At 41.3% G+C, this 57,671-nt stretch carries 49 protein-coding genes, 6 tRNA genes and 1 rRNA gene (1 of these 56 running past the window's edge); 45 read left to right on the forward strand and 11 right to left on the reverse strand.

The genetic code is table 11. The features are described 5' to 3' along the window. Positions 1-4: 4 nt before the first annotated feature. The 6 genes from rrf to ihfA all read left to right on the forward strand — a co-directional run bounded on the left by rrf (position 5) and on the right by ihfA (position 6,149). A 5S ribosomal RNA gene (rrf, locus tag PSH41_RS09830) occupies positions 5-119 on the forward strand. Positions 120-615: 496 nt separating this feature from the next. Next, the gene (locus tag PSH41_RS09835) at positions 616-1,671 is read left to right on the forward strand and encodes a DUF2066 domain-containing protein (protein WP_055255312.1); all 1,056 of its coding nucleotides are present in this window, start codon (positions 616-618) and stop codon (positions 1,669-1,671) included. Continuing rightward, on the forward strand, positions 1,671-2,381 hold the full coding sequence (hda, locus tag PSH41_RS09840; RefSeq protein WP_198401346.1) for a DnaA regulatory inactivator Hda: 711 nt from the start codon (positions 1,671-1,673) through the stop codon (positions 2,379-2,381). Before PSH41_RS09835 ends, hda begins: the two co-directional genes overlap by 1 nt. Before the next feature lie 82 nt (positions 2,382-2,463). After that, positions 2,464-3,444, forward strand: a complete 981-nt coding sequence (gene pheS / locus PSH41_RS09845) for a phenylalanine--tRNA ligase subunit alpha (RefSeq protein WP_004587232.1) — start codon at positions 2,464-2,466, stop codon at positions 3,442-3,444. Between the two features lie 15 nt (positions 3,445-3,459). Further along, positions 3,460-5,847 carry a phenylalanine--tRNA ligase subunit beta gene (gene pheT, locus PSH41_RS09850; protein ID WP_273589985.1) on the forward strand — a complete coding sequence of 796 codons (2,388 nt, stop codon included), beginning with the start codon at positions 3,460-3,462 and terminating at the stop codon, positions 5,845-5,847. A gap of 2 nt (positions 5,848-5,849) precedes the next feature. Beyond that, positions 5,850-6,149: an integration host factor subunit alpha gene (ihfA, locus tag PSH41_RS09855; protein WP_002960690.1), complete on the forward strand. Its 300-nt coding sequence runs from the start codon at positions 5,850-5,852 to the stop codon at positions 6,147-6,149. An 89-nt stretch (positions 6,150-6,238) separates the two neighbouring features. On the opposite strand, the gene PSH41_RS09860 is transcribed toward ihfA, so the two are convergent. Beyond that, entirely contained in the window at positions 6,239-7,039 is an 801-nt protein-coding gene (locus tag PSH41_RS09860; RefSeq protein ID WP_004587234.1) for a DUF2989 domain-containing protein, read from the reverse strand. Positions 7,040-7,213: 174 nt separating this feature from the next. Between PSH41_RS09860 and PSH41_RS09865 the strand changes: the two genes are divergently transcribed. The 10 genes from PSH41_RS09865 to ccoG all read left to right on the forward strand — a co-directional run bounded on the left by PSH41_RS09865 (position 7,214) and on the right by ccoG (position 20,356). Then, the gene (locus tag PSH41_RS09865; protein WP_273589986.1) at positions 7,214-8,656 is read left to right on the forward strand and encodes a glyceraldehyde-3-phosphate dehydrogenase; all 1,443 of its coding nucleotides are present in this window, start codon (positions 7,214-7,216) and stop codon (positions 8,654-8,656) included. A 317-nt stretch (positions 8,657-8,973) separates the two neighbouring features. After that, on the forward strand, positions 8,974-10,101 hold the full coding sequence (locus PSH41_RS09870; RefSeq protein WP_004587236.1) for a M14 family metallopeptidase: 1,128 nt from the start codon (positions 8,974-8,976) through the stop codon (positions 10,099-10,101). A 158-nt stretch (positions 10,102-10,259) separates the two neighbouring features. Further along, positions 10,260-11,927 (forward strand): alanine/glycine:cation symporter family protein, encoded by a 1,668-nt coding sequence (locus PSH41_RS09875; protein WP_004587237.1) that lies wholly within the window; start codon positions 10,260-10,262, stop codon positions 11,925-11,927. A 59-nt stretch (positions 11,928-11,986) separates the two neighbouring features. Further along, on the forward strand, positions 11,987-12,313 hold the full coding sequence (locus tag PSH41_RS09880; RefSeq protein ID WP_004587238.1) for a hypothetical protein: 327 nt from the start codon (positions 11,987-11,989) through the stop codon (positions 12,311-12,313). Position 12,314: 1 nt separating this feature from the next. Beyond that, the gene (locus tag PSH41_RS09885) at positions 12,315-12,596 is read left to right on the forward strand and encodes a YeaC family protein (protein WP_004587239.1); all 282 of its coding nucleotides are present in this window, start codon (positions 12,315-12,317) and stop codon (positions 12,594-12,596) included. Next, the gene (locus PSH41_RS09890; RefSeq protein ID WP_273589987.1) at positions 12,586-15,267 is read left to right on the forward strand and encodes a DUF349 domain-containing protein; all 2,682 of its coding nucleotides are present in this window, start codon (positions 12,586-12,588) and stop codon (positions 15,265-15,267) included. Before PSH41_RS09885 ends, PSH41_RS09890 begins: the two co-directional genes overlap by 11 nt. A gap of 93 nt (positions 15,268-15,360) precedes the next feature. Next, positions 15,361-15,918: a DUF1439 domain-containing protein gene (locus PSH41_RS09895; protein ID WP_273589988.1), complete on the forward strand. Its 558-nt coding sequence runs from the start codon at positions 15,361-15,363 to the stop codon at positions 15,916-15,918. A 115-nt stretch (positions 15,919-16,033) separates the two neighbouring features. Next, positions 16,034-17,353: an ABC1 kinase family protein gene (locus PSH41_RS09900; RefSeq protein WP_273589989.1), complete on the forward strand. Its 1,320-nt coding sequence runs from the start codon at positions 16,034-16,036 to the stop codon at positions 17,351-17,353. Between the two features lie 57 nt (positions 17,354-17,410). Next, entirely contained in the window at positions 17,411-18,829 is a 1,419-nt protein-coding gene (locus tag PSH41_RS09905; RefSeq protein ID WP_273589990.1) for a sigma-54 interaction domain-containing protein, read from the forward strand. A 144-nt stretch (positions 18,830-18,973) separates the two neighbouring features. Then, positions 18,974-20,356: a cytochrome c oxidase accessory protein CcoG gene (gene ccoG, locus PSH41_RS09910; RefSeq protein ID WP_273589991.1), complete on the forward strand. Its 1,383-nt coding sequence runs from the start codon at positions 18,974-18,976 to the stop codon at positions 20,354-20,356. 18 nt (positions 20,357-20,374) lie between these two features. On the opposite strand, the gene PSH41_RS09915 is transcribed toward ccoG, so the two are convergent. The 3 genes from PSH41_RS09915 to PSH41_RS09925 all read right to left on the reverse strand — a co-directional run bounded on the left by PSH41_RS09915 (position 20,375) and on the right by PSH41_RS09925 (position 22,600). Further along, positions 20,375-20,785, reverse strand: coding sequence for a hypothetical protein (locus PSH41_RS09915; RefSeq protein ID WP_064386531.1), 411 nt, complete (start codon positions 20,783-20,785; stop codon positions 20,375-20,377). A 251-nt stretch (positions 20,786-21,036) separates the two neighbouring features. Next, positions 21,037-21,951, reverse strand: coding sequence for a M14 family metallopeptidase (locus tag PSH41_RS09920; protein WP_273589992.1), 915 nt, complete (start codon positions 21,949-21,951; stop codon positions 21,037-21,039). 64 nt (positions 21,952-22,015) lie between these two features. Then, entirely contained in the window at positions 22,016-22,600 is a 585-nt protein-coding gene (locus PSH41_RS09925; RefSeq protein WP_096041935.1) for a hypothetical protein, read from the reverse strand. 297 nt (positions 22,601-22,897) lie between these two features. On the opposite strand from PSH41_RS09925, the gene PSH41_RS09930 reads away from it, so the two are divergent. The 3 genes from PSH41_RS09930 (at position 22,898) to PSH41_RS09940 (ending at position 27,573) form a co-directional block, all read left to right on the forward strand. Beyond that, positions 22,898-25,405 (forward strand): UvrD-helicase domain-containing protein, encoded by a 2,508-nt coding sequence (locus PSH41_RS09930; protein ID WP_273589993.1) that lies wholly within the window; start codon positions 22,898-22,900, stop codon positions 25,403-25,405. Positions 25,406-25,590: 185 nt separating this feature from the next. Continuing rightward, a complete protein-coding gene (locus PSH41_RS09935; RefSeq protein WP_273589994.1) occupies positions 25,591-27,159 on the forward strand; it encodes a cyanophycinase in 1,569 nt (522 codons plus the stop codon). 165 nt (positions 27,160-27,324) lie between these two features. After that, on the forward strand, positions 27,325-27,573 hold the full coding sequence (locus tag PSH41_RS09940; protein ID WP_004587250.1) for a hypothetical protein: 249 nt from the start codon (positions 27,325-27,327) through the stop codon (positions 27,571-27,573). Positions 27,574-27,631: 58 nt separating this feature from the next. Here the strand turns inward: PSH41_RS09940 and PSH41_RS09945 are convergent, their stop codons facing one another. The 3 genes from PSH41_RS09945 to PSH41_RS09955 all read right to left on the reverse strand — a co-directional run bounded on the left by PSH41_RS09945 (position 27,632) and on the right by PSH41_RS09955 (position 28,910). Continuing rightward, positions 27,632-27,955 (reverse strand): hypothetical protein, encoded by a 324-nt coding sequence (locus PSH41_RS09945; RefSeq protein ID WP_273589995.1) that lies wholly within the window; start codon positions 27,953-27,955, stop codon positions 27,632-27,634. A 90-nt stretch (positions 27,956-28,045) separates the two neighbouring features. Then, positions 28,046-28,122, reverse strand: a tRNA-Pro gene (locus PSH41_RS09950). Between the two features lie 164 nt (positions 28,123-28,286). Continuing rightward, on the reverse strand, positions 28,287-28,910 hold the full coding sequence (locus PSH41_RS09955; protein WP_154945978.1) for an arylesterase: 624 nt from the start codon (positions 28,908-28,910) through the stop codon (positions 28,287-28,289). On the opposite strand from PSH41_RS09955, the gene PSH41_RS09960 reads away from it, so the two are divergent. From PSH41_RS09960 to PSH41_RS10040, 17 genes are all read left to right on the forward strand, one after another. Then, the gene (locus PSH41_RS09960; RefSeq protein ID WP_273589997.1) at positions 28,911-29,624 is read left to right on the forward strand and encodes an ABC transporter ATP-binding protein; all 714 of its coding nucleotides are present in this window, start codon (positions 28,911-28,913) and stop codon (positions 29,622-29,624) included. It begins immediately after the preceding gene. Beyond that, a complete protein-coding gene (locus PSH41_RS09965) occupies positions 29,614-32,115 on the forward strand; it encodes an ABC transporter permease (protein ID WP_273589996.1) in 2,502 nt (833 codons plus the stop codon). Before PSH41_RS09960 ends, PSH41_RS09965 begins: the two co-directional genes overlap by 11 nt. 128 nt (positions 32,116-32,243) lie before the next feature. Then, positions 32,244-32,768, forward strand: a complete 525-nt coding sequence (gene ruvC / locus PSH41_RS09970; RefSeq protein ID WP_004587270.1) for a crossover junction endodeoxyribonuclease RuvC — start codon at positions 32,244-32,246, stop codon at positions 32,766-32,768. A gap of 2 nt (positions 32,769-32,770) precedes the next feature. After that, complete coding sequence (gene ruvA / locus PSH41_RS09975; RefSeq protein WP_089347320.1) at positions 32,771-33,388, forward strand: Holliday junction branch migration protein RuvA; 618 nt, start codon at positions 32,771-32,773, stop codon at positions 33,386-33,388. A 7-nt stretch (positions 33,389-33,395) separates the two neighbouring features. After that, positions 33,396-34,403 (forward strand): Holliday junction branch migration DNA helicase RuvB, encoded by a 1,008-nt coding sequence (ruvB, locus tag PSH41_RS09980; RefSeq protein WP_004587272.1) that lies wholly within the window; start codon positions 33,396-33,398, stop codon positions 34,401-34,403. Positions 34,404-35,682: 1,279 nt separating this feature from the next. Continuing rightward, positions 35,683-36,387 carry a protein TolQ gene (gene tolQ, locus PSH41_RS09985; RefSeq protein ID WP_004587273.1) on the forward strand — a complete coding sequence of 235 codons (705 nt, stop codon included), beginning with the start codon at positions 35,683-35,685 and terminating at the stop codon, positions 36,385-36,387. Next, positions 36,374-36,805, forward strand: coding sequence for a protein TolR (tolR, locus tag PSH41_RS09990; RefSeq protein ID WP_004587274.1), 432 nt, complete (start codon positions 36,374-36,376; stop codon positions 36,803-36,805). The genes tolQ and tolR overlap by 14 nt, the downstream gene beginning before the upstream one ends. Positions 36,806-36,809: 4 nt before the next feature. After that, positions 36,810-37,736, forward strand: coding sequence for a cell envelope integrity protein TolA (tolA, locus tag PSH41_RS09995; protein WP_024032176.1), 927 nt, complete (start codon positions 36,810-36,812; stop codon positions 37,734-37,736). 9 nt (positions 37,737-37,745) lie between these two features. Next, on the forward strand, positions 37,746-39,104 hold the full coding sequence (gene tolB, locus PSH41_RS10000; RefSeq protein WP_004587276.1) for a Tol-Pal system beta propeller repeat protein TolB: 1,359 nt from the start codon (positions 37,746-37,748) through the stop codon (positions 39,102-39,104). Between the two features lie 36 nt (positions 39,105-39,140). Further along, positions 39,141-39,683 (forward strand): peptidoglycan-associated lipoprotein Pal, encoded by a 543-nt coding sequence (gene pal / locus PSH41_RS10005; protein ID WP_004587277.1) that lies wholly within the window; start codon positions 39,141-39,143, stop codon positions 39,681-39,683. 13 nt (positions 39,684-39,696) lie between these two features. Next, positions 39,697-40,446 (forward strand): tol-pal system protein YbgF, encoded by a 750-nt coding sequence (gene ybgF, locus PSH41_RS10010; protein ID WP_004587278.1) that lies wholly within the window; start codon positions 39,697-39,699, stop codon positions 40,444-40,446. Between the two features lie 219 nt (positions 40,447-40,665). Then, positions 40,666-40,741, forward strand: a tRNA-Lys gene (locus tag PSH41_RS10015). A 71-nt stretch (positions 40,742-40,812) separates the two neighbouring features. Further along, positions 40,813-40,888 (forward strand) — tRNA-Lys (locus PSH41_RS10020). 71 nt (positions 40,889-40,959) lie between these two features. Further along, positions 40,960-41,035, forward strand: a tRNA-Lys gene (locus PSH41_RS10025). 73 nt (positions 41,036-41,108) lie between these two features. Continuing rightward, a tRNA-Lys gene (locus PSH41_RS10030) sits at positions 41,109-41,184 on the forward strand. 150 nt (positions 41,185-41,334) lie between these two features. After that, the gene (gene nadA / locus PSH41_RS10035; protein WP_004589501.1) at positions 41,335-42,375 is read left to right on the forward strand and encodes a quinolinate synthase NadA; all 1,041 of its coding nucleotides are present in this window, start codon (positions 41,335-41,337) and stop codon (positions 42,373-42,375) included. Between the two features lie 167 nt (positions 42,376-42,542). After that, positions 42,543-42,632, forward strand: a tRNA-Ser gene (locus PSH41_RS10040). Between the two features lie 158 nt (positions 42,633-42,790). Here the strand turns inward: PSH41_RS10040 and PSH41_RS10045 are convergent. Genes PSH41_RS10045 through PSH41_RS10055 form a run of 3 tightly spaced genes read right to left on the reverse strand, consistent with a single transcriptional unit; the run spans position 42,791 to position 45,964 of the window. Then, positions 42,791-43,858, reverse strand: a complete 1,068-nt coding sequence (locus PSH41_RS10045) for an ABC transporter substrate-binding protein (RefSeq protein WP_273589896.1) — start codon at positions 43,856-43,858, stop codon at positions 42,791-42,793. Further along, positions 43,855-45,300 (reverse strand): sensor histidine kinase, encoded by a 1,446-nt coding sequence (locus PSH41_RS10050; protein WP_273589897.1) that lies wholly within the window; start codon positions 45,298-45,300, stop codon positions 43,855-43,857. Before PSH41_RS10050 ends, PSH41_RS10045 begins: the two co-directional genes overlap by 4 nt. Further along, a complete protein-coding gene (locus PSH41_RS10055; protein ID WP_029774040.1) occupies positions 45,293-45,964 on the reverse strand; it encodes a response regulator transcription factor in 672 nt (223 codons plus the stop codon). Before PSH41_RS10055 ends, PSH41_RS10050 begins: the two co-directional genes overlap by 8 nt. Positions 45,965-46,235: 271 nt before the next feature. On the opposite strand from PSH41_RS10055, the gene PSH41_RS10060 reads away from it, so the two are divergent. The 7 genes from PSH41_RS10060 to PSH41_RS10090 all read left to right on the forward strand — a co-directional run bounded on the left by PSH41_RS10060 (position 46,236) and on the right by PSH41_RS10090 (position 54,529). Next, complete coding sequence (locus PSH41_RS10060) at positions 46,236-47,561, forward strand: OprD family outer membrane porin (protein WP_273589898.1); 1,326 nt, start codon at positions 46,236-46,238, stop codon at positions 47,559-47,561. Between the two features lie 190 nt (positions 47,562-47,751). Further along, the gene (locus PSH41_RS10065) at positions 47,752-47,934 is read left to right on the forward strand and encodes a hypothetical protein (protein ID WP_054983681.1); all 183 of its coding nucleotides are present in this window, start codon (positions 47,752-47,754) and stop codon (positions 47,932-47,934) included. A gap of 42 nt (positions 47,935-47,976) precedes the next feature. Next, positions 47,977-49,080 (forward strand): 4-oxalomesaconate tautomerase, encoded by a 1,104-nt coding sequence (locus PSH41_RS10070; RefSeq protein WP_064387005.1) that lies wholly within the window; start codon positions 47,977-47,979, stop codon positions 49,078-49,080. A 332-nt stretch (positions 49,081-49,412) separates the two neighbouring features. Beyond that, positions 49,413-50,525 carry a Bug family tripartite tricarboxylate transporter substrate binding protein gene (locus PSH41_RS10075; protein WP_024032569.1) on the forward strand — a complete coding sequence of 371 codons (1,113 nt, stop codon included), beginning with the start codon at positions 49,413-49,415 and terminating at the stop codon, positions 50,523-50,525. A 72-nt stretch (positions 50,526-50,597) separates the two neighbouring features. Beyond that, on the forward strand, positions 50,598-52,586 hold the full coding sequence (locus tag PSH41_RS10080) for a tripartite tricarboxylate transporter permease (protein WP_273589899.1): 1,989 nt from the start codon (positions 50,598-50,600) through the stop codon (positions 52,584-52,586). Positions 52,587-52,670: 84 nt separating this feature from the next. Further along, positions 52,671-53,534 carry a universal stress protein gene (locus PSH41_RS10085; protein ID WP_024032571.1) on the forward strand — a complete coding sequence of 288 codons (864 nt, stop codon included), beginning with the start codon at positions 52,671-52,673 and terminating at the stop codon, positions 53,532-53,534. 125 nt (positions 53,535-53,659) lie between these two features. Continuing rightward, the gene (locus PSH41_RS10090; protein ID WP_273589900.1) at positions 53,660-54,529 is read left to right on the forward strand and encodes an alpha/beta fold hydrolase; all 870 of its coding nucleotides are present in this window, start codon (positions 53,660-53,662) and stop codon (positions 54,527-54,529) included. 55 nt (positions 54,530-54,584) lie between these two features. On the opposite strand, the gene PSH41_RS10095 is transcribed toward PSH41_RS10090, so the two are convergent. Then, complete coding sequence (locus PSH41_RS10095; protein WP_004588808.1) at positions 54,585-54,977, reverse strand: DUF2750 domain-containing protein; 393 nt, start codon at positions 54,975-54,977, stop codon at positions 54,585-54,587. 370 nt (positions 54,978-55,347) lie between these two features. Between PSH41_RS10095 and PSH41_RS10100 the strand changes: the two genes are divergently transcribed. Together PSH41_RS10100 and PSH41_RS10105 are read left to right on the forward strand one after the other, a co-directional pair. Then, positions 55,348-56,391 carry an alkene reductase gene (locus tag PSH41_RS10100; RefSeq protein WP_273589901.1) on the forward strand — a complete coding sequence of 348 codons (1,044 nt, stop codon included), beginning with the start codon at positions 55,348-55,350 and terminating at the stop codon, positions 56,389-56,391. 509 nt (positions 56,392-56,900) lie between these two features. Further along, positions 56,901-57,671, forward strand: partial view of a TonB-dependent receptor domain-containing protein gene (locus PSH41_RS10105; RefSeq protein WP_273589902.1) — the start only. It continues 1,503 nt past the right edge of the window; the window shows 771 of its 2,274 coding nt (coding positions 1-771); it begins with the start codon at positions 56,901-56,903; the stop codon falls past the right edge of the window.

The following is a 57,671-nucleotide window of genomic DNA, read 5'->3' on the forward strand; positions in this document are numbered from 1 at the left end:
TTTGCTTGGTAACCATAGCGTTTTGGACCCACCTGACCCCATGCCGAACTCAGTAGTGAAACGAAACAGCGCCGATGATAGTGTAGCATTTGCTATGTGAAAGTAGGACATTGCCAGGCTCCAAATAAGAGAAACCCGTTACAGCGATGTAACGGGTTTTTTGTTGTCTGGGATTTAATAAATAGCCGAACTCAGTTGAAAAACGAAACAGCTCGAGGGCGAGCCCTACGAAAGGCCGACCCGACACAATGATAATGTAGCATTTGCTATGTGACTCTCTACCGCTGTGGGCACTACGACATCACCAAACTTCAAATACAAGAAAGCTCGACTCGAAAGAGCCGGGCTTTTTTACGTCCGCAGAAAAGTGAAATACATGTCTTTACGTAATATCACCACCTCCGTAGCGTGGGTTGAGTATCACGAAACCCGCGGATAAGGCTCGGCTCACCAATCACAACCCATTTAACATATAGCTAAGTAGCTATTTGTTTCTGTTTTAAGCTTTAAGATAAACAATATTTATTCAACATAGCTAGATTACAAATATAATTTTGCTTTGTTACTGGCTTTGATTTAGGATCAAAATAGTTTAAAACCAAGAACTAATAGCCAGTGTATAGATTATTAATTAGTGCCATATCATTTATATTTTGTTTCTCTGTGTCGGCAGTTGAAGTAACTGATCTGTATCAAGATATATTAAAAGTCGATGATAAAAGTCGAGACACGCGTTTAGCCGCTAGCCGCAAAGCATTACTCAATGTATTAGTAAAGGTAAGCGGGGATGAATCTGCTGATCAAAATAGGCTTGCTCAACAACGCACCAAAAACATTTCAGATTACATGCTCAAGTTTGAATACGACGAAAAAGCGAATGGACAGCTTAATCTAGTTGTTAAATTTGAAGCGCGTAAAATAAATGAATTAATTAAAGAATTAAATTTACCTCTTTGGGGCGTCCAGCGCCCATTAGTTGCTATTTGGTTAGGTATTGAAGATAACTGGCGTAGAGAACTTGTTACGCAAGAAAGCTATCCTCAGTTAGAGCAGCTTATATATGACAAAGCCGGTCGACGTGGTTTACCCGTTGTAGTGCCGCTATTAGATTTACAAGACAGACGTTTGGTTGGCATTCCTGAAGTATGGGGTAATTTTTCAGAGCCTGTGGAAGAGGCGTCGCGCCGTTATAGTGCAGAGCGAAGCATTACAGCAAGAATGTATCAAGAGCCCGACAGCGAAACCTGGATTTTAGACTGGCGTTTTACTAATGACGACTTATTCGATTCAAACCGTCTTGAAGGTGATAAACAACAAATAGTAGGCCAGATGATAGACAGCTTAGCGTTGGGATTAGCCAATGAATACGCTATCGACCCTAACGCGTATTATGAACAGGCAGCGGCTACGCTTACCTTAAAAGGCACTCAAAGCTTTGTCGATATTGAACTTGCAAAGCGTCGTCTACAAAGTTTGAGTGTAGTGACGCAAGCAACAATAATGCGCAAAACCCCAGAATTTGTTGAGTTTAAGCTTAACCACACCGGCAGTGTAGGCGATCTTAAAAAAGGCCTTGGTCTTGATAGTGCCTTTAGAGATTATGTTGACCCTCGCGCATTTTACCATGTTGTAGACAAAAACAGTCTTGAGTATCAGTGGGTCGGTGAGTAATGCTAAGTGCTGAGCCAATGCAAATGGCACTACCAGTCACCTTACCTGACGATGAAACATTTGCATCTTATTTTGGTGGGGAAGACTCTTTAGAGGTAAACCACCTTAAAGCGAGCTTCTCAAAGCTTGCCAACAAATTTCAGTACACTTATTTGTGCGGCTTAGGCGATTCTGGTAAATCTCACTTATTGTACGCAACCTGTATACAAGCCCAAGAGCGTGGCTTGTCAAACATGCTGTTGTCTATGCGTGAAGTTATCGACTTTGGCCCTATGGTGTTAGATGGTTTAGAAGCACTTGATGTATTATGTATTGATGATGTGCACTTAGTCGCTGGTAATGACGCATGGGAAAAAGCCCTTTTTAACTTTTTTAATCGCTTTAACGAGCCCGGAAAAATGTTAGTGGTTACGGCCGATTTGCTCCCTGACATGCTTAATATCAGCTTGCCCGACTTAGAGTCTCGGCTAAAGTGGGGAACCACCTTTCAAATTCGATCAATGAGTGATGATGATAAAGCACAAGCACTGGTTAAGCGAGCGCATATGCGTGGGCTTGAACTAAGCGATGAATGCGCGCGCTTTTTATTGACTCGCTTGAGTCGTGATATGCGTGCTTTATTAGACGTATTAGACAAATTAGATCATGCATCAATGGCCGCACAACGAAAATTAACAATTCCCTTCATAAAATCAACGTTAAAGCTGTAGTAGGTCTAGAATCTAGACCCTGCTTTCAGTTATCATTAGTCAACAAAATTGTAATCACCTTCTGTGAAAGATCAGGTATCGAATGAACTTAGAAAATATTTTAGCGCAAGCACTTGAGGCAGTTGCCAGTGCCAGTGAAATCGCGCAACTAGAAGAGATCAGGGTTAATTACCTTGGTAAAAAAGGCGAAATCACAAGCTTACTTAAAACACTGGGTAAAATTGCTCCTGAAGAACGCAAAGAAGCAGGCCAAGTAATTAACCAAGCTAAGCAAGATGTACAAGCAGCCATTAACGAAAAGCGTGAGCTTTTAGCAAGTAAAGCGCTTGAAGAAAAGCTAGCAGCTGAAACAATTGATGTAACTTTACCAGGGCGCGTAATGCCTACGGGTGGCCTTCATCCGGTAACACGCACAATCGAGCGTATAGAAAGCTTTTTTGGCGAGCTAGGTTTTGAAGTTAAATCAGGCCCAGAAGTAGAAGATGATTTTCATAACTTTGATGCGCTAAATATTCCTGAGCATCACCCAGCGCGTGCTGATCACGATACCTTTTATTTTAATCCTAAGTTAGTACTGCGTACCCAAACAAGTGGTGTGCAAATTCGTACTATGGAAACAGAGCAACCGCCACTGCGAATTATTTCGCCAGGTCGAGTATATCGTAACGACTACGACCAAACGCATACTCCGATGTTTCATCAGGTAGAAGGTTTAATGGTTGATACTGATGTAAGCTTCACAGAGCTTAAGGGTATTTTACACGACTTCTTACGTAACTTTTTTGAAGAAGACATGGAAATTCGTTTCCGTCCTTCATTCTTCCCATTTACAGAGCCTTCAGCTGAAGTAGATGTTATGGGTAAAGACGGTAAATGGCTTGAAGTATTAGGTTGTGGCATGGTTCACCCTAACGTACTTAAGTCAGTAGGTATTGACCCAGAAAAATACACCGGTTTTGCTTTTGGTATGGGCGTAGAGCGCTTAACCATGCTGCGCTATGGCGTAAATGACTTACGTGCATTTTTTGAAAATGACTTAAAATTCCTAAACCAGTTCCGTTAAGAGTGAAAATATAAAATGAAATTTAGTGAAAAGTGGTTAAGAGAGTGGGTAAATCCTGCTATTGATACGCAAGCTCTTTCGGAACAGCTTTCTATGGCTGGCCTTGAGGTTGATGCAGTTGAGAGCGCGGCAGCGGATTTTAACGGCGTAGTGGTTGGTGAAGTTGTGGAATGCGCACAGCACCCAGATGCAGATAAACTTCGCGTTACTAAAATCAATGTAGGTGGCGATGAGCTACTTGATATTGTGTGTGGCGCGCCAAACTGTCGCCAAGGCATTAAAGTAGCTGTTGCAACAGTGGGCGCTGTTTTACCGGGTGACTTTAAAATTAAAAAAGCCAAATTACGCGGTCAGCCATCACACGGTATGCTGTGTGCCTTTGTTGAGCTAGGTATTAGCGAAGAAGGCGACGGCATCATGGAATTGCCAAGCGATGCGCCAATTGGTACAGACCTGCGCGAATACTTAGGCCTTGATGACAACATAATTGATGTTGACTTAACGCCAAACCGTGGTGATTGCTTGGGTATAAAAGGCCTTGCACGCGAAGTAGGTGTATTAAACAGCGTTGATGTAAACGAGCTACAAATTCCAGCAGTTAGCGGCACTATTGACGATGAAGTATCTATCGAGCTTGTTAATTCTGACGCGTGTCCGCGTTACTTAGGGCGTGTAATCAAAGGCATTAGCCTTGATGCAGAAACACCGCTTTGGATGGTTGAAAAGCTTCGCCGTAGTGGGATTCGCTCAATTGACCCTGTTGTTGATGTTACTAACTATGTATTACTAGAACTTGGCCACCCAATGCATGCATTTGATTTAAATGCAATTGAAGGCGGCATTAAGGTTCGCAGCGCCAATGCAGGCGAAGAGTTAGTATTGCTTGATGGCAATACTGCAAAACTGAACGAATCAACACTTGTGATAGCCGATCATAATAAAGCACTTGCAATTGCCGGTATTTTTGGCGGTGAGCAATCAGGTGTAACAGAAAAAACGTCTGATATTTTATTAGAAAGCGCGTTTTTTAACCCAGTCGCAATTGCAGGTCAAGCCCGTAGTTACGGCTTACATACCGATGCATCACACCGCTATGAGCGTGGCGTAGATTTTACCCTGCAACACGATGCAATGGAACGCGCAACCGCTTTATTACTTGATATTGTTGGCGGCGAAGCAGGCCCTGTTGTAGAAGCTGTGGCTGCTGATAAACTGCCAAAGGTGACAGAAGTACGCCTACGTCGTGCGCGTTTAGACCGAGTAATTGGTCATCATATTGACGATGCGAAAGTGACTGATATTCTGACTCGTTTAGGGTTAGACGTTAAGTTTGAAAACGACAGCTGGAGCGCTGATATTCCAAGCTACCGCTTTGATATTCGTATTGAAGAAGACTTAATTGAAGAAGTTGCTCGTGTTTATGGTTACAACAGTATTCCAAATGTTGCGCCAACCGCAAAGTTAAAAATGACTACACATGACGAGTCAACAATTGCGCTAAGTAAGTTTCGCAATACGTTAGTGACACGTGGCTACCAAGAAGCAATTACGTACAGCTTTGTAGACCCTAAAGCACAAGCTATTATACACCCACAAAGTAATCCGCTTATACTGCCGCACCCAATTTCAATTGAAATGTCGGCTATGCGTGTAAGCTTAATGCCAGGGCTTTTAGCATCGGTTGCGTATAATCAAAACCGTCAACAACCACGTATTCGTTTATTTGAGCATGGTCTTAAATTTATCAGCGACGACAGCGCAGAAAATGGCCTGCAGCAAGTCCCTGTCATTGGCGGTGTGATCACTGGCCTTGCACGCGGCGAGCATTGGGTTGAGCAAAAACGCAACGTTGATTTTTACGACTTAAAAGGTGATGTTGAAGCCTTATTAGCAATCACCAACGATACAAGCCGTTTTGAAATTAAAGCAGAACAGTCAGACGGTTTACACCCAGGCCAATCAGCAGTTATTTATGTTGAAGGTAAAAAGGTAGGATTTTTTGGTGCTCTTCATCCTCAAGTGCAAAAATCGTTAGATATCAATAACGCAACTTTTGTATTTGAAATAGAAATGTCTGCAATAGAAAAAAGAAATTTACCGCAAGCTGTAGGGGTTTCAAAATTCCCTTCAAATCGCCGCGACATCGCGATTTTAGTGGCTGACAGCGTTAATTCAGGTGATATTTTAAGCTCAATAGAAAAAGTTGGCGGAAATCAATTGGTTGACCTAAACTTATTCGATGTGTATAAGGGCAAAGGTATTGAGCCAAATTATAAGAGTTTGGCGATTGCTCTAACACTGCAGGCGGTTGATAGAACACTCGAAGAGAAAGATATCAATCTGGTAGTTGATAACGTGGTGGCCACATTGGCCGAAAAGTTTAATGCATCGTTGAGGGACTAGATATGGCGCTTACTAAAGCCGACATAGCTGAACACCTATTTGAAAAGCTCGGGATCAATAAAAAAGATGCCAAAGATTTAGTTGAAGCGTTTTTTGAAGAAATCCGCTCAGCGCTTGAAAAAGGCGAGCAGGTTAAGCTCTCTGGATTTGGTAACTTTGATCTTCGTGATAAAAAAGAAAGACCAGGCCGTAACCCGAAAACAGGAGAAGACATTCCTATTTCGGCGCGCCGCGTGGTGACCTTTAGACCAGGTCAAAAGCTTAAAACCCGTGTAGAAGTGGGCACAAGCAAAGCAAAATAAAAAAGGGCAGCGTAAGCTGCCTTTTTTATTTAAGAAAACCATCTGGCATCATGTTTTAAAACACATTAAATGCCAGGGGTTTTGCTTACCTAAAATTCTCGCGGCGATACAAACTCACCGTTTTGTATTTGTTCATACGTTTGTTGAGCAAGGGCATCGAGCGCATCTAAATTTTTACCATCGCTCATCAGTTGGTGCTCAATGGGTAGTAAATCTATATTCTCAATGCCAGCGCTTTGCGCCACTTTCGAAAAAATGTAAGCGTGCTTATATTTATCATGTTTATAAAACAAGCTGATTAACGAGGTATACACTTCAGGGTTTGGCTGTTGACCTTGTTTATTTAGCTCAAGCGTTTTATATAGCAAATCAATTGTTTTTTCATCGTCAAACTTAATGTAATAAGAGGCTAGATAAAACTGCATTTCTGCACTATTGGTTACGCTTTCATCATTTTCCATTGCAAGTAAACGAGTCAGCGCACTTTGCTCATTGTTACGTGACCAATGATAGTAAAGCAAACCTGGGTGGTTAGTGTTTTTTGTGTCTTGATAAAGTCGGGTCATCTCTTTAATGCTAGTAAGCTGACCTTCAATACGCGATGTTGTTTTAGACTTTAGTTTAATATGTTCTATTTTTGCGGCTAAAGTAATACATTGATTATACGACTCAAATCCCTTAAGCAATTGGTATTTGTTTTCATCTGTGGGTTTTTTATATTCTATATAGCGTTTTAAAATAACCTCTGAGCGCTCATTTTTACAATGGCTATCTTTATTTAAATCACTACAAAAGCCAGGTGTTTCTTTACATACCTGAGCGAGAGTCAGTGGTTCTTCGCATCCTGTTAACGCTAGCATTGTTAGTATTGCGCTTGCTCTTAAAACCATCCCTTAACCTCAAATGAATATATACATTACTATTCTAGCGCAATCATTTGTGCGCTAACAGTAGAGAATAACTTTAGATTAACTTAGAATAGCCCTGCCTGAAGTGCATTACTCTCAAAATCTAATGCATTTTTAAAGGCTATCCGTTCAAAATGATTAAATTAGGTAAATAAAATGACCTCATCTCACGAATTAGAATATACAAATAGTTGGCAAGAACGCCAAGATTACGCTGAAAGCATGCAACCTATCATTGGTAAGCTTTATCGTAACCGTGGCATAGAAATCGCTGTATATGGCCGTCCTCTCGTTAATGCCAGTACTATCGATATTATCAAATCACACAAAACTGTAGCGCAATTTGAAGGCACTAAATTACGTTTACGCGAAAGCTTTCCGTTTTTAGAAGCCATTAGTAAAATGGAGCTAAACTCAGCACGTATTGATATTGGTAAACTTGCTTATAGCTATTTGTACAGCGATGCTGCTAATGGCCGCACAGTTGATGAATTTGTTAAAGGCGAATTAGCCGAAATTGCAGACTCACCAGCCAAAGAGCCGCGTGATGTTGTATTGTATGGCTTTGGTCGTATAGGGCGTTTGTTAGCACGTTTACTAATCGAAAAATCAGGCCCTTATGCCGACTTACGTTTACGCGCAATTGTGGTACGTGGCGGTAAAGAAGGCGACCTTGAGAAACGTGCAAGCTTACTGCGTCGCGATTCAATTCATGGTCCATTTAATGGCTCAATCACAATTGACACGCAGCGTAATGCAATTAAAGCGAATGGCAGCTACATCCAAGTGATTTATGCTAACTCGCCAAGTGAAGTTGATTACACCGCTTACGGTATCGAAAATGCACTCGTAGTTGATAACACTGGTATTTGGAAAGACGAAGCAGGCCTTGGTCAGCACTTAGAGTCTAAAGGGGCTGCAAAAGTACTATTAACAGCACCGGCTAAAGGCAACATTAAAAACATTGTTTATGGTGTAAATAACCAAGACATTAAGGCTGAAGATAAAATCGTGTGTGCAGCAAGCTGTACCACCAATGCGATTACGCCAACCCTTAAAGCATTAAACGATAAGTTTGGTATTAATAACGGCCACGTAGAAACCGTACACTCATACACAAACGATCAAAACCTTATTGATAACTACCACAAAGCAGAGCGTCGTGGACGTGCTGCTGCACTTAATATGGTAATTACCGAAACAGGCGCAGCTAAAGCGGTATCTAAAGCGCTTCCTGAGCTTGAAGGTAAGCTAACAGGTAATGCGATTCGTGTGCCTACACCTAATGTGTCGCTTGCTATATTAAACTTAAACCTTAATAGCAGCACCTCTGTTGAAGAGCTAAATGCGTTTTTACGCGAAACAGCACTGCATTCAGAACTGCGTGACCAAATTGATTACACCGCATCAACCGAAATCGTATCTACCGATTTAGTCGGTAGCCGCTACGCAGGTGTTGTAGACTCGCAAGCAACAATTGTTGAAGGTAACCGCGTTGTTTTATACGTATGGTACGACAATGAATTTGGCTACAGCTGCCAAGTAGTTCGTTGTATGCGTGATATGGCTGAAGTTGCTTTCCCAAGCTTACCTCGCTAATTTAAACGCAATTATACTAAGCCAGCTTTTTTGCTGGCTTTTTTAGTCGCGTTATATTTTTAAAGTGTACCCTGTGTGGTAGGCTTTAATTATTGAAATGCTTATTTGATTTCATTCAATAATGCATTTTACTATTTAACCTGCAATCTGCTTGGGATAGCTTAATCATCCACAGTACAGGTTTTAAATAGTGTCAGTTCTGCACTTTTAGGCCGCTCTTTTTTGTAATTTAGTGACCCAAAAATAGAGTCAATTTAATCCAAAATATCAACGTGCCTAACAAAGCAGATAAACTTATTCTACCTTAAGGTTTTTTCATGAAAATCAGCAGCAATTTTGATAGTGGTAACATAAAGGTTATCGAAGCCAACGATCCGTTAAATATTCAATTAGAGATAAACAACGATCACCAGTCTGAATTTTACCAGTGGTTTCACTTTCGCCTAGAAACAACGCCTTATCAACTGCATAAGTTAAACATTAATAATTTAGAAAACTCTGCCTACCCAGATGGATGGGAAGGCTACCAAGCTGTTGCCTCATACGACCGTCAAACATGGTTCCGTGTGCCTTCAAATTACGAAAATGGCACGCTTACCTTTGAACTAGAGCCTGAATGCCCCAGTGTATATTTTGCTTACTTTGCGCCATATAGCTACGACCGTCATTTAGATTTATTAGCTTGGGCGCAAAGCGAAGAGCTTTGCCAATTACAAACATTAGGTGAAACACTTGATGGCCGTGATATGAGCGTGCTTAAAATTGGTCAGCCTAGTGAAGATAAAAAAACAATCTGGATCACAGCGCGCCAACACCCAGGCGAAACTATGGCAGAATGGTTTGTAGAAGGGCTATTACACAAACTACTAGATGATGAAGACCCGCATGCCGCTGCTCTTTTATCAAAAGCTGTATTTTATGTAGTACCAAACATGAACCCAGATGGCAGCGTACGTGGTCACCTTCGTACTAACGCAAAAGGCGTTAACTTAAACCGTGAATGGCAAACGCCTAGCATGGAAAATAGCCCAGAAGTGTATTTAGTATTGAATAAAATGCGCGAAACTGGCCTCGATATGCATTTAGATATACACGGTGATGAAGCTATTCCTTATAACTTTGTGGCGGGCAGTGAAGGTATTCCAAGCTACGATGACCGCTTAAAAGACTTAGAAGATAGCTTTAAAGCAGCGCTGCTTACTATAACGCCAGAGTTTCAAGATGAGCACGGTTACGATAAAGACGAGCCGGGCAAAGCTAATTTAACAGTTGGCTCATCTGCAACGGCAGAAGAGTTTAAAGCACTTACTTACACAATTGAGATGCCTTTTAAAGACAATAACGACTTACCAGACCCAGATTACGGCTGGTCAGACCGCCGCTCGTATCAATTTGGTCAAGATACTTTAGCGGCAATCGTAAATGTCGTTGATAAATTAAGATAAATTAGTATAAGGTAAGGGCAACATTAAAATGTTGCCCTTTTTTATTACAAAATTAACAAATAATAAAAGTGCGCAATAGCTTAGTTATCGTATTACCTAGCTCTGAGTAAGTAATAAACAATCAACAGTCTCAAATAAAATAATAAGAGGTATTTAGCGTGGATGCATTCGGACAACTTTTAGATAGCCTAGATGGCATGTTAGGGGGCGCAGTTTGGTTTCCCTACGTGCTGCTAGGAGTCGGTCTATTTTTTACTATTTATTTAAAGTTCCCACAAATTCGTTATTTCAAACATGCGTGTAAAGTAGTTACAGGCAAATTTGATAAAAAAGGCACCGAGGGTGACACAACTCATTTTCAAGCACTGGCTACTGCGCTCTCTGGTACGGTAGGTACAGGTAACATTGGTGGGGTAGCCTTGGCTATTTCTATTGGTGGCCCCGCGGCATTATTTTGGATGTGGATGACGGCATTTTTTGGTATGACCACCAAATTTGTAGAAGTTACGCTTTCGCATAAATACCGCGAAAAAACCCAAGATGGCACCATGGCGGGTGGCCCTATGTATTACATGGATAAACGCCTAAACATGAAGTGGCTTGCTATTTTGTTTGCTGTTGCCACTGTAATTAGCTCTTTTGGTACGGGCAGTTTGCCACAAATTAACAACATAGCGCAGGGTATGGAAGCCACATTTGGTTTTGCACCTATGGCAACCGGTGCTGTGTTATCTATTTTACTTGCGTTGGTTATTTTAGGTGGTATTCGTCGTATTGCTGCTATTACATCACGTGTTGTGCCCATTATGGCCGTGATTTATATCATAGGTGCGTTAGGTGTTATTTTTTATAACATTGAAAACATCGGCCCTTCATTTGCGTCAATATTTGTTGATGCATTTACAGGCTCTGCTGCAGCCGGTGGCTTTTTAGGTGCCTCTTTTGCGTATGCATTTAACAGAGGTGTAAACCGTGGCTTGTTCTCAAATGAGGCCGGTCAAGGTTCTGCACCCATTGCCCACGCATCGGCAAAAGCTGATGAACCTGTGTCTGAAGGAATGGTTTCAATTTTAGAGCCGTTTATCGATACCATTATTATTTGTACATTAACAGGCTTAGTTATTTTATCGTCGGGTGTGTGGAATGAAAAATTCGAAACACATTTTGAACGATCGTCAATGAGCATTATTAAAGGTGACTACTCAGAAACCAACGAAGCGCAGCGCCAAGAGCTATACAATTACCTAAACGGTAACGATAGCAAGGTAGAGCTATTCAACGGCAACATTGATGTAGTTAATGGCGAGCCAACAAGTAATGGCTTTACCGTATTACATTCACGCTCAATTGGTGAAGACATACGTTTTGGTATTACCGACAAACATAAGTACACAGGTATTGTTGAAGTTAAAAACGGCATGCCAACCGACGACAGCATTAGTTTAATAGGTAAATCGTTAGTGCACTCAGCAGAGCTGACAACCAAAGCGTTTACCCGAGGCTTTTTTGGCGATAGCGGCCAATACATAGTATCGATAGGCTTATTGTTATTCGCATTTTCTACTGCCATTGCGTGGTCGTACTACGGTGACCGTGCCATGATTTACTTACTTGGTAATCGCTCTGTTATGCCGTATCGCGTATTTTATGTTGCTGCGTTCTTTTGGGCTTCGTTTGCCGATACCACTTTAGTATGGAAATTAGCAGCCGTTGCAATTGTCGTTATGACCTTGCCTAACTTATTTGGCATTATGTTATTGCGCAAAGAAATGAAACAATCCGTAGATGACTACTGGGTTAAATTCAAAAAAGACAACGAGCAATAAAACAAGTACAATAAAAGGCGCCGCAAGGCGCTTTTTTTATGCGTAGTATGGAGAGTAGTATGGCGATTATTCATTGCCCCAAATGTGCAAAATCAATTTCAGATAAACATCAGCAGTGTCCGCATTGCAATAGTAACATTGGCGCGCTTAACTCTGAGCAGGTACAACAGCTTCAGCGCGAACAGCGAATTAAAAAACAGCAAATGTTTATGAACCATTCTTTCTTGGCGCTCATACTATTTTTAGGTGGCTTTTTTTGCTTATACTTTTTACAACCCGCAAAAGAAACCCTGCAATGGTACGCGTATACAGTAGCGATTGGTGTTGGCTGTATTTGGTACTTAGTAAACCGCGTTATTTTAGTGACTCTAAAAAAGAAAAGATGACATGAATATTGACAACCTTGTACAAAATATAACCCCAGAATTATTTGAGCGTTTACAGTACGGTGCTTCAACCGGCAAATGGCCCGATGGCACGCCGCTCTCTGATGAGCAAAAGCAACAAACGGTGCAACTTGTTATGCTTTACCAAGCTAAAATAGCGCAATCAAACGAGCAATTTACCATTGGCGCTAATGGCGAAATGATCCAAAAGACAAAAGCACAACTACAAAAAGAATTTAAATCAGAAAACGAAATAGCTAGGTTTAGTGAACATGATCTTTAAACACCTTTTTACACCTAAGTGGAAACACCCAAAGCAGCAAGTTCGTCTAGACGCAATTGAAAAACTTGATGTAGAGCGCGACGCATCAATTTTAAGCACATTAGCGCTGGAAGATAACTCAGCCGAAATACGCCGCAAAGCATTACAAAAAGTAAATAACTTACCACTGTGGTGGAAAGCCTATAAACAAGATCACGCGCTAAAAGATGTAGCCGAAATACAAATTTCAAACGCAGTGTTAAACAACGAAAGCGCACTGAGCACGCAAATTAAAAGTGAGTATATAGACCGTTTTGCACCGGTTAAAACACTAGAAAAACTCGCCTTTGCAGAGAAAGAACTGCAAGTACGCGTTAAACTTTTAAAGCGCTTAGCTAATCCTAAATTAATTGAAAAAGCGTTTAAAGAGGGCAGCGAAGAGCTTCAAAGCCAACTTGTAGAGCTCGTTATAACGCATCAACTTATTAAGCCATTAGTAAAGCACGCTAAAGGCGATGCTAAGCAGCAGCTTGAGCAACACATTGAAAACGAACGCTTAGCGATTGAAATGCCCGCTCAGGTAGAGAGCGCAACACGCGTTATTTTAGCAAAGCTAAATGCCCTGCGAGATAAAAACGATTACGCCATAGTAAACCCACAAGCCGGCGAATTAATGGCGCAGTGGCAAGCACTTGAACTTAAATGGTTAAGCGAAGAGCACGTTAAAGAGCTAGATAAAAAATACATCAGCATTACTGATAAACTCGATGCGCATATTGCTACGTTAAAAGCTCAGCACGAGCAACAACAGCAGCGTTTAGCCGAGCAACAACGCCAATTATTAGCTCTGGCAACACTTGAGGCATTGAGCGAAGAAATAGAAAACGCGTTGCAATTAGGCTTAGAAACCCCAGAGCAAATTCAGCAAGATTGGTTAGAGGCTAAAGTAGCGCAAGCTAAGCAAACGTTAACCGATGCCCAACACGGCGATAACGCACAAACTAATCAAGTTATTACAAAGCTTGAAAAACTATTCAATCAGGTGGCTAAACTACCAGAGCTTAGTAGCGCAATTGCACAGTATAAAATTGCTTTTGAACAGCTTAAAGCAATTGAACCTGCGCAGCAGCTAGCTGATTACGATGATGTTTTAACTCGTTTTAATAACGCATTTAAACAAACTCGTAGCCATTTAAATGTGGTTGATGGGGCATTGCAGCAAAACTTTAAATCGCAATTAAATACGCATAAAAAGCAGTTTTTAGCGCAAATGAGTGAGCTGACAAAACCGCTTGAAAAAAACCAAAGCACAGCCAAACGTAAAGCACGCGATGTAAAACGCCTTATTGAGCAAGGCCGCTTTAATGTTGCTTTTGGTGTATTTAAAGGCTTTGAAGAGTTGTTTGATAAGTTAACACCGCAATTTCAGCAGCCACTAGTAAACTTAAAAGCCGATTTAGAAGCACAACTTGCAGAAGCAAAAGATTGGCAAAAGTACGCAGCCGCGCCAAAACGCGAAGCCTTACTTGAAGAAGTGGCAGGGTTAGTCGACCAACCGTGTGACGACCCACAACAGCGTGCTGAGCAAGTTAAAGCGTTTCGTAAGCGTTGGAACGAGCTTGGCCGTTTAGATACAGAGCAAGAAAAACTACAAGGTGAGCAGTTTGATAGCAACATAGAGCTGTTGTTTGCACCGTGTCGTAGTTACTTTGCCGAGCAAGAAGTGGCGCGCGAAGTGGCAAAAGCCCAGCGTGAAGTACTGATAAACGATATGCAAGCACTAAGTGAGCAAGACACCGCTATTGAAAGCTTTGATTGGAAGCAGTTTGAAAGCCAATACAACCGTTTAAATAAAGCGTGGCGTAGCGTGGGTAAAGTTGACCCTAAAACATACCGCGTATTAAACGAAAGCTTTAAAACACAGCAGCAGAGCGTTCTTGCTATATTAAATGCATACCATAAAGGTAACGCAGCACAAAAAAATGCCTTAGTGGAGCGCGCCTCAGCGCTTTCGCAAAGTGAAGATTTAGCTGCAGCATGCCAAGAGTTAAAGCAATTACAACAGCAATGGCAAAGTATAGGTTTTGCAGGTTTAAAAGCCGAAAATGCGCTGTGGCAAAAGTTTCGCCAATATAACGATGAAACCTTTAGCAAACGTAGCAGTGAGTTTGAGCAGCAAAAGCTGGCTCAAAACGAAACAGATAAACAAGCTGCAATAGAACTGGCTGAGCTAGAAAGTGCCCTTGAGCAAGTAAATCAAAAAGCCCAATTGCATGACCTAGAAACCAAAGTAAAAGGCTACGCACAATATAAATCGCTTGCGTCAAAAGTGGCAGCATTATTAAGTGCTATTGACGAAAAGTTAGCTTTACTAACAAGCCAAGCGCAGCATGCGCAATTTGAAGCGCTGATCACTGCACTTGAAAACAACGATGTAGTGCCAAGCCAATTTCAAGCTCCGTTAGCGACGTCGCTTAGTAGTGAACAACTTATTACAAGAATGGAAATTCTTGCCAATGTAAGCTCGCAAAATGCAGCGCTTAGAATGGCAGAGCAAGTAGCCATGCTTGATGATAAACACCGTGGTGAGCATGCTGATTTAAACTATTATTTAAAGCAGCTATTAGCGCTCAGTAAGGGTTCAGTTGAGCCTGACACACTAGCTAAAATTAAAACTATTTTTACAGCATAATATGTAATTAACTTGTATTAAATACAGGTATTGCATAATAAAAGCCGCTGTTTAAGCGGCTTTTTTATAATTACAACGAGGATAAAGGTTAGCATGAGAATTTTATTACTGTTTTTAACCACACTATTTTTAAGCGCATGTAATTCTACACAAGGCGTGTCTGTTTACTCATTTACCAGCTCAGAAGTAGAAAGTGTGCTAGGTAAACAGTTGCCTAAGTTAAGCGAAAAGGTGAGCTTAATGGGGCTGCCAGTGCAGTTTGATGTAAACGATTTAAGTGTAAATATTGGTCCAGATAACCGTGATGTAGTAGTAATTGGTGCAGACTCAAGTGCAGAAATAAATGCATTTGCACTGAAATACCCAGTACGCTTAAAGCTGCAAATTGAAGGTAGCCCGTTTTACGACAGTGAAAAAAAAGCCGTGTTTTTACGCAATGTTAAACTACTAGATTCAAGTGTGGATGCAGGTGGCTTTAAAGGTAATTTAGCGGCGCTTGATAATGAAGCGATGGAAGTAATTAATGCTTTTTTAGCCCTCAACCCTGTTTATACGTTAAATATGGATGACCCTAAAATGATGCTGCTAAGCAAATTACCCCTTGATATGAAAGTGGTTGAAGGGGCAATTAAATTAGTACCGCGCCTTTAATGTACAGCACACTGCTTGCGATAGTTTTATTACCAAAACGTTTGGTTAATTAGATCGAGCCCAGTAAAATATACGTATTAATTAGCCTGTTTCTCAGGCTAATTAGGTTTTTACAATGGCAGCTTCGCGCAGCATACCTACCTCAAGACTCTCTCGATTTGCAAAGCTTGGCTCCTTAGCCGGTGGTGTTGCAACCAACATGCTTATAGATGGCACTAAAAGTGCGCTCTCGGGTAATGGTTGGAATAATAAAGCTTTACTCTTACAACCTAAAAACATAGAAAAACTAGCTGTTCAGCTTGCACACCTTCGTGGTGCTGCCATGAAACTAGGGCAATTATTGTCTATGGATGCTGGCGAGCTATTAAGTCCTGAACTTACTCAATTACTCGCATTGCTTCGCGCTGATGCAAACCCAATGCCGCACAATCAATTAGTTAAGGTACTTAAAAGTGAATGGGGTGAAGACTGGCTTAATCGTTTTTCGCATATTGAACTTAGGCCATTTGCAGCGGCGTCTATTGGCCAAGTGCACTTAGCTTATCAAGAAAATGGTGAAAAGCTGGCGGTAAAAATTCAATACCCAGGTATAGCGCAAAGTGTACATAGCGATGTAGACAATGTTATTGCACTATTAAACATTGCGCGGTTAATCCCTAAAGAGCTTGATATACAGCCACTAATAAATGAGGCTAAAGCGCAGCTACTTGCCGAGGCTGATTATGAACGCGAAGCACATTACCTTAACAGATACGGTGAGTTGCTAAGCCAGCACGTTAATTTTAAAGTGCCTAAAGTATATGGCGTTCACAACACTAAACGCATTTTGGCAATGGAGTATGTACAAGCAACGCCTATAGAAGCGCTTAGCAATTTACCTAAAGGTGAGCAAAATAACATTGCAACTAGGCTCATAGATTTATTTTTTAAAGAAATGTTTGAGTTTAAGCTAATTCAAACCGACCCTAACTTTGCTAATTTTCATTATCAGACTCAGAGTAAGCAAATTGTGTTATTTGACTTTGGGGCAACCCGAGAGATCTCGAGTAAGTTGAGCAAGGCTTACCTGTCACTATTTATTGCAGGCACTGAAAACAATAGGGCGGGCGTGTTAAGCGCAGCTCGCGAAATAGGTTATTTTAAAGATACCCTACGAGATTCTTACAAAAGCCATGTTATTGATTTGTTTTTAATGGCGTGTGAGCCGCTAAGAACCACTGGCGAGTTTGATTTTAAAAACAGCCCCTTAGCAACGAATATTAAAAATGCAGGGCTAGAGCTAAGCGCACAGTCGCAGCAATGGCATACACCGCCCGTTGATGCGTTGTTTATACATCGTAAGCTAGCTGGGCTTTATTTAATTGCGGCAAAGTTAAATGCAAAAATAGATATTAACGCTTTATTTAAGCCTTATATTAAAGGCCACTTTATTTAACTGTTTAGCGCGTCACTTTATGGCATAATAATCGTGATATTTCGCGAGGATGATGCAATGATAAAACAATTTTTAAATGACCCCAAACTTTTACTTAATGCGGTAGGAGAGGGCATTTACGGCTTTGATTTATCGGGCAATGCGGTGTTTGTTAACCCAGCCGCTGAACGTATGACAGGCTGGAAAGCCCAAGAATTGTTGGGCAAAAAAATACACCAGTATCATCATCACAGCCACGCCGACGGCTCTCCTTATCCAGCCGATGAATGCCAAATATATTGCACCATGTTTGATGGCAAACGCCGCGAGGTTAAAAACGAAGTATTTTGGCGCAAAGACGGCACCTCGTTTGCAGTAGAATACACATCAACCCCTGTTTACAGGCAAGGTGAGTTAATTGGTGCGGTCGCGGTATTTCGCGATATATCGGCGCAGCAGCAAACTCAAAACGAGCTTAAGCAAGCGCTTGAGCAAGTTAAGCATTTGAGTGAGCAGCTGCAAGATGAAAATAACTACCTAATTGCAGAGCTTAACGAAGACTGGCAAGACTCAGGTTTAGTTGGCCAAAGCCATGTTTTTCAAGCTATGTTGGCGCAAATTAAACTTGTTAGCGAAACCGACAGCACAGTATTAATTTTAGGTGAAAATGGAACAGGCAAAGAGCTGGTGGCGCGTAACTTACACCGGTTAAGTAAACGCAGTAATCAAGCTTTTATAAAAGTGAACTGCGCAGCGTTTACGCCAAGCTTGTTAGAGTCTGAATTATTTGGCCACGAGCGCGGTGCGTTTACCGGTGCAAACGAGCGACGTAAAGGCCGCTTTGAACTGGCCGACAAAGGCACACTGTTTTTAGACGAAGTTGCTGAGCTGCCATTAGAAGCGCAAAGTAAATTGCTACGGGTATTACAAGAGCAAGAGTTTGAACGGGTTGGCGGTAGTACTACGCTTAAGGTAAATATTAGAGTATTGGCAGCAACCAATCGCGATTTATGGCAAATGGTGCAAAAAGGCACCTTTCGAATTGATTTATATTACCGCCTTAATGTGTTTCCTATTAAAGTGCCTGCGCTTAAAGAGCGCAAAGAAGACATTCCTTATTTATGCACCAATTTAATTACTCAACTAAATAAACGCTTAGCAAAGCAAATAAAAGGGGTGAGTAAAAAAGCGATTAGCCAACTACAAGCTTATGATTGGCCTGGTAATATTCGCGAGTTACAAAACGTACTAGAGCGCGAAGCTATTTTAACTAAACATACTGTCCTTAAACTGAGTCAGCCATTGCATGGGGATGCAAGCACGGCTGTACATACATCACTTACGCTTGCACAGGCGCAAAAACAGCACATTATTGCGGTGCTTGAATTATCACAGTGGCAAATATCTGGCGATAAAGGCGCTGCTTGCAAATTAGGCCTGCCCGAGAGCACTTTGCGCTCAAAAATGCGCAAACTAGGAATAAGCAAAAATACGTGATATATCGCGGTATTCGTTAAATATCGCGAATGAATTTTATTGCTAATTTATAAATATATTTAATATCAATTACTTAATTAAAGTTTCAGCTTGGTCTGAAAGTTGCAAAAGTAGCATTAATACCGTCACTATTAAGTAGCTACTATGAAGTTTGATATTAAAGAAGAAGATATGATCATCAAGCCCTATAACACACCAGGGCCTATTTATATTCGTGAGCAAAAAGGCTTTTACCAACAAATACGCCGTAACCTTGGTTGGTTACTTATGCTTATGTTTATTGCCATTCCTTGGATTCAATACAAAGGTGAGCAAGCCGTACTACTTGATGTAGCCACGCAAAAGTTTACTATTTTTGGTTTAACCTTACTGCCGCAAGACTTTATGATTTTAGCGCTGCTATTTATGGTAGGCGCGTTTGCTTTGTTTTTTGTCACGAATTGGCTTGGCCGCGTGTGGTGTGGTTATACCTGCCCCCAAACAATCTGGATGTTAATGTTTAGTTGGGTTGAGCAACGTATAGAAGGTACTCGTAATCAACGTATAAAGTTAGATAAATCGCCATGGGGTGCATTAAAGTGGCATAAAAAAATAACCAAACATGCTGCGTGGCTTGTTATATCGCTGCTTACTGCAACGTCGTTTATGGCGTATTTTATACCCGCTAAAAGTTTATACCTTGAAATGTTTACCTTACAGTGGTCGGGCATTACCAGCTTTTGGGTGTTTTTATTTGCATTTTGTACTTATGGAAATGCCGGCTTTTTACGCGAAAAAATGTGTAACGTGGCGTGTCCGTATTCTCGCTTTCAATCGGTGATGTTTGATAAAGATACATTGGTAGTGAGCTACGATGCAAAGCGCGGCGAAAACCGAGGCCCTCGTAAACGCAAAGCTGATCCTAAAGCCCTTAATTTAGGCGACTGCGTTGATTGTAATTTATGTGTAGAGGTATGCCCCGCGGGCATAGATATACGTAATGGCTTGCAATACGAGTGTATAAATTGTGGCTTATGTATAGATGCCTGTGACGACACTATGGATAAATTTGGCTATCAAAAAGGGTTAATTAAATACGCCAGCGAAAAACAGCTAGAAGGTAAAAAAACCAATCCATTTAGGCTTAAATTAGTGGGGTATGGTTTATTAACAGGGGTATTACTTATTTCTATGATTGCGTGGGTATTGCAACGTACGCCAATAGAGGCATCGGTACTGCGCGACAGAAACGCTTTATACCGTGTAAATTATGAAGGTTTGGTAGAAAACCCATACACACTCACTATTATCAATAAAACCCAGCAGCCATTGCACTACGGCGTAGCCATTGAAGGCCTACCTGTGGCCACACTTAGTGCGCCAAGCTCTATTTTGGTATTGCCAGGAGTGATGAAAAAAATTCCGGTTACAGTCACCGCCGATGGCTACGACATAGCAACAAAAGTGACCCCAGTTAGCTTTGTTATTACCGCTGTAGAAAACCCTGATATAGCGATTACTAAAACAAGCCAGTTTTATAAAAACTAGCAATGGCTTGGGCTAAAATTAGCTCACGCCATTATTTAATTGCGATGAAATAAAACGTTTTGCAGCATCTAGGTTATCAAATAAACATTGGTTAAAATCTACATCGCGTTTAGCGTTTTGCATTATTCGCTGCATTTGGCTTATAGCAATAGGAGAGGTGAGGACAAATGCACTTATCAAGCAGTTAGTGTGCTGCATATGTGTGCTTATGGCGACCATTTCTTGCTCTGCATCGGGCGTAGCTGCAAGTACACACGATGAGTCGCTTATGTAACCCCATTGCTTACCTTCAAATTCAGCCACTTTATCAAAAAGGGCGGTTTTAAAGTTGGCCAATAGCTCTAGGTCTAAATTTCCGCTAAATTGGGCAATAATTATATTGCCCTCAACGGATAAAGTTACCTCGGCATGCTTATTTTTATACTTCATCGTAGGTTCCTAATTTAAATTAGTTTATAACTTATACCAATTTGCTTAATTAAGTTAGCTTTCTTGAGGCTAGAAAAACATGTTGATAGCTTGGCAAAAAATTCGCTATTTAGTTGTTCTAGGCAATTGCTCCTGCATTGCTCTACCTTCTGCATCCATGCAGTCGTAAATGAGCATTTTGTAACGAAGGTAGCGACACGTTCAACCCCGCAAAATGATTAAGTATTATCGCACATGGGTATTAAAAGCCACTAAAGTGACTTTAAATAATCTAACGCGCCGGTAATAACAGCAACTTGCGCTTGAGTACACTGCTCATCTGAGGCAGTTGGGCTATCTGGGTATACTTCGGTTGTAGTTACATAAGGGGCATTAGTAAAGCCCATGCATAAGCCCAATTCGCGAGCGGCGTAATTTATAACGCCAAATTGCTCCTGCGGTACACCAATTAATTGATTGTTTTCGTCACTGGGGGCAATGTGCGTTACCTTCTCAACACTATTTAAAATGGCTTTTTGAAAATCAGGTGCTGGTTTTTTGCTATCAGCCACTAAATAAAAACCATCTGGTATGTTCCAGTTGGTGTTAATTTTACCATCGCGCGCCGCCAAAGCGGGTCTAAATTCACTGTTGTCTGTGTCTGTGGTTTCGTGCAGATCAATATGCGCAACTAACTCAGTGTTAAGCGAGGCTACATATTTCATTATAGCTGCAGATTCTTGGGCAGGGCTGTTATCGTAAAAAGAGCGATTTGGATCAATTGCTTCTGGGTTCCAGCGATTTATGGTTTCAAAACCCCACGGGCTAATACAAGGTGCAATAATAAAGTTAAAACGCGTTGTATAAGGTGCAACAGCGCTTTGAGCAAATGCCAGCGCACCCATAACGCCACTTGTTTCGTAGCCGTGCACACCCCCAGTAATTAACACGGTAGGGCGATCACTTTGCCAATTTTTACTTTTAAATAAATAAAGTGCAAAGCTAAGTGGCGAATAATTTAATTCGCCGTACTGCTCTACATCTAAGAACTCATTAGGCTGGGTAATTTTACTTACTACGAGCTGGTTATAATCGCGCTTTTTTTGTTGAAGTTGTAACCATGCTGCTTTATCACTGTCGTTCCATGGTTTATTAGGGGTACCAATTGGGTATAAAGTGTCGCTCATTGTGTGCCTTTAACTTGTCGCTTTATAAAGGCGTTAGCTTATCGCTGCAATTAACAGCCTGCAACTAGAAATGCTCGGTTACACCTGCCGTGTTTTCGTACAAGGTGGCGTTTTCGCGTTTATGTTTTTCAAATAAATACTCACGTAATGCCTCTTTACCACTTTTGATACTGATAATTTTTGCGGCATAGCCTAAATTAGTTTTACGGACTAAATCTATAAGTAGAGTGACTTTTTTCTTATTGGGTAGTTTAAACGTGATATGTTGCGCGTGGGTAAGGCTATAGCGATGATCGCGCGGCTTTAATAGCACGCCACTGCTTGAGAGCGAAAGCACATAAAAGCGCTCGCTTTGTAAATGCAGGTCTGAATAACGCCAGCTTCTGTCTACACCTTCGGTATCAATTACCTCAGGCGCACTCAGTACGGGGTTTAAGTAGCCGTCATCGTTGAGCTTAAACTCAAGCGGAAACCACAACTGATAATGGCCCACCTCAGCTAACATGGTTAATTTAGCGTGAGACAACAAACCTTTTAGTGTATCTGGCAAAGCCGTTTTTAAGCTAAGCTGCGAGTTATCGTTTGTATTGTCCTTGTTACTGCCTACAACAGACGAAATAAAACTTAACTCTTCCTTAGTTAAATCCATATTATTTCTCGTTTAATAAAAGCTTCACATTAAACCAATAGTGCAATTTGTTCAATATTCAAACGTAAAGTTTAAGCAAATTTAAACACCTGTTTAGAGTAAATACTTAAGGCCTGTTGATTGTTTTAGGAGGTGTTTAGCGCAGTTTAAACACCCAATGTACACAGCCTTTGGGCTATTTATAAGGCCTGCTTGTACATGCTTTGGTTAACCAGGCTGCCACTTTTAAGGCGCGGCGCGCCTTGGCGTTTAAACTGTGATAAAATTTATTTTTAATTTTAGTTTATTCAAGGTTTTATGGCGCAGTTTATTGCCACTCCAAGCTGGTTAGGACGTTTTTTTACGCGTATTAGCACCGTTACTATTAAGCAAAGTTCACTCGTTATACATTTTAAAAATAATACTTCACGCGCCTATTTAATTAGCGACTTTACTAATTTTACACAATTTAAAAAAGGCCTGTTTAGCGGGAAAATAACCCTCAATCATAGTACAAAAACGGTAATTAGCTTTTTAAATAAACAGCAGGCTCAAACGCTTAGTGAGCAGCTAAACAGTGTTTTTGCCAATCACCTAGAAGAAAAAGTGAATACAGCAAAAACGCTTGTAAAACGTTATGCAACAAACGAGTATCTTCGCGACTCAAACGTGCCGTTATTAAAATCGGCGGTGTTTTCACTGGCACAGCAGTACGGCGCAATACCTGCACTATGGCAGCAGCATTTATCGGCCATTAATATTAAGTTTTTAACTATTTTAAGTAGCTCACCAACAGTAGCGCATGCCACAGAGCAGCTACGTAAAAGTTATGAGCAAAAAACACTAACGGCAAGAGCCGACTTTTATAATGTGGTTGAATCAAACCCGCTTACACACGAACAACGCCTTGCTGTTATACGCAATAACGACAAAAATTTAGTGCTAGCGGCCGCAGGCACTGGCAAAACCTCAGTAATGGTTGCAAAGGCCCTGGATTTAATTGCCCACGGTGGTGTAAAGCCCGAGCAAATATTGATACTTGCTTATAATAAAAATGCGGCAAACGAATTAAATCAACGCTTTAATTTAAGGGCGCAGCAAGCAAACTTAAACGTTACGCCGCCTACTATTTTAACCTTTCATGCGCTGGGGCTTAAGTTACTGCAAAGCGCTAATAAAACACGTAGCTTATCGCCTTTTGCAAACGATGCTATGGCGCTTAATAAATGGTTTACCCAGTGGCTTAGTAATACCCTAAAAACAGACTCACGTTTTTGTAAAACCTTTGTTGAGACCCTGTATGAACCTACTGATAGCCTCAATACCGAAACTAGAACCGCAACTAAAACCACAATAAAAGCACAAACCTATCAAACCCTATCGGGGCTAAAAGTAAGCAGTTATCAGCTCTTATTAATTGCCAACTGGCTTTACATGTATGGTATTGAACACACTTACCAAAATGATGACACCGCCGATTTTTACTTGCCACAGCACCAGGTTTACTTGGCGCATTTTGTGACAGATAGGCAAGGTAATTCAGTGCAGCACGCGGCTAACTTGCACAATAGCGAGCATATTAAATATGTTCGCGCGCACCATAAAAAACAGGGCCATGCATTGGTACAAACATTTCATTATAACTGGCAAGAAGGTCAGCTTGAGCAGTGTTTAAAAGCACAACTACAAAAACATAAAGTACACATTAACCCCGTAGATAACCACGCAGTGTACGAGCGTTTATCTGCAACAGGGCTGTTAAAGCAAAATATAAATAAATACTTAAACTGCCTAAGCGCAATACGGGGTGAGCAACTATCTAACGCTCAAATAGCAGCGCGAATAGCTAAAAGTGGCATTATAAATCATAAAAGTTATGCAATATTATTGGTGGCAATGCAGCGTGCATACTACGAAAAATTAAAAGAGCAAGATGCTATTGATTTTGACGACATGATTGCAAGCGCAGCTCAGGCGGTTAAATCGGGGGAGGTAAGTGTACCTTGGCGCCATATTTTAGTTGATGAATTTCAAGATATTTCATGCGCACGCATGGCGTTTTTAAATACGTTAATAAAGAGTGGTCCACAACCTTGTTTTACTGCGGTTGGCGATGATTGGCAGGCTATTTATCGGTTTTCAGGCGGTAATTTGGCGCTCACCACGCAGTTTAACGATTTAATAGGCAGTCACTCACTCACGTTATTGCAAAAAACGTTTAGATATAACAACAGTATTAGTGAGGTAGCGGGGCGCTTTGTAATGCAAAACCCTGAACAATATAAAAAGCACATCACCACACATACGCAAGTAAGCACCCCTCAAGTTGTTTTGCTTGACGATTTACACCAAGGTAAAAAGTCAGTAGCACTAAAAGTGCAGCAAACTTTAGCCACAATTAATAAAAATAATAACACAGCCAGTATTGCCGTCTTGAGCCGCTATCGGTTTATGCTTAATGAGGTAGAGCAGCATTTAGCAGGTAACAACTTTGCTAACCCACTGCATTTTTGGACACTGCATGGCTCTAAAGGACTCGAGGCTGATTACTGTATTATTATAGGTTTTGAGCAAGGCAAGTTAGGTTTTCCAAGCAATAACCCTGGCAATTTACTTGTTGAGGCATTATTGCCCGCACAAGATACCTTTAATCATTCAGAGGAGCGACGTTTATTGTACGTAGGGATCACGCGCGCTAAGCATAAAAGCTATTTAATTGCTCCGCCATCTGCGTGTTCTGAATTTATTAGCGAGCTAATAAATGATAATTACCCTATTGATATAGCCTCTAATTTGTTTGTAAAACAGAGTAAGGATAATAAGTAAGGTTAATGATTAAATGTAAGAGTATTGGCTGCGTAAAACGCACATCGCGCTTTTGTAACTAGCAGTCAAACTAGCTTTATACACTAATGCCATGTGTCGCAATCATTGAGACCCACATTTACTATTTAGCCTACCATTACATGCTGTTAAACTTAACGCCTATTTAGATCATTTTTGAGAGCGTTATGCGTACCCGTGCTTTTTTTACTAAGCGAGTGAGCTTTATATTCGTTTTATTTACTTTATTTTCATTTAAAGGGGCTGCCCAGCAGCAAGATCAAACCCTTATTTTAGCCGGTAGTACAATTAATAGTTGCAGTGCTAATGCGGCGCAAAGTTGCAATACGCAAAATAACTCAAAGTCACAAAGTGTGTTTAAGGTAACCAATACTAATATTGAGCAAATAAAATTAAATTGGCCCACTAACAATACAAATAACCAAGCAAATGTTTTAAATACCTTACGTGCCCTTAGTAGCAAAAATGCAAACGCAGTCTCTAAAAGTGAGCTGCTTTGGCAATGGCGAGATATAAACAACGAGCAACTTAATAGCCTAACAAAGCAAGAGTTTAACTTTGTGTTTGATATGCTCGAACAACCTCATGCAAACACCACCCCAAAAGCTGAGCCACCAAGCAACGGCATATTGCAATTTATAGCGGGGAGCTTAAAGGTTTCTAACCCAACACCCACCTTATTAATTATTAGCGCAGCCCAGCGCGACCCATACGCACAGGTAGAGGCGCTTAAAACGCTTTTACCAAAAGGTGTAACCAGCCAATGGTTGCCGCTTACACCTGCACTTGCTAAAGCAATTACTAACAATACCTGTAGTGATTTACCGGCGCTGCGTCACTCACAAATGAACTTGTATAATCGCAGCAATGTATACCCCGAGCTCACAAAGGATGAGCAAACATTTTGTAATAATGGGGTTGAGGCGTTAGTTAATTTAATAAACACCAGTACCGGTGTTTTATTTAGCGACGGCACGGCTAAAAATGCTTTAAAAGCACTGTATGATGAAAATAATACTGCCTACCCTTGGACTAACGCGCTTAAAACTCGCCCTGTTATTGTAGGGCTAGGTGCAGGAAGCAAAATACAAAGCGAAAACGTCTATCTCTCACAGCACCAAAGCGAAGCGGTATTAAAAGCAAAGCTTGCCCCACAGCCTAATGCACTTAACGGGTTAAACACGTTTACCTATGGGCCACTCAGCACTCGCTTTAGTGAGCAAAATCAAACGCTAAACTTAGCCAGTACATTAAATACCGCAAAGCAAAAAAACGGTGATATTAAGCACGGTTTTGGTATTGATGAAAACACAGCCCTTGTTGTTATTAAATCCAACAAAGGAAATTTAATGACCGTAATAGGGCAAAGTGGGGTTGCGCATTTAAGTACGCAGCAAAAAGCAAACAGCTATAACTACTCGTACTGGCCTGCTCGCAGTGTAATAGATATTACTAATGCCGGGTTTGAACTTAGCGAGCGCACCATTAGCCAAGCATTAGCGCCTGTTAAAATACCACCTTTACCGGTACAGCGATTTGCCAATATATTAACCGATTCAAAACTACGCTCGCTTACGCAAGCTATGTGCCTAAGCCAAGAGCAAAGTGCGGTAGGGCAACACGATGACCTTTTAATAAATTTAACTGCCACAAAAAATACGCATTATTACCGCGTTAATACCCAGCCGTATGGTTGCGCGTTAAGTAATTTGTCACTGAATGTAGAGCGCTTTTAACCTTAAGCGCTAGTACTAAATATACTTAATAACCCGATACAAAGGTTTATGTTTATTTTAATCGGCTTTAAAATAGCGCCCAAGTAATTTATACCTATTCGCTTAATTTAGTGGTTACGTTTTACGAATAGGCATTAACCAAGCAGATTTTACAAAGAGCAATTTATGAATAACGAGCACGACATAATCGACAACCTAGCAGAGCTAGAAAACTTTTTAGTAATGGTAGAAAACGGCGGCTTAGGCTTAAAAGGTGTATCGGGTGTAGGTATGGCTACAAGCAATAAAGACGGCAGCCATTTTGTTGCAGTATTTGACGACAAACAACAGTTATTACTGGCGCGTGGCATAACAGCCGAGGTATTTGAAAACGGTAAAGACATGGTGCGTAACGGCGTAGGGCGTACACACTAATAAAAACTTAAAAGCGCCGTATGGCGCTTTTAAATGCTTAAAACTAACTCTAAAATATTTAAAGCCTGTCGACTTGTTTTGAACTAATACTGGTCACAATATTATTTTCAAAACGGATCAATACAATGTACATCCCACCAATTGAGCCTTTTAGTTTATAAGTAAACTCTTCTGTTTTAACTAAATTGTCGCCATTACCAATATCAACAGCTTCATTAAGTACATCTTTATAAAGTGGTGCGCCCACTACAGCTATAATGTCAGATTTAGTTTTACCCACACTTAATAGATTTCCGTTTTTAAGTCGAAAACTACCCTGAGCAAACGCAAAGCTTGAAATAAAAAGAGATAAAAGCAGAGGAAACACAATACGTTTTTTCATAAGTCATCCTTAAACACATAGTATTTAATGCTAGGTATACAAGGTAATACAGAAAAATGACAGTGAAAAAGAAATAAAGAGGAGGTTAAATGGTCGGTATGGCAGGATTTGAACCTGCGACCCCTGACACCCCATGACAGTGCGCTACCAAGCTGCGCTACATACCGACGTTGTTTGCAATAGTACGTATATTTTATTAAAAATCAATAAGTGATTGTTTGTTTGCGTGTTTATTGTGCAAATGAGCTAAAAAACTTTAAACTAAGGGCGTATCGCCCTTAGTAAGCACATGCCGTGCAGCCCATGTTAAACCACCAAAGAACAACACGCCCTAATCTTTATTTAGCCATTGGTTGATCGAGTCATACATTTCATCGCGTATCAGCGGTTGTGCTTCTTTATTTGGATGTAATTGATCTTTTTGCATTAAGTTTGGCTTATCTGCCACATTAAGCATAAAAAAGTTAAGTAAATGAGCATTTGTTTTTTCACTTACTTGTGTAAAACTGTCAGTGAACATTTTACTGTAACGCGGCCCGTAATTAGGGGGAATGTAAATTTCCATTAACGCGACCATGGCATTTTCAGCTTGGCTTTTTTCGATTAAATCCGTTAAGTTGGCCTGCATTTTTGTTACCGGAAAACCACGTAAACCATCATTAGCACCAAGCTCAATAAGTACATGGCTTGGTTGGTATTGCGCTAGTAAGGCATCTAGCCTGCGTAAAGCGCCACCGGTAGTCTCGCCACTAATACTGGCATTAATTAGCTCTATATTACGCTGCTCTGCATCGTATTTATCTTGTAACAATTTAACCCAGCCTTGCTCTTGTTTAAGCCCATAGGCTGCACTTAAACTGTCTCCAAGTATTAAAATCGTGTTGTCGGCCGCCGCACTAAGTGGTTTGATAACTAAAAATAAAACGAATACAAAACGTAGGATTGAATGAGTCATATGTCAGCGCTTTCTCAATTAAATATTATTCAAGTAAATGGTTTGTCTAAAGTAGTTTCTACCTTCGAAGGTGAGTTGCTCATCCTCAGCGACATCAGCTTTAATGTCAAGCATGGCGAGTCAGTTGCTATTGTTGGCACCTCTGGCTCAGGAAAATCCACGTTATTAAGTTTATTAGCGGGGCTAGATACCGCCAGCAGTGGTGAAATTACCCTTGATGGCGAGCCGCTACATAAATTAGATGAAGAGCAACGCGCGGCATTGCGTGCTGAAAAAGTAGGTTTTGTATTTCAATCTTTTATGTTGGTACAAAGCTTAACCGCACTTGAAAACGTGATGCTGCCGGCAGAGCTTGCTGGCGAAAGCGATGCCAAAGAGCAAGCTCTAGCCCTATTAGAAAAAGTGGGGCTGAGCCATCGTATTGATCATTACCCATCGCAACTCTCTGGTGGTGAGCAGCAACGTGTAGCCATTGCCCGCGCTTTTATTGGCACACCTAAAATTTTATTTGCCGATGAGCCTTCTGCAAATTTAGACAGTAAAAACGGCAAAATGGTGGAGTCACTATTATTTGATTTAAACCAGCAGCACGGCACAACGCTAATTTTAGTAACTCACGATGAAGCACTCGCGCAAAAGTGCCAGCATATTGTACAAATTGAAGCGGGCTGCTTAGTTAAAAACTCAAAAGAGGACGTAGCGAATGTGGGCTAAGTTAGCACTTAAATTATTTGCACGTGAATTTCGCCGCGGCGAACTTACGGTAATTAGTGCCGCCATTGCGCTGGCGGTGTTAACGGTGCTTACACTGTCTATGGTCACTGAGCGAATAGCACAAAGCATAGCGCAAAAAAGTAGCGCGTTTATTGCCGCAGATAGAGTACTGGCAAGCGCCCATGAGCTAGATACGGCGTTTATTAGCAAAGCCAAACAAGAAAACTTACAAACTGCGCAAATGATCTACTTTGATACCATGTTATTTGCCAACGACGAGATGCAATTTACCTCGGTAAAAGCGGCATCTAACGAATACCCGTTAAAAGGCGAGTTAAAAGTAAAATCATCGTTGCTTGGCGAAACACAAGTAGCGCAGGGCGGCCCAAAGCCTGGCAATGTGTGGCTAAGTGAATCGGTTTTTTACAGCTTAAATATTGATATTGGCAGCCAAGTAGAGCTAGGCGCAGCAGTATTTAATGTAGAAAAAGTGGTGGTTGAAGAGCCAGATGCGCCGTTTAATGTATTTTCGAGCAGCCGCAGAGTGCTTATAAATATTGCTGATGTTGCAAAAACTGAGGTTATTCAACCTGGCAGCCGAGTAAATTATCGCCAACTCTATGCAGGCGATGAATCAGATATAACGCGGTTTTATGAATGGTTAAAGCCGCAAATGGCTGAAAACCAACGTTGGTATGGTGTAAAAGATAGGCAGTCGCCCATATCAAATAGCTTAAACCGTGCAGAAAGCTTTTTATTACTGGCCGGTTTGCTGGGCATTATTTTGGCTACGGTTGCTATTGCTGTGTCGGCAAAGCGTTATTGTGAGCGCCAATACGACCCCGTAGCAATGATGAAAACCCTTGGCGGAAGCCGTGCATTAATTCGTAAAATATATTTTATGCACTTACTCATGGTGTGTGCTTTAGCGGTTATTGTGGGATTAGCCATAGGTTACGGTTTGCAAGAAATAGCCACTGGTTATTTAGCAAAAAGTATGGATATGAGTTTACCTGCCGCCGGGTTTAAACCTTGGCTGGTGGCCATTAGCACAGGCGTTATATGTGCAGTTATGTTCTCTATTAAGCCACTGCTTGATTTATTTGATATTCCACCGCTTAGGGTATTGCGCCGTAATTTAGGCGACAGACTAGCGGTAAGCCGTGTGCACTTAGGTTTAAGCGCGCTTACGGTGTTTTTATTAATGTGGTTATTTAGTAACAACATTAAAATAACGCTTATTTTATTTGTCTCTACGCTTGCTTTGATTGCGGTTTTGTTTGTTATTTCAAAACTAATATTTGGCGGTGGTCGTAAATTAGGTTTAAAACCAGGCAATAGTTGGTCGTTAGCTATTGCTTCTATACAAAAGCGTGCCAACGTAAATGCGGTGCAGCTTATTAGCTTTTCATTGGCGATTAAATTGCTATTGTTTTTGATTGTGCTTAAAAACGACATGATCTCAGATTGGCAGTCTCAATTACCCGCCGATGCACCTAATGCATTTTTAGTTAATATTACGCAAAACGAACTAGAGCCTGTAAATAATTACCTAGCAGAGAACGATATTTTAGTTTCGGATTTTTATCCAACCATTCGTGGGCGAGTAAATGCGGTAAATGGCGAGCTTGTGGCGCGTAAAGTGTCGTTGCAAGATAACGAGAAAAAAGATGAAGAAGCGCGTTCAGGCATTGGCCGTGAGCTTAATCTAACCTGGCTTGATAATGTGCCAGCCCAAAACGAAATTGTGCAAGGGCAGTGGTTTGGCGAAGGCGCAGTGGGTGAGGCATCGGTTGAGGAGTCTATGTTGGAGCGCCTAGACGTAGAAATAGGCGACACCTTAACATTTTTAATTGGTGCGCAATCATTTGACGCCAAAATTACCAGTGTGCGTAAAGTAAATTGGGCGACGCTAAAACCTAACTTTTTTATTATTTTAAGCCCCGACGTGCTAAAAGATTTTCCGGCAACGTATATTTCATCTGTGCGTATAGAGCCAGAGCAAAAGAAAGCGTTTAGCCAGTTACTGCGCACTTATCCAACCATTACCGCCATCGATGTAGATAACTTTGTTAAGCAAATACAGTCAACCATTGAGCAGGTGTCGTTAGCTATTGGCTTTGTGCTTGCTATTGTGGTTTTGTGTGGTGCATTAGTGCTTATATCTCAGGTGCAAGCGAGTCTTGGCGAGCGAATGCAAGAAATAGTAATACTGCGAACTTTAGGCGCCAAAGGGCGGCTAATAAAAAATGCGACGCTTTATGAGTTTTTGCTATTAGGTGGCTTAGCTGGGTTTGTAGCCGCATTATTTAGTGATGTAGCCTTGCTGATTGTTCAGCAGCAAATGTTTGACTTAGCCGGTAAATTGCACCCGACAATTTGGCTAATAGGGCCTGTGTCGGGCGGGGTGTTTGTAGCCGCGCTTGGCTACTTTATGATTGCCCGTAAACTTAAACAAAATACCCAAGGCTTAGTACGTGCTTTAGCCTAAGCTATACTTTTAACGCTAAACGCCCGCACTAAATTGCGGGCGTTTTTGTTTTTACTCGCCACTGGTAATTTATACAGTGCTCTGGCATTATTACCGTTATTGAAAAATAACAATAATGAGTGTGCTGTTTGGCCATTATTTTAGGGATTGACCCAGGTTCACGTTTAACAGGTTATGGTGTGGTTGCGCATCAAGGCGCTAAATTTACCTATTTAGGAAGCGGGTGCATTAAATTAGCCGAGCATGAGTTCCCCATACGATTAAAAATGATCTACCAAGGGATCACGCAAATAATAGAGCAGTTCTCCCCCGAAACCTTTGCCATAGAAAAAGTATTTATGGCGCATAACCCGGATGCCGCGCTAAAACTTGGCCAAGCCCGAGGTGCCGCGATAGTGGGAGCCTCTATGGCCGACTTACCCGTATTTGAATACTCAGCCCGGCAAATTAAACAAGCCGTGGTAGGTAATGGCGGCGCCGATAAATCGCAAGTGCAACACATGGTAAAAAATATTTTAAAATTACCTGGCACACCGCAAGCCGATGCGGCCGATGCGCTTGCCATTGCAATTTGCCATGCGCACTCAGAACAAAATTTAATAAAACTAGCGGGTAGCGCAAGCAAAACCGTTAGAGGACGTTTAAGGAAATAAATATGATTGGCCGTTTAAATGGCATTTTAGTTGAAAAGCAGCCGCCCGAAATTTTATTAGAAGTAAGCGGCGTAGGCTACGAAGTACAAATGCCCATGACCTGTTTTTACGACTTACCCAATATTGGCGAAAACGCCATAGTGTACACGCACTTTGTAGTACGCGAAGACGCACAATTATTATTTGGCTTTAATAATAAAACCGAGCGCGCGCTTTTTAGAGAACTATTAAAAGCAAATGGTGTGGGTCCCAAACTAGGCTTAGCTATTTTGTCGGGCATGTCGGCGCAGCAATTTGTTAGTTGCGTAAACAACGAAGATGCCACAACATTGGTTAAATTACCGGGTGTGGGTAAAAAAACCGCTGAGCGTTTAGTGCTAGAAATGAAAGACCGCTTAAAAGATTGGGGTAACGATTTATTTACGCCATTTAGCGATAATGCCGTTATAGAGCCTCCTAGCGATGCAACAATTGCCAATAATGCTGCAGACGATGCCGTATCGGCACTTGTTGCGCTTGGTTATAAATTGCCACAGGCGCAAAAAGCAGTAAAATCGGTAAGTAAACCCGATATGTCTACTGAGGTTCTTATTAAAGAATCTTTAAAATCAATGTTGTGAGTAACCCATGATTGAAGCTGATCGTTTAATTGACGCGAGCGAAAAAACCAACGAAGACACCATAGACCGCGCAATAAGGCCCAAGCTTTTAGCCGACTACAAAGGTCAGCCGCATGTTAAGCAGCAAATGGAAATATTTATAGAGGCAGCGCGCAGCCGCGGTGAAGCGCTCGATCATCTATTAATATTTGGCCCGCCGGGCTTAGGTAAAACCACGCTTGCTAATATTGTTGCCAATGAGCTTAATGTAAGTATTAAAACCACTTCAGGCCCAGTACTTGAAAAAGCTGGCGACCTTGCTGCATTGCTTACCAACCTTGAAGAAGGCGATGTGCTGTTTATTGATGAAATACACAGACTCAGCCCACAAGTTGAAGAAATACTTTACCCCGCAATGGAAGATTACCAACTCGATATTATGATTGGTGAAGGCCCCGCTGCACGCTCTATTAAATTAGACTTACCGCCGTTTACGCTTATTGGCGCGACAACACGCGCAGGCTCACTTACCTCACCACTTAGAGACCGTTTTGGTATAGTGCAGCGCTTAGAGTTTTACTCGGTAGCTGACCTATCGCATATAGTGGGGCGCTCTGCACATTACCTAGATTTACAAATGTGCGACGATGGCGCTACCGAAATTGCAAAACGCTCACGAGGCACACCGCGTATAGCAAACCGCTTATTACGTCGTGTGCGCGATTACACGCAAGTAAAATCAGATGGTACAGTAAATGCCTCAGTTGCTGAGCTTGCCCTTGATATGATTGACGTAGATAAAAGCGGGTTTGATTACATGGACCGTAAATATTTACTTGCCATTATCGAAAAATTTATGGGTGGGCCTGTAGGGCTAGATAATTTAGCCGCCGCCATAGGCGAAGAAAAAGAAACCATTGAAGATGTAATAGAGCCGTTTTTAATTCAGCAAGGTTTTATACAGCGCACACCGCGCGGGCGAATTGTGTCAGACAATGCGTATCATCACTTTGGTTTACTCCCAAAACAAGATTAACCCCTCTTTAGCCTGTTACAGAAAATGTAGCGGGCTACTTCCTCTGTTAAATGTAATACCAATTTGCAATAACACTTAATCATTTTACGAGGCAAACGTATCGCTACCTGCGTTAAAAACTCTCATTTACGACTGCATGCAGAATGTATAGCAGTGCAGGAGCAATTGCCAAGAACAACGAAATAGCGAATTTTTTGCCTAGCTATCAACACGTTTTTCCAGCCTCAACATAGCTCACTTAATTAAGAAAATTAGTATAGTTTTTTTAAAACTTACTCAGCTTTCAGCCACTTTGTTGCAAATGTAACCAATAAATTAAAATCGTTTTGTAATTCACTTAACGTTAAGACTGGCGTGGCTATGCTGCGTACCATTAAAACCAGTTAGCTTTAAAGCAGTAGCAACATAAGAGACTAGATGTAGCACTATTCGTGTTAATAAGTTTTACCTTGTTATAAACATGCTTTCTACTGAAAGTAGATAATTTAATAATACAAACTGGTAAAAAAAGATAGTAAATACACCGTTGGCAATTAAACAGATTGTGTAATTTATACCGGTTGTATGCCAAGTTAGCGGTAAAATTTAGGCAAAAAAAAGCCCGCATATAATGCGGGCAAACAACAAGTTGAAGGAAGTAATCCAGGGAACTACGTTTTACTTAATCAGGTTTTATCCAAAAAGAGTAAAACAATGTAATACGATTAAAAATCCTATTACTAAGAACTTGGCTTAATGAAAAATGTTTCATTCAGTGCGTAAGCTCGGTATGGGAGAATAATACGGAATAAGCATTTTTTGTTCAAACTAGAAAATTTAAAATTTCAGATAAGAAAAACTAATCTGATGAATTTTTTTGTTGTTCGAATCTTGTACGTTAATTATTCGTTAACTTTATAAGTGGCTGAAAATTAATAAATAACTGGTCTGAGCTGTATTGTTGCAGTATTAGTTATATTAGTACATGCAAAGTGGCGTGAATTACTTTTGCGTGCTTATGCACTTTTTATGAATAAACGGTGCGTTTTATTAAGTTTACTGCGTATATTTACGCACTTTTGTAGTATTAAGTTGTGTTTTACTAAACGCGGTAGTCGCGTTTTAGAAACAAACAAGCGATTAAGCGTATGTTTAACGTTTTTTGTTGCCAATTCATAGCAATATCGTTGTCAGTAAACCCTTGACTCGATACACTAGATGCAACTTATGGCCGTTACAATGGTCTTATTTACACAAAATAACCAAATTGACGTTTTTTGAAATTATTTAGGAGTTTAACGTGGGATCAGGGCTTAATTTTTTAGATCTAATTCTAGAAGCCAGTTTGCTTGTGCAGTTAGTAATGCTAGCGCTAGTAGCAATGTCTGTTATGTCATGGGCAATTATTTTTCAGCGCAAAAAAGCAATTAGCGACGCCTTGTCTGATGCAAAAAAATTCGAACAAAAATTTTGGTCAGGTATCGACTTAAGCAAACTATACAACGAAATCTCATCACGTAGCGGTCAATCTCATGGTATTGAAGCGTTATTTACATCAGGCTTTAAAGAGTTTGCACGCCATAAAAAGAACACCTTTCAAAGTGCAGGCATTGTAATGGAAGGTACGCATCGCTCTATGCGTGTGGCACTGTCGCGTGAAATCGAAAAACTAGAATCGAGCTTATCATTTTTAGCAACAGTGGGTTCAATTAGTCCGTATATCGGCTTATTCGGTACGGTGTGGGGTATTATGAATGCCTTTATTGCACTTGGTGAAGTGAAGCAAGCAACATTACAAATGGTAGCGCCAGGTATTGCTGAGGCACTTATTGCAACGGCAATGGGCTTATTTGCGGCTATTCCGGCTGTTATTGCGTATAACCGCTTTGCTAATAAAGTTGAAAAACTAGAATCACACTACATCAACTTTATGGAAGAATTTGCCAATATTTTACACCGTCAAGCAGCTACCCAAATAGAGGCTAAAGCGAATGTATCAGCGTAAGAAGCGCCGTCCGGTCGCAGAAATTAATGTAGTACCTTACATTGATGTAATGTTGGTATTGCTAATTATATTTATGGCAACAGCACCGCTTATTACTCACGGTGTGAAAGTTGATTTACCAAAAATGGAAGAGTCGGATTTAGTTGATACTAAAGACACGCCACCCATTATTGCCTCAATTGACTCGGCAGGTAAGTACTATGTAAGCATAGGCACTGATCCAGAAGAGCCAATGGAAGCACTTGATGTGGCCGCGGTTATTAAGCTACAGCTAATGAAAAACCCTGATGTACCAGTAATGATTAAAGGCTCTGGTAAGGTTTCTTACCAAGAAGTATTGTTATTAATGGACTTTTTAAAGAATGCTGGCGTACCATCTGTGGGTTTAATGACAGAATCCTTTGAGGGGACACAGTAGTAACATGAATAGTTCTATAATCAAGTCAGTACTTTTACATTTAGGTTTAGGGGGCTTTTTGTGGGCAACTGCAAATATACACCCACCGGCACCTAAAGTAATGGAAGTGACTCTTAATTCGGCTATTCCTGAGCCTGATAATGCGGTTTCGGCGGTCACGGTTGATCAAAAACAAGTTGAGCAAAAAATTGCTGAGCTACAAAAAAAAGAAGATGCTAAAAAACGCGCTGAAGATAAACGCATTCGCGACTTAGAACGCAGAGCCGCGAATGCGCGTAAACAGCGTGAAGCCGAAGCGCGTAATATTAAAAAGCTAGAGCAACAGCGCAAAGCAAAAGAGAAAGAAAAAGCACAAGCTGAGGCTGAAGCTAAAAAAGCGCGCGAAATTGAACAAAAAGAGCGTGCTAAAGCAAAACAAGCTGAAAAGCAAAAGCAAGAAGCTGAAAACGCCGCTAAAGCTGCTGCAGATAAACGCAAAGCAGAAGAAGAGGCACTGAAAAAAGCCGAAGCAGAGCGTAAAAAGCGTGAAGCAGAAGCTAAAGAGCGTGCAAAAGAAGCCGAGCGTAAACGTCAGCAAGCGCTGCAAGAGCAAATGTTACAAGAACAACTTGCTAAAGAGCAGGCTGCACGTAGTAAAATACGCCAACAGCAAGTAGTGAGCGAAGTTGATAAGTACCGTGCTTTAATTATGGCGCGCATTCAGCAAAACTTACTGATTGATGAAAAAATGAAAAACCAACAGTGTCGAGTAAATATTCGTCTTGGGTTTAATGGTTTAGTAACGCAAGTTAAATCGTTAGGGGGTGATAAGCTAGTGTGTGAAGCTGCACTTAGAGCTGTGCGCATGGCCGATACATTACCTGTATCTAAAGACAAAGACGTATTCGAGCAACTTAAGAATATTAATTTAACAATCAAGCCAGAATTTTAAAGGAATGATATGTTCAGCAAAATTAAAATAGCCTTTGTAGTTATATTATTAGGGTTTCAGGGTGTAGCGAATGCGGCACTTGAAATTGTAATAACTGAAGGTGTAGACGGCGCACGTCCTATTGCCATCGTGCCTTTTAAATACAACGGTGTTGGCCCAATTCCACAAAAATTGAGCGATGTAATTGCTGCCGATTTAATGCGCAGTGGTAAGTTTAAACCGGTAGATGTAGCACAAATGCCACAGCTTCCTAATAAAGATGGCGACATTGACTACGCAGCATGGGTAAACCAAGGTGTAGAAGCGGTTGTAGTAGGCGAGGTAGAGCAGCAAACTGATGGGCGTTACTTAGTACGCTACGAATTAGTTGATGTTATTCGTGGGCAAATTACCGGTGGCCAAACTCAAATGATGAGCAGCGGTAAACTAGTAAAAAGCCAAGATCATATTTTAGAAGCGCGCGAAAGCGTAATTGGTGAAAGTGGCTTTCGCCGTTATTCACACCGCATAAGCGATGTAGTATATGAAAAGCTAACCGGTGAAAAAGGCGCGTTTTTAACTAAAATTGCTTATGTAATCGTACGTGAAGACCAAGCTAAGCCATACCAATTAGTGGTTGCCGATTACGATGGCTTTAACGAGCAAGTATTATTGCGCTCAAAAGAGCCGTTAATGTCGCCAGCTTGGTCACCAGACGGTACTAAGCTTGCTTATGTAACGTTTGAAAACCGCCAAAGCCAAATTTACATTCAAGACCTATACTCAGGTAAGCGTGAGCTGATCACTAGTTACCGTGGTATTAACGGTGCACCGCAGTTTTCACCCGATGGCAAAAAAATGTTATTGGTGCTTTCTAAAGATAAAACAGGTGCAACCGAAGTTTACGTTTTAGATTTAGCAACCCGTAAAGAAACACGCCTTACACGCCACCGTAGTATAGATACTGAACCATCTTGGTATCCAAATGGCCAGGATATTGTGTTTACATCTGAAAGGGGTGGTAATGCCCAGATTTATAAGTTAAATTTAAGAACTGGTAGGTCACAACGATTGACCTTCGACGGCGATATGAACCTAGCGGGTTCTATAACGCCAGACAGTAAAGAATTAGTGATGGTTAACCGTACCAACGGGCAGTACCATCTTGCTAAGAAAGAGCTGGCTACAGGCGCGTTTCAAGTATTAACGCGAACTCGCCTTGATGAATCACCGAGCATAGCGCCAAACGGTTCGATGATCATTTATAGCACGCTTCATAATAATAAACAGGTACTCGCGCTGGTATCGATGGACGGTCGCTTTAAAGCACGTTTACCCGTGCTAGACGGACAAGTAAAGGCACCAGCTTGGTCGCCATATTTACAGTAATATTTGCTGGTTTACTCAAAAATAGGAATCTACTCAATGCAACTTAACAAAGTACTTAAAGGCCTGCTAATCGCTGTGCCAGTAATGACATTAGCCGCTTGTAGCTCATCTTCAGATATTGATGAAGGCGCAGCTAACCAATCAAATCAAAGTGCAGTTGAGCAATCAACAAACACGGATACAGTTGAAGTAGCAACAATTTCACCTGAACAACAAGCAGAAGAGCAACTTCGTCAAAAGTATGAAGCGCTTCGTCAAGAACAAATTATTTACTTTGACTTCGACAAAGCAACTGTTGAGAACAAGTACGCAGAATTACTTCGTGCACATGCTGAGTTTTTAGTTCAGAACCCTTCAGTAAAAGTATTAATTGAAGGTCACGCTGATGAGCGCGGTACGCCTGAGTACAACATTGCACTAGGTGAGCACCGTGGCCAAGCTGTAGAAAAATACCTACAAAGCTTAGGTGTTTCTGCTAGCCAAATGTCAGTAGTTAGCTACGGTGAAGAGAAACCAATGGTTAAATCTCGCACTGAATCAGCTTTCGCTAAAAACCGCCGTGCGGTACTAGTTTACTAAGATAAGAGATATTATGAAGCCGAAAATTATTTTGGCAGCCATGATATTGAGCGGGAGCACCCAAGTTTTGGCTGCTCCCGCTCCTGTTTCAGAAGCTGCAAGTTCACAGTCGAGCATAGAGAAGCGTTTAGCGTCACTAGAAAACATGATGCAGTCGCGAAACTTATTACAAGTTGAATTACAGCAACAACTTAATCTACTTCAAGATGAAGTAAGCCAAATTCGCGGTGTTACTGAAGAGCAAAGTTATAAACTTGAAAAAGTACTTCAGCGCCAGCGTGAGCTTTATCAAGAAATAGAAAACCGCGTAAGCCAAGCGTATACACAACCCGCTGCTGCGCCTGCAACCGATTACACGCAATCGAGCGACGCACAAACCTATAGCAGTGACTTATCTGAAAACGAAGCGTATGAGCGTGCAGTAGCGCTAATAATGAAAGATAAACGCTACGACCAAGCTATTCCTGAGTTTCAAACATTTTTAACAACCTATCCTAATTCTGTGTATGCCTCTAATGCACATTATTGGCTTGGGCAGTTGCTGACTATTAAAAATGATGGTGTAAAAGCAAGTGAGCATTTTAAAGTTGTGGTTAATGAGTTTCCAAACTCAAATAAACGACCAGATGCCATGTTAAAGTTAGGCACGCTTTTACAAGAGCAAGGCCTGAATCAAGAGGCACAAAAAATATTGGGTGATCTAATTAACCAATATCCAAGTACAACTGCTGCAAAACTTGCAACCGAGCGTCTAGCTAATTAGGACGCATTTAAGCGGTGTATTTAAAGCTCAAACTACATAGAAATACTCGGCGAATCTTGTATTTGCATGTAGTTTGAGCACAAACGCTTTAATTTTGCTCACCTAGGCATAAAAACTGAAAAAAAGAGACATTTTCGGTTGCACTCATTTTATAAATAAGTATTATAAGCGCCCGCAGCAAACGAATGGTTACCCCACTCAAAATGCGGCAAAAAGAGCGGGTCATTAGCTCAGTTGGTAGAGCAGTGGACTTTTAATCCATTGGTCGATGGTTCAAGTCCATCATGACCCACCATTCTTTATTAAGGTAAAGATTGGTTTAATCGGCGGATTTACGCAGCTATCTTAAACAGTAGCACACAGAGCGGGTCATTAGCTCAGTTGGTAGAGCAGTGGACTTTTAATCCATTGGTCGATGGTTCAAGTCCATCATGACCCACCATTCTTTATTTAAGTAAAGATTGGTTCAATCGGCGGATTTACGCAGCTCACTTAATAGTAAGCACACAGAGCGGGTCATTAGCTCAGTTGGTAGAGCAGTGGACTTTTAATCCATTGGTCGATGGTTCAAGTCCATCATGACCCACCATTCTTTATTAAAATAAAGTTTGGTTTAATCGGCGGATTTACGCAGCATGTTAATTCTATACAGAATTTAGAGCGGGTCATTAGCTCAGTTGGTAGAGCAGTGGACTTTTAATCCATTGGTCGATGGTTCAAGTCCATCATGACCCACCACTTCTAAAAAATCTCAACTCTTCCCTTATTTTATTTAAATCAGTTTCTTATTTTTATTTATAAACAGCATGCCCAGATAGCTGTTATTTGCCCGTGTATTCTCGTATAATTTGCCGTAATTAATGCACTGTAGATGAAGTGGTCGAGAACATGAGTCTAGCTCAAACTATTATGCCTGAAGGTTATATCTTTCCTCCTAAGCCAGCGCCGTTGACTAAAGACGAGCAAGGCGAATATAAAGCACGTATTAAACAACTACTGCAAGATAAAAATGCAGTGCTGGTAGCCCATTACTATACAGATCCTGAAATTCAGGCACTTGCCGAAGAAACAGGGGGCTGTGTTGCCGACTCATTAGAAATGGCACGTTTTGGTGCTCGCCACGATGCAGACATGATCATCGTTGCAGGCGTGCGTTTTATGGGTGAAACCGCTAAAATTTTAACGCCAAACAAAACAGTTGTTATGCCAACGCTAGAAGCAACCTGTTCGTTAGATATTGGTTGCCCTATTGACGAGTTTTCAGCGTTTTGCGATCAGCACCCTGATCGTAAAGTTGTAGTGTATGCAAACACCTCTACAGCGGTTAAAGCCCGTGCAGATTGGATTGTAACCTCATCGTGCGCGCTTGAAATTGTAGAGCACCTAGATGAGCAAGGTGAAAAAATTATTTGGGGCCCAGATAAACACCTTGGTAGCTACATTCAAAAAAATACTGGCGCCGATATGATCATGTGGAACGGCGCATGTATCGTACACGATGAATTTAAAACAAAAGCGCTTAAAGATATGAAAGCCCTGCACCCAGACGCGGGTGTATTGGTGCACCCAGAGTCACCTGCAGAAATAGTGGCACTGGCAGATGCGGTTGGCTCTACCAGTCAACTAATAAAGGCTGCGCAAACAATGGATAACGATAAGTTTATTGTAGCGACAGACCGCGGTATTTTTTACAAAATGCAGCAGCTATGCCCAGAAAAAGAGTTTTTTGCAGCCCCAACAGCGGGTGAAGGCGCGTCATGTAAAAGTTGTGCACATTGCCCGTGGATGGCAATGAACGGCTTAAAAGCGATTGAAGAAGCTCTGATAGACCCTCGCGGTAAAGAAGTGTTTGTAGATATGGACTTACGCGAAGGCGCGCTCAAGTCACTTAATCGCATGTTAGACTTTACAGCTAGCATGGCTAAGTAATTAGCCTAATGTATAAAAAACGGTTAAACCCTGAGGTTTAGCCGTTTTTTTATGCCTAAAGTAAATTGCTGATTGATTATTAGACACTTAACAGCACAAATTTAAAAAGACCTTGCACCTGTGTAACCTATTTCATACTATAACGCGCTGTTGCTAAGCAACACCGTGGAGGAATGGCTGAGTGGCTGAAGGCGCACGCCTGGAAAGTGTGTTTAGGTTAATCCCTAACGAGGGTTCGAATCCCTCTTCCTCCACCATTATTCTTGAACCCAGTTATTGAATATCAATAACTGGGTTTTTTAATGCCTGCTGCCCAAACCTTAGTAATGCGCTAATAGGCGTGTATTTAGTGGGTAATCTCAATCTGCCTTTAAAGTCGTTCCCTTAAAAAAATGACATGGTATAAGCCCCGAATTTATTGGTACTCAAATAACGCGTTTTCCCATTCTTGAATGATTATTTGGCGCTTCATCTGATCGTCTATCACTAATATTTCTATGCCAAGGGGGACGGGGCGCAGCTGACCTTCTGATATATCAAGTAAATGTTTTTGCTTAATTCTTACTTCGTTATTTATTGGCTCAAAATTAGTAAAGTTGGCCATGTCTGTTTGCCCTTGTACAGACACTAAGTAATCAATAAACAGCTGTGCGCCAATTACATTTTTAGCATGTTTAGGAATAATGGCACTGCGCATAATAACCGAGGTGTAGTCTTTAGGTTGCACCACAATAATATTAGGGTGCTGCGCCGCCCATGTGCGCGCATAAGAGCTTAATATGTTATAGCCAACAGTGAGCTCGCCCGTTGAAAGTGCCTTGAGTATGTCGGCGCTGCGTCTAAATACACGCGTGCTGTGATAGCCAAACGATTCAAGCATTCGGCCATAGCTTGAGCTTTGCTCGCGGTCATGAGCCCACAGCAAATAACCTATGCCCACTTGAGTAATATCGTAAATGCCAATGCGGCCTTTAATTTGCTCACTGCGCCTACGAATTAGCTCTAATAATTCGTTGCGGCTACTTGGTGCGACCTCTTCGCCTAAAAATTCTTTATTAAATGCAATTACCGCTGTTTCATAGGTAAAGCCAAATACTTCATTTCGCCATTTAGCCCATGCAGGAAGCTTATTTGTTTGCTCAGAGCTGTAAGGCTGTGCGTAACCGTCGTTAACTAACTTTACTTGCAAGTTCATTGCTGAACTTAATAATACGTCGGGCGGGTTTTTAACGTCGGCTAAAAATTCGCTATACACTTCGAAAGTACTCAGCTCGTAGTAGTCAATTTGTACAAAAGGGTATTTTTTTTGAAAGGCCGATAAAAAAGGGGCAATTTCCATTTTATCAGCGCCGCCATATATTTTAAGTACGGATTTATTTTCGCTTTGTGCCGGAAATACTAAAGGAGTTTTTGCAGCTACGAATGGCGAGCCTACAAAGCACGTAAAAAAAACGGCAATATAAATCAGCGATAAAAATTTCAATGTTCGTCCTCGGTCAGCATTAACGGAAAGTTTATTTCAAAAATAAGCCCCGACGGGCTGTTATCGAGCAGCTTAATAGCAGCGTTATGATGCTCTGCTACCTCTTTTGCAATGCTTAAGCCTAGGCCACTGCCGGCACGTGGGTCGCCTTTACTTTTATAAAACCGCTCAAACACATGCTGTTTTTGCGCATCGGATACACCTACGCCTTGATCAGCCACGCATAAACGGGCTATGTAACCGCTGTCTGTACTGTGAAGCTCGGTAGACACATTTACTTCTTTGTTTTGTGGGCTAAATTTAATCGCGTTTTCTAAAATGTTGCGTAGCATTTGGCTAAGTGCAAACGAATCGCCATTGATCATTAAATTATCGTCACCTTGATATGTGATGATCACGCCGCGTTGAATCGCCGATACCGCAACATCTCTACACACAGACTTTACCAGCTCCGGCAACGAAAGCATTATTAAAGGCTGGCTATGAAAGCGGTGCGCAAGAGTGGCTTGGTTTAACAGTTGCGTAACGGTGCTGTCGAGTAAATCTGTTGAATATAAAACACGATTTAACTGCTCTGTTCTTATTTTTTCATCGCTTTCTTCAATGGCATTTTGCGCCTGGCTTTTAAGGCCTGCAAGGGGCGTTCTTATTTGATGAGCCACTTCGCCAGTAAAGCGTTTTAAATGATTAAGCGAGACTTCTAATTGCGATATAAAATGGTTAATGGTTGAAATTAAATCGGCCATTTCTTTGGGAACCGACATATCAATAGGGCGTAGGTCAGTGGGGGAGCGCCGACGTATTTTTTTATTTATGCTGTAAATAGGGCGCAAAATTTGATTCACTCCCAGTAATATAAGCACAATAGCTATTACAAACGTTAAAATAACCATTTGTATTACATTTAAATTCATTTCATAGGCGAGCTGATCGCGAGCTTGGGTGGTTTGGCCTATTAAAATATTTACATCAAACGATTCGCCCACTTCATAGAGCTTATCTGAGAGCAAAATAAAGCGGTAGTTTTCGCCTTTGTAATCACCTTCCCAAAATTGTATTAGTAGGTTGTCTCGTGGGTCATATTCTGCGCGTTGCCACTGGGTGTCAGCTTTTTGTAAAATGTGTTGATATAAGCCATTGTAGCCAGTTAAGTGCTCCCCTTGATTTTGTGTTATTTGATACACCAACCTGTCATTTGAGGCCATCGAGAGAGTTTCGAATGTAGCACTGGGTAAATCAACAATAATTTCGTGGTAATCAATGTGGGTATTTTCAAAAATTTGTAAAGCAGCACTGGCAAGTAGCCTATCGTATGAAATTTGGGCGGCGTTTTTACTGTAATTATTAGCCATAAAATAGGTTATAAGTGTAATTATAACCATTAAAGCAATGGTTATTGTAAGCAGCTGCCGGCGAATAGAGGGGAGGGTTTTGCTACTCATTAGGCTCTGCTAAAAGATAGCCTAAACCACGCAGTGTTTTTATATCAACACTGCTATTTACCAGCTTTTTACGAAGCCTTGCTACGTAGGTTTCTATGGCGTTGGGGCTAGGTGAATCGTCAAACGAATATAAGTGATCGAGTAACTCATCTTTATTAAGCACTTTGCCTTGATGCGTTAAAAATATTTCTAGCAACCTAAATTCTCGTTGTTTTAAGTCAATAAGTTCTTTAGCAATAGTGACCGTGCATGATTTTCGGTCAAAATCGAGATTGCCATAACTTATAATGTCTTTACCTAGGCCTTGGTTACGCCTAAGTAGGGCGCGGCAACGGGCTTCTAATTCGCCAAAATCAAAGGGTTTAGTGAGGTAATCGTCGGCGCCTAAGTCGAGTAATTCTATGCGGTGCTCTACTTGGGCACGTGCCGTTAAAATTAATACAGGCGTATTTGATGAGCGAGCCCTGAGCTTTTTTAATATTTGCTCACCGTTTAAATTGGGCAAGTTTAAATCAAGTAAAATAAGGTCGTACTCATGGCGTTTTAACAGCGAATTAGCCACATCACCACTGGTTACAAGGTCTATACCTTGGCCCATTTTGGTGAAGCGTTGGCAAATTGCTTCTCCTAACACTTCGTCGTCTTCAACTGCTAAAATTCTCATTAAGCACACCCGCAAAGTCGCAATTAAAAAATATAATTTTAAGTTGTGCAAGACACTAAACAATTACTGCAACGTTTACAATACGCAAATACCTTCGTTTATAGCAAGATAAGCTATAGTTTTAATCTAATAGCTAAAAATACAATTGCCTAAAATGTAATTATCTTGTGACAGGTTTGTGACAGGTTTGCCGTGTAAATTGCAACATGAATAAACTGATACACACTACACACAACTATAAATTTAATTAAACAAGGTAGCGGAGACAACTATGGCTCAACGGTTCTCTAAAATATTTGCAGTAACAGGCGCAGTATTAACTTGTGTTTCTATTCCTTCGTACGCTTCTTTTAATGGGCTTACAGAGCAAGACGAATTTAATATTAAGCTAAGGTCAATTTACTTTGACCGCGATTACGATAACGACGCCAGCGACGACTCAACGTTTGCACAAGGCATAGAGCTCAATTATCAATCGGGCTATTTGAATGACTTAATTAGCATGGGTGTCTCTACTTATACGGTACTTAATTACAACTCAACCGGCAGCGCACAAAATAATATTTTACCCGCTGGGGATGAAAAAGGCGGCGTTGACGATAGTTTTTCTAAATTTGGTCAATATTTTATCGACGTTAAACTTGGCGACAATGGCCATGTAAAAATAGGCGGGCAAAAAACCAAAAGTATGTTGTTAAAAAGCTCAGGTAGCCGCGCAATTCCCAATACTTTTAGAGGTGTATTTGGTGACTACAAGTTTGGCAATACCAAAGTATATGGTTACGCCTACGATAAATGGAGCCGCCGCCACGACGACAAGTGGGAAGATTTTTCTACCGACCAGTCAGATAACGGCGCAATTAGTGTTATTTGGGGTGTGGGCGCAAGCTACAAAAAAGATGCGCTAAAAATAGACGCAGAGTATTTAAACTCCCATGACTACTTATCAAAGCTTGGGCTTAAAGGCAGCTACGCTATAAAGCTCGATCACAGTAAGTTAACCCTTTCAAGTGGCGTATTTACCTCACAAGACGATGGCGATTTATTTGTAACCGGCGCAGAGGGTGGCGATTTAGATGATGAAGATGCACTCGGTGCGGTTTCAGGCGTTACTAAAAGTGAAAACGATGGTTTTGCCTATTACCTAGATGCCAATTGGAAAAAAGATATTTGGACACTAGGCGCCGCATTTACCAAAGTGAACGATGCTTGGATTGAAGATAACTTTAGCGGCGATCACGGGACTAACCCGTTTCCCACGCGCTCATTAATTGGTGCCGATTTAACAAACCAAAATGAGTCAACTTGGCAGGCTCGCTTAGGTGTTGACCTAAAAGCAGTGGCACCGGGTTTAACCACAAAGTTTTATTACACCAGCGGCAGCGATGCAGAAAATTCAAGCTTAGGTAAAGCAGGTGGCACAGCCGATGAAAAATATTGGGCCATTGATACACGCTACAAAGTAGCGGCTGTAAAAGGCTTAAGCCTACGTTGGTTATTTTTAGATTACACCACAGATGAAACTGGCAGTGTTGATGGTGTAAAAGGAGACAGAGCAGATCACCGTGTATATGTAGATTACACCATTAAGTTTTAAACGCCCCCTTCGATTGGCTTTTAACGCGCAGCATGAAAATGCTGCGCGTTTTTTAATTTTTAAAAGTTATTTTTTAATCAATTTTTATTTCGTGACAGGTTAGTGACAGTTTGGCTCCTTACTCTTAAAAAAAGGGCAACGTTTTGATAACGACGTTACTTGTTTTTAATTGCATTGAAAGGGCGAAACGATGAACTCAACACACGCTACACCTCAGTTAAAACCTACGCCGAGAGCCATTCACTTTCGTGCAAATAGCCAACAAACAGCCACGGCTGCGAGTGCAACAAGTAATACTAATTTTGCCCCTCAATCTTTGCAAAGTAAGCAAGAGCAAGTGCAAGAGTGCGTGGTTATTTTAAGTAATAACTAACCCGTTACTGCTCATTTAAATTGATTTAGAAGCTGGATTATTATGACTATTCAAAAAAAAATACCTTGTGTCATTATGCGCGGCGGAACGTCTCGCGGGACTTATTTTTTAGCCAACGATTTACCGAGAGAGTGGGATAAACGCAAAGAAATTTTAACTGCAGCAATGGGCTCAGGCGATCCGCTGCAAGTAAACGGCGTTGGTGGAGGAAACTCACTAACCAGTAAAGCGGCCATTATTTCACGCTCAACCGACCCCGATGCAGACATTGATTACTTATTTGCGCAAGTTGCTATTGAGCAAAATGAAGTCGATATAACCCCTTCGTGTGGCAATATTTTATCTGGTGCAGCACCTCTGGCAATTGAATACGGACTGGTTACTGCAAACGACGGTGAAACAACGGTACGGGTTAAAAATGTAAATACCAATACCCTGATTGAAGTTGTGGTACAAACGCCTAACGGCTTTGTAGAGTACGAAGGCGATGCCACCATTGATGGCGTACCAGGCTCTGGAGCGCCTATTTTACTTAAGTTTTTTGATGTGTGTGGCACTAAAACCGGTGAATTACTGCCTACTGGCTCTGCACGCGATACCTTTGATGGCGTAGAAGTAAGTTGTGTGGATGCTGCCATGCCAATGGTACTAATACCTGCACCATCACTGGGTGTAAAAGGCTCTGAAACTAAACAAGAGCTTGATGCAAATACAGAGTTACTGCAAAAAATAGAAAGCATTCGCCTGCAGGCGTCACTAAAAATGGGCCTAGGCGATGCAACCGGAAAAGTCATTCCTAAAGTCGGTTTACTGTCGGTGCCGCAATTTGGCGGTACGATAACTTCGCGCTACTTTGTGCCGCAAAATTGCCATACCAGCCATTCTGTAACGGGGGCAATTTGCGTGAGTGTTAGTTGCATGTTGCCAGGCAGTGTGGCGTACGACTTAATTACCCCACAAAGCTCAGAGCAGCAAAATATAGTGGTTGAACACCCAAGCGGTAAAATAGATTTACTCCTTGAGGGGGGCTTTGAAAACGACACGCTAGATATAAAATCGGCGGGGTTAATGCGCACCGCCAGAATGTTATTTAAAGGTGAAGTACACATACCTGCAAAAGTATGGGATGAAAGCAAAATAGCTTAACTTATACCAATGGGCAAAATAGCTCACTTAATTAAGCGAATTGGTGCTAAGCCTTAGTAAACCAACCGAAAATGCGATAGCAGATTGTCTGTTATCGCTTTTTTTATGCTTTATATAAATAAAATTAAACTTATTTTTATTTAAAAACAATGCCTTATAAATAATTTTAAATTAATGGATAGTTTGGCATCGATGACAGGTAGATGACAGTTTCGGCTATTAGTCTAGCTGTTGTTAACTTCTTTTAACGAAATACTTTCATCTACGTAATAGATGCAATGACGTTATTAGGACCTATTTAAATAATTGCAGCGAATAACAGAGGTCAAATTATGAAGATTAAATTAAGTACTTTTGCACCTAATCGACTAAAAGCAATGCTTGTTGTGTTAGCAGCAAGCACTTGTATCAGCTCAGCTTATGCAAACAATAACGACGAAGTAAGCTTTGATGGTGAGCGAGTAGAGTGGGTTGTGCCTTTTAAAGAAGGTGGCGGCTCTGACACATGGGCACGTTTTTTTGGTCCGCGTTTTTCTCAGCATTTAAATGGTAAACCTGTGGTTGTGGTTAAAAACATTCCAGGTGGTGGCTCTACCAAAGGCGCTAACCGCTTTGAGCGCCGCGCTAAAGCAAATGGCTTAAATGTATTTAGTACTTCTGCCTCTACACAAATCCCTTACTTACTTGGCGATTCACGCGTTAGATACGAAGTAAAACGTTGGAACGTGATTATGGCCACACCGACAGGTGCGGTGGTATATGTGCGCCCAGAGCTGGGTATTAAAAACGCATCAGAGCTTGCCAAATTGCAGGGTCAAAAACTTAAATTTGGTAGCCAACGCGCCGCGTCAATGGACTTGGTTGGGTTATTAGCCTTCGACATGCTTGATTTAGACATTCATGCCATTTTTGGTATGAAAGGCCGTGGCAGTGCGCGTTTATCGTTTGAACGTGGCGAGGTGGATATCGACTTTCAAACTACCTCTGCCTACTTAAAAAAAGTACAGCCGCTAGTTGATGAAGGTAAAGCGATTCCGCTTATGTCGTTTGGTGTACTTAATAAAGAAGGCAAAATTGTACGCGACCCAACGTTTCCTGACTTACCACACGTAGGCGAAGTATACGAAATGATCCATGGTAAAAAGCCAACAGGCGTTGAATACAACGTATGGAAAACCTTTTTTGTAGCCGGTTTTGCTGCGCAAAAAGGACTGTTTTTACCTAAAGGCACCCCTGATGACGTTATTGCAGAGTGGCGCAATGCAGCACAGCGCGTCATTGATCAAGACAACTTTAAAGAAGAGTCTGAATTAGTACTTGGCCAATACCCACAACTTGTAAACGAAGATGCAGTAAACACACTGAGCTCAGCACTGACAATTTCTGAAACTGACAAACAATGGGTAAGAAATTACCTAACCGAAAACTACAACGCGCGTTTTTAAAAAACCATGTTGATTTGTTGTACACAGTGGCTCGCATTTAGTGAGCCACTTTTTTAATCTAAGGAGAGCAGTATGTTAGATGCATTTTTAATTGCGCTACAAACTATTCTTACCCCCACACACTTAATGTATTTATGCGGCGGCGTTTTTTTAGGCTTGCTGATTGGTATTTTTCCGGGTTTAGGCGGCATAGCGGGTTTATCGTTATTACTGCCATTTTTATATGGTATGGACCCAATTTCAGCGCTTGCTATGCTTATTGGCCTAGTGGCGGTTATTCCAACCTCTGACACCTTCACCTCTGTATTAATGGGTATTCCAGGCTCCAGTGGCTCACAAGCCACAGTGCTTGACGGCTTCCCACTGTCTAAAAAGGGTCAAGCAGCGCGTGCGCTTTCAGCAGCGTTTGCTTCGTCATTATTTGGTGGCCTTTTTGGCGCCATTATTTTAACGCTGTTTGTACTGATTGCCCGCCCCGTTATTTTAGCGTTTGGCTCGGCCGAATTATTTATGCTTACTTTGCTAGGTTTAAGCATGGTGGGTGTATTGGCCGGTAATAGCCTAGTAAAAGGCTTAAGCGCATGTGGCTTAGGTTTATGTTTAGGCTCACTTGGCGGTGCTCCTGCAACCGGTGAATACCGCATGGTATTTGATAACGGTTACCTTATGGATGGTATTCCGTTAGTGGTTGTTGGTTTAGGTATATTTGCATTGCCAGAAATTATCGATTTACTGCGTCAAAATCGCTCTATTTCAGAAGCTTCTGAGCTGGGTAGTGGGTGGTTTGAAGGCGTAAAAGATGTTGTTAAAAATAAATGGCTAGCCACGCGCTGTGCTGCCATTGGCTGTGTTGTTGGCGCACTACCTGGTCTAGGTGGCAGCGTAGTTGATTGGATCTCTTATGGTCATGCGGTGCAAACCTCTAAAGACACCGAAAACTTTGGTAAAGGCGACATACGCGGTGTTATTGCTCCTGAGTCATCAAATAATGCCAAAGAAGGCGGTGGCTTAATTCCGACCTTATTATTTGGTATTCCAGGTTCTGGCAGCATGGCTGTATTTTTAGGTGGCATGGTATTAATTGGCTTAGAGCCAGGCCCTGCGATGATCACCACTGACCTTGATGTTACTTACACCATTGTATGGTCACTGGCGCTTGCTAATGTAATTGGCGCGGGCGCGTGTTTACTTATTTCTAAATGGGTAGCAAAGGTAACAACTATTCCTTACACGCTCATGGCACCATTTATGGTTATGGTGATCTTTTTTGCGGCGTTTCAGGCAACCCGTGATTTAGGTGATTTAGTCGCACTTATTGGCATTGGTATTTTAGGCGTATTAATGAAGCGCTTTGGATGGCCACGACCAGCATTTTTAATTGGTTTTGTACTGGCAAGCGGCATGGAAACTTACCTTTATCAAGCTATTCAGTTTGACGGCATAGAGTTTTTATTAAAACCGGGCGTGATGATTATTGGTGCATTAACCGCGCTTTCTATTTTCTTTGCAGCACGCCACTCTATTAAGGCTGCTAAAAAAGAAAAAGCCAATAAAAACAAGGCTAATGCTGAGGTAAAACCAACTAACCTTAAACCACAAATCGCGTTTTCTGGCTTTGTTTGTTTAGTGTTTGCATACGGTTTGTATGACTCGTTCCAACGCACATTCTTAGGTGGAGTATTTCCTGGTGTGGTGTGCTCGTTCATGTTAATACTCTCTGCGGTTGTGCTGATCAAGCTGCTACTTAATAAAGTAGACGATGCTGTAAATTACGATAATGAGGTCTCTGCGGGGTATGTAAACGACTCAAGCGTGACTGGCCTTTGGCATTATGTATTTTGGCTGTGTGGCTTATTAGCTGGGTGTTTTTTACTGGGCTATGTGATTTCGATAGCGTTGTTTTTCATAATATTTTTACTTGTAAAAGCACGTATATCAATTGCTAGAACATTAACACTGACAGTGTGTGCGTTAGCATTCTTACTTACTTTATCGCACTTTATGGTATTAGATTTACCAAGCGGTTACCTACAAGAAGTGGCAAGCTTTACGCAGCTGTAAACGCCGCCGTGCTAAGCAAAACAAGCAGCGCTTAGCACGGTTTACATTCGCTCTAAAAGGCACTGGCTTAAGAAGGATATAATTATGATTTCACCTAAGCTTATTTTAATGCCGCTTTCTACAAGTGGGCATGTAACAGAGCGCTTAAAAGGGGGCTTAGCCGTTGCTAAGTATTTTAATGCGCACCTTGATGTTTATCACACGCACTTAGACCCAAAACGCTTTTTGCCAACAGGGCAGCTTGGCTTACCAACTAAATTGGTAAAAGAGTTAGACTCTGTAGCAGGGCGCTTTGCAACAACCGAATCGGCAAATTTAAAAACCGAATTTGTTAGTTTATGTGCCCAGCAGCAAGTTAAATACACTGACGACAGCGCAGAGCATCCCACGCACCCAAGCGCTTCATGGCATATTAATATAGGTGTGCGCAGCGAAATAATTGCAGAGCAAGGCAAAGTCGCTGATTTAATTATTATTCCGCAGTCTAAAAGTGGTAAATCAACCTCGACCTTTGAGGCATCGGTAATGCGAAGTGGTAAACCTATATTACTGGTACCACGGCAAATGACCCACTTTGATATAAAAACAGTGGTGATTGGCTGGAACGCCAGCACCGAGGTATCGCGTGCGCTCACTTACAGTTTACCGCTTCTAAAACAGGCTAAAAAGGTTGTTATTTGCACCAGCGCAAGCAGCGCCGATAAAATGCCAAACGGCCATGAAGTGGTTAAATATTTAGCCCAGCACGATATTAAAAGTGAGTTTGTAACATTTAATAATGGTAGGCAATCAACCGCTAAAGCGTTTATGTCGGTAGCACAAATGCATAATGCTGATTTAGTGGTGATGGGCGCATTTACTCACAGGCGAATCCATGAGCAAATTTTTGGTGGTATGACTAACTACATGCTAGCAAACACCACCTTGCCAATACTTATGGCGCGATAACACTTAAAGCTTAAAAACTAAATTTTACCCAAAAGCCGATATTTACGTTCAATATCGGCTTTTTATTAAAGCTCAATGTGATAAAACTAACCATTACAATAATAAAAGTTAATGGGTAGCAGCCTATGTATACGCTTTCACAGTGGCAATCAAACGGGCAGTTTATTGATATAAATGCCAAGCAAATTTTTACTCAAACAGCAGGGAGTGCTAATAACCCCGCGCTCCTTTTGATACACGGCTTTCCAAGTGCAAGCTGGGACTGGGAAGGTATGTGGGATGAGCTCAAAAAACACTACTTTTTAGTTACACTTGATATGCTGGGTTTTGGCCTATCGGATAAACCAATAAATGCGGCTTATAACATTACAGAGCAAGCTGATTTATACACGCAATTTTTAAAGCGTTTAAATATTACCAATGTACACCTATTAGCTCATGATTATGGCGATACCGTGGCTCAAGAGCTATTAGCAAGGCAAGTTGCTGCTCAAAGCGACATACGCATACACAGTGTATGCTTTTTAAATGGCGGGTTATTTCCACACATACATAAACCTTTATTTATCCAAAAGCTGCTACTTTCAAAACTCGGTTGGCTAGTACCTAAGCTAATGAGCAAACAAAAGTTTGCTAAAAATTTAATCACTATTTTTGGCAAAAACACGCCACCAGCCCCTATGGTAATTGATACCCTTTGGGCGTTGTTAATTTATAACAAGGGTTTACGTGTAATGCCCAAGCTAATTAAATATATTACACAGCGAAAACAAAACGAGCTGCGCTGGGTTGGGGCAATGATTAATAGCGATATACCGGTTACGTTTATTGCAGGTGAGCAAGACCCAATATCGGGTAAACACATGCTTGAGTACTATAAAAAAACAATACCTAATGCGCGCGTACAAGGGTTTGTTGAGCTTGGACACTACCCACAAATAGAAGATGCCAAGGCTATAACCGAGGCTTATTTAAAATTTAGAAAGCAGATATAAAAAACGCGGCTATTTTAGGCCGCGTTTATAAACTAAATAACGTGATGCTGGCTACTTAGTACTTTCTTTTTTTTGGAATTTTTAACTGGCTTTCAAATTCATCAGGAAAAAGCACCGTGCCGTCGTCCTCTTCGGTAGGGAACACCGCAATCAGTAAGTCGTCTTCTTCAAGGCCGGGTGTCCAGCGGCTAAACCAATCTTTAGTCGGAATGGCTTTTGGTGTACAGCCTTCCCATTCGCCCGTGGCCCAAGCTTGTGCAAAATCGCGGGTTGGCCACACTGGTACACAGTCGTCATCTTCGTTGGCAAGCATTACGCAGCCATCATCGTCGTTTAAAATCCATACTTGTTTGTACTGTTGTACGGTTTCAAACATAAAAGCGAGTCGTTTTTTTGCCCCTAGCCCTAAAATTACGGTTTGTTCTTCAGTCGCATTTGCAGTTGTCATAATTGGCTCACTCTTTATTGCTTCAAATTTGAATTTTACTGCTACAAGTATATCGAGTTATGTGACAGTGTGTTGAAAAATTATTATTTAACCTGAACTCTGGATAATAAATCTATCTCTAGCAGCTATTTTAAGCGCTAACTGCGTGGAATTTACTGAAAATCTCTGGCTAGAGACAAAATAAGCTTAACCATCATCATGATAAAATATGTTAGTAAATCTCTTAACCAGAGTTCAGGTTATTTTATTTTGTAATTCAGATCTGTTTTGGTACTCCCTAAGTATATTTTGAGCGAGCATTCAAAATTGCCCTTGAATGTTGTTAAAAAGGCCGCATCTCATATGCATACTCTTAATGAAGGATTTAACAATGACCACAGATTTACTGGCACCGTATAAATTAAACGACTCACTTGAACTTAAAAATCGCGTTTTTATGGCGCCTTTAACCCGTTGTATGGCTGATGATAATTTAGTACCTACGCAAGATATGGTCGAATATTATGCGCGCCGTGCCGATGCCGGTTTAATTATTAGCGAAGCCACTATTATTCGCCCAGATGCACAAGGCTACCCAAATACACCGGGGTTATTTACCAGCGAGCAAATTCAAGGCTGGAAAAAAGTAACCGACGCCGTACATGCAAACGGCGGTAAAATGTTTGCACAGCTTTGGCATGTTGGCCGTGTTGCTCACCCTCACTTTTTTGACGGCGAAGTATTAGCGCCATCGGCAATTGGTGTTGAAGGCTCTGTACCACGTATGCGCGAGCTGACGTACATTACGCCAAAAGCGGCCACTAAAGAGGATATTAATTCACTGATTGCCGACTTTGCTAAAGCGGCCGAAAACGCCATTGAAGCAGGTTTTGATGGTGTAGAAATTCATGGCGCAAATGGTTATTTAATTGATCAGTTTTTACATTACGCTGCAAATGAGCGCACAGATGAATATGGCCAAACACCTGAAAATATGGCGCGTTTTGCAATAGAAGTGACCGATGCGGTTGTTAATGCAGTAGGTAATGAGCGTACGGCAATTAGGTTATCGCCAGGTGCTTATTTTAATATGGAAGAAGATAAGCGTGATAAAGCGGTATTTGATTATTTATTAGCGCAGCTAGATGACAAAAAACTGGCTTACATTCATGGCGGTATTTTTGATGACAGCACTCAATTTGACTCTTTAGAAGGTAAAACAACCTCGCAGTATTTGCGCGCTAACACTAAAACCAGCCTTGTAGGGGTAGGTAGCTATAGTTTTGATGATGCAAAACAAGCAATAAATAATGGACAGTTTGATTTAATTGCGATTGGTCGTCCATTTATTGCTAATCCAGATTACATTAGTAAAGTGGCTAATAATGAAGAACTTGTTGCTTATAGTGACGAGATGTTAGCTAAACTATTCTAATTAATTAGGGCGTGTTGACCTTTGGCGTTTGAATTTGCAGCAGTATGTTTGGTTTTTAGGCAAGGCAGAGCCTATGAAGTGTGGTTACTCCCCATTAATAGGCGATAACGCAGCATAAATGCCAAACATGCGCTGCCCTTCGGGTTCTGCCTAGGGGCGATAAACTCTTTGTTGCCTACATGGATGTAGGTAAGGGGCGTGAGCAGGACGCGGAAGCTTTACTCGGTTTTTACTTAGCCCACTAGGTTACAAACCTCGTGCCGCGATTTAATCACCCCTAGATTGAACAAATTTCAATCCGCAAAGATCAACACGCCCTAGTGTTTATATATAAATCAGCCTAGGTTTTTGTGCTTAGGCTGACTTACAAATGACATAACAAAGCCATAAAAACCCCACATTTTTTTAACACCCCTGTAAATAAACTTCATTTTTGTTGTCATAATTCGAAATCATACTGTGCCCGCTTTCATAATTACTTTAGATAATTAAAACCAAACGGGATCACAATGTACGCTTTAACTAATAAATCGATTTTGAGCATGGCAATTGCTATGGCTGTATCAACGTCAGCTTATGCAAATGACAACGAAATAGAAGAAATAACCGTTACTGCAAAACCAACCAGTTATGCAAATAATGTGATTGAGCCTGCAATGCTTGATCAACAAACAACGGTTTCGAGTGTGTTATCGGTTATCGATAACTTACCTGGCATTAGCATAAACGAAGGCGATGCATTTGGTGGCGATGACTGGTCTACCACAATTACTATGCGTGGTTTTAGTATTGACTCAAACCAGCAGCAATTAGGGATGACCGTTGATGGTATTCCTAACGGTGGCTCAAACTATGGTGGGGGCGCTAAAGCAAACCGTTACCTAGACACTGAAAATTTAGCCACTGTAGAAGTAGGCCAAGGCACCTCAGATATTAAATCGGCATCGCTTGAGGCACTAGGCGGTACATTTAACTTTGTAAGTAAAGCGCCAAGTCTTGATAGTAGCACCACTTTTGCTTACACCTCGGGTAGCCACGATGCGACCCGCTTTTACGTTAAGCACGAAACGGGTACTTTATTTGATAATACACAAGCGTATGTAAGTTACTCGCAAACTGATACTAGCCGCTGGATTGGCTCAGGTAGCAATGGCGGAAAAGATAACCAACACGCAGAGCTTAAATTTGTAACAACGCTTGCTGATTTAACAATTACAGGGCGTTTATCTTACGATGATGTAAGCGAGACTAACTACAACAGTGTAAGTCTTGCGCAATTT

It is taken from the genome of Pseudoalteromonas sp. CST2 (assembly GCF_028599385.1).
Classification (GTDB): domain Bacteria; phylum Pseudomonadota; class Gammaproteobacteria; order Enterobacterales; family Alteromonadaceae; genus Pseudoalteromonas; species Pseudoalteromonas atlantica.

Coding starts and splice junctions, on each gene's coding strand:
- PSH41_RS09890 (WP_273589987.1), top strand. CDS start 12,586: ATGATCTTTAAACACCTTTTTACACCTAAGTGGAAACACCCAAAGCAG.
- pheS (WP_004587232.1), top strand. CDS start 2,464: ATGAACTTAGAAAATATTTTAGCGCAAGCACTTGAGGCAGTTGCCAGT.
- PSH41_RS09945 (WP_273589995.1), bottom strand. CDS start 27,955: ATGAAAAAACGTATTGTGTTTCCTCTGCTTTTATCTCTTTTTATTTCA.
- PSH41_RS09860 (WP_004587234.1), bottom strand. CDS start 7,039: ATGGTTTTAAGAGCAAGCGCAATACTAACAATGCTAGCGTTAACAGGA.
- PSH41_RS09895 (WP_273589988.1), top strand. CDS start 15,361: ATGAGAATTTTATTACTGTTTTTAACCACACTATTTTTAAGCGCATGT.
- PSH41_RS10085 (WP_024032571.1), top strand. CDS start 52,671: ATGATTTCACCTAAGCTTATTTTAATGCCGCTTTCTACAAGTGGGCAT.
- PSH41_RS10095 (WP_004588808.1), bottom strand. CDS start 54,977: ATGACAACTGCAAATGCGACTGAAGAACAAACCGTAATTTTAGGGCTA.
- tolB (WP_004587276.1), top strand. CDS start 37,746: ATGTTCAGCAAAATTAAAATAGCCTTTGTAGTTATATTATTAGGGTTT.
- PSH41_RS09930 (WP_273589993.1), top strand. CDS start 22,898: ATGGCGCAGTTTATTGCCACTCCAAGCTGGTTAGGACGTTTTTTTACG.
- ccoG (WP_273589991.1), top strand. CDS start 18,974: ATGAAGTTTGATATTAAAGAAGAAGATATGATCATCAAGCCCTATAAC.
- PSH41_RS10070 (WP_064387005.1), top strand. CDS start 47,977: ATGACTATTCAAAAAAAAATACCTTGTGTCATTATGCGCGGCGGAACG.
- PSH41_RS09965 (WP_273589996.1), top strand. CDS start 29,614: ATGTGGGCTAAGTTAGCACTTAAATTATTTGCACGTGAATTTCGCCGC.
- nadA (WP_004589501.1), top strand. CDS start 41,335: ATGAGTCTAGCTCAAACTATTATGCCTGAAGGTTATATCTTTCCTCCT.
- pal (WP_004587277.1), top strand. CDS start 39,141: ATGCAACTTAACAAAGTACTTAAAGGCCTGCTAATCGCTGTGCCAGTA.
- PSH41_RS09920 (WP_273589992.1), bottom strand. CDS start 21,951: ATGAGCGACACTTTATACCCAATTGGTACCCCTAATAAACCATGGAAC.
- PSH41_RS09880 (WP_004587238.1), top strand. CDS start 11,987: ATGGCGATTATTCATTGCCCCAAATGTGCAAAATCAATTTCAGATAAA.
- ruvA (WP_089347320.1), top strand. CDS start 32,771: ATGATTGGCCGTTTAAATGGCATTTTAGTTGAAAAGCAGCCGCCCGAA.
- PSH41_RS10055 (WP_029774040.1), bottom strand. CDS start 45,964: ATGAGAATTTTAGCAGTTGAAGACGACGAAGTGTTAGGAGAAGCAATT.
- ybgF (WP_004587278.1), top strand. CDS start 39,697: ATGAAGCCGAAAATTATTTTGGCAGCCATGATATTGAGCGGGAGCACC.
- hda (WP_198401346.1), top strand. CDS start 1,671: ATGCTAAGTGCTGAGCCAATGCAAATGGCACTACCAGTCACCTTACCT.
- ruvB (WP_004587272.1), top strand. CDS start 33,396: ATGATTGAAGCTGATCGTTTAATTGACGCGAGCGAAAAAACCAACGAA.
- PSH41_RS10100 (WP_273589901.1), top strand. CDS start 55,348: ATGACCACAGATTTACTGGCACCGTATAAATTAAACGACTCACTTGAA.
- PSH41_RS10060 (WP_273589898.1), top strand. CDS start 46,236: ATGGCTCAACGGTTCTCTAAAATATTTGCAGTAACAGGCGCAGTATTA.
- pheT (WP_273589985.1), top strand. CDS start 3,460: ATGAAATTTAGTGAAAAGTGGTTAAGAGAGTGGGTAAATCCTGCTATT.
- PSH41_RS09935 (WP_273589994.1), top strand. CDS start 25,591: ATGCGTACCCGTGCTTTTTTTACTAAGCGAGTGAGCTTTATATTCGTT.
- PSH41_RS09885 (WP_004587239.1), top strand. CDS start 12,315: ATGAATATTGACAACCTTGTACAAAATATAACCCCAGAATTATTTGAG.
- PSH41_RS09865 (WP_273589986.1), top strand. CDS start 7,214: ATGACCTCATCTCACGAATTAGAATATACAAATAGTTGGCAAGAACGC.
- PSH41_RS09915 (WP_064386531.1), bottom strand. CDS start 20,785: ATGAAGTATAAAAATAAGCATGCCGAGGTAACTTTATCCGTTGAGGGC.
- PSH41_RS09940 (WP_004587250.1), top strand. CDS start 27,325: ATGAATAACGAGCACGACATAATCGACAACCTAGCAGAGCTAGAAAAC.
- PSH41_RS10065 (WP_054983681.1), top strand. CDS start 47,752: ATGAACTCAACACACGCTACACCTCAGTTAAAACCTACGCCGAGAGCC.
- PSH41_RS10050 (WP_273589897.1), bottom strand. CDS start 45,300: ATGAGTAGCAAAACCCTCCCCTCTATTCGCCGGCAGCTGCTTACAATA.
- PSH41_RS10090 (WP_273589900.1), top strand. CDS start 53,660: ATGTATACGCTTTCACAGTGGCAATCAAACGGGCAGTTTATTGATATA.
- PSH41_RS09960 (WP_273589997.1), top strand. CDS start 28,911: ATGTCAGCGCTTTCTCAATTAAATATTATTCAAGTAAATGGTTTGTCT.
- PSH41_RS10075 (WP_024032569.1), top strand. CDS start 49,413: ATGAAGATTAAATTAAGTACTTTTGCACCTAATCGACTAAAAGCAATG.
- ihfA (WP_002960690.1), top strand. CDS start 5,850: ATGGCGCTTACTAAAGCCGACATAGCTGAACACCTATTTGAAAAGCTC.
- tolA (WP_024032176.1), top strand. CDS start 36,810: ATGAATAGTTCTATAATCAAGTCAGTACTTTTACATTTAGGTTTAGGG.
- tolR (WP_004587274.1), top strand. CDS start 36,374: ATGTATCAGCGTAAGAAGCGCCGTCCGGTCGCAGAAATTAATGTAGTA.
- PSH41_RS10080 (WP_273589899.1), top strand. CDS start 50,598: ATGTTAGATGCATTTTTAATTGCGCTACAAACTATTCTTACCCCCACA.
- PSH41_RS09870 (WP_004587236.1), top strand. CDS start 8,974: ATGAAAATCAGCAGCAATTTTGATAGTGGTAACATAAAGGTTATCGAA.
- PSH41_RS09900 (WP_273589989.1), top strand. CDS start 16,034: ATGGCAGCTTCGCGCAGCATACCTACCTCAAGACTCTCTCGATTTGCA.
- PSH41_RS09925 (WP_096041935.1), bottom strand. CDS start 22,600: ATGGATTTAACTAAGGAAGAGTTAAGTTTTATTTCGTCTGTTGTAGGC.
- PSH41_RS09955 (WP_154945978.1), bottom strand. CDS start 28,910: ATGACTCATTCAATCCTACGTTTTGTATTCGTTTTATTTTTAGTTATC.
- PSH41_RS09905 (WP_273589990.1), top strand. CDS start 17,411: ATGATAAAACAATTTTTAAATGACCCCAAACTTTTACTTAATGCGGTA.